Source organism: Sinorhizobium sp. P24N7, assembly GCF_042436655.1.
GTDB lineage: Bacteria > Pseudomonadota > Alphaproteobacteria > Rhizobiales > Rhizobiaceae > Sinorhizobium > Sinorhizobium meliloti_A.
In genome coordinates this window covers 1-56,519 of the sequence record NZ_JBHMIW010000001.1, presented here as the reverse complement: position 1 = coordinate 56,519, position 56,519 = coordinate 1, and the positions used below count along the sequence as shown (strand labels likewise).

General features: G+C 63.6%; 48 protein-coding genes, 1 pseudogene and 1 riboswitch (1 of these 50 running past the window's edge). Of the genes and pseudogenes, 23 read left to right on the top strand and 26 right to left on the bottom strand.

The annotated features are described in order from the left end of the window. Together ACFHWW_RS00245 and ggt are read left to right on the top strand one after the other, a co-directional pair. Nucleotides 1–643: the 3' portion of a sulfite oxidase-like oxidoreductase gene (locus tag ACFHWW_RS00245; RefSeq protein ID WP_379936969.1), read on the top strand. 20 nt of this gene lie to the left of the window's left edge; 643 of the gene's 663 nt are visible here — the last part of the coding sequence; its start codon lies off the left edge, out of view; the stop codon is at nucleotides 641–643. A gap of 209 nt (nucleotides 644–852) precedes the next feature. Then, entirely contained in the window at nucleotides 853–2,598 is a 1,746-nt protein-coding gene (gene ggt, locus ACFHWW_RS00240) for a gamma-glutamyltransferase (RefSeq protein ID WP_379936968.1), read from the top strand. Between the two features lie 507 nt (nucleotides 2,599–3,105). Here ggt and ACFHWW_RS00235 read toward each other — a convergent pair. Beyond that, nucleotides 3,106–3,861, bottom strand: coding sequence for an IclR family transcriptional regulator (locus ACFHWW_RS00235; RefSeq protein WP_379936967.1), 756 nt, complete (start codon nucleotides 3,859–3,861; stop codon nucleotides 3,106–3,108). A gap of 130 nt (nucleotides 3,862–3,991) precedes the next feature. Here ACFHWW_RS00235 and ACFHWW_RS00230 point away from each other — a divergent pair, with 130 nt between their 5' ends. From ACFHWW_RS00230 to pcaF, 3 genes are read left to right on the top strand one after another with little or no spacing between them, the layout of a single operon-like run. After that, nucleotides 3,992–4,852, top strand: a complete 861-nt coding sequence (locus ACFHWW_RS00230; RefSeq protein ID WP_379936966.1) for a CoA transferase subunit A — start codon at nucleotides 3,992–3,994, stop codon at nucleotides 4,850–4,852. Nucleotides 4,853–4,866: 14 nt separating this feature from the next. Further along, on the top strand, nucleotides 4,867–5,652 hold the full coding sequence (locus tag ACFHWW_RS00225; RefSeq protein ID WP_338282008.1) for a CoA-transferase subunit beta: 786 nt from the start codon (nucleotides 4,867–4,869) through the stop codon (nucleotides 5,650–5,652). Then, the gene (pcaF, locus tag ACFHWW_RS00220) at nucleotides 5,652–6,854 is read left to right on the top strand and encodes a 3-oxoadipyl-CoA thiolase (RefSeq protein ID WP_379936965.1); all 1,203 of its coding nucleotides are present in this window, start codon (nucleotides 5,652–5,654) and stop codon (nucleotides 6,852–6,854) included. Before ACFHWW_RS00225 ends, pcaF begins: the two co-directional genes overlap by 1 nt. On the opposite strand, the gene ACFHWW_RS00215 is transcribed toward pcaF, so the two are convergent. Further along, complete coding sequence (locus tag ACFHWW_RS00215; protein ID WP_100671198.1) at nucleotides 6,855–7,139, bottom strand: acylphosphatase; 285 nt, start codon at nucleotides 7,137–7,139, stop codon at nucleotides 6,855–6,857. A 419-nt stretch (nucleotides 7,140–7,558) separates the two neighbouring features. Between ACFHWW_RS00215 and ACFHWW_RS00210 the strand changes: the two genes are divergently transcribed. The 3 genes from ACFHWW_RS00210 to ACFHWW_RS00200 all read left to right on the top strand — a co-directional run bounded on the left by ACFHWW_RS00210 (nucleotide 7,559) and on the right by ACFHWW_RS00200 (nucleotide 9,169). Continuing rightward, the gene (locus ACFHWW_RS00210; protein WP_379936964.1) at nucleotides 7,559–8,242 is read left to right on the top strand and encodes an RNA polymerase sigma factor; all 684 of its coding nucleotides are present in this window, start codon (nucleotides 7,559–7,561) and stop codon (nucleotides 8,240–8,242) included. 77 nt (nucleotides 8,243–8,319) lie between these two features. Then, nucleotides 8,320–8,844 (top strand): DUF4142 domain-containing protein, encoded by a 525-nt coding sequence (locus ACFHWW_RS00205; RefSeq protein WP_100671196.1) that lies wholly within the window; start codon nucleotides 8,320–8,322, stop codon nucleotides 8,842–8,844. 7 nt (nucleotides 8,845–8,851) lie between these two features. Beyond that, nucleotides 8,852–9,169, top strand: a complete 318-nt coding sequence (locus tag ACFHWW_RS00200; protein WP_100671194.1) for a cupredoxin family copper-binding protein — start codon at nucleotides 8,852–8,854, stop codon at nucleotides 9,167–9,169. A gap of 51 nt (nucleotides 9,170–9,220) precedes the next feature. On the opposite strand, the gene ACFHWW_RS00195 is transcribed toward ACFHWW_RS00200, so the two are convergent. After that, nucleotides 9,221–12,061 carry a DNA translocase FtsK gene (locus ACFHWW_RS00195; RefSeq protein ID WP_379936963.1) on the bottom strand — a complete coding sequence of 947 codons (2,841 nt, stop codon included), beginning with the start codon at nucleotides 12,059–12,061 and terminating at the stop codon, nucleotides 9,221–9,223. Nucleotides 12,062–12,390: 329 nt separating this feature from the next. Here ACFHWW_RS00195 and ACFHWW_RS00190 point away from each other — a divergent pair, with 329 nt between their 5' ends. Then, complete coding sequence (locus tag ACFHWW_RS00190; protein WP_102763696.1) at nucleotides 12,391–12,795, top strand: DoxX family protein; 405 nt, start codon at nucleotides 12,391–12,393, stop codon at nucleotides 12,793–12,795. 60 nt (nucleotides 12,796–12,855) lie between these two features. Here the strand turns inward: ACFHWW_RS00190 and ACFHWW_RS00185 are convergent, their stop codons facing one another. The 5 genes from ACFHWW_RS00185 to ACFHWW_RS00165 are packed head-to-tail and all read right to left on the bottom strand — an operon-like array spanning nucleotide 12,856 to nucleotide 17,880. Further along, a complete protein-coding gene (locus ACFHWW_RS00185; protein ID WP_338282020.1) occupies nucleotides 12,856–14,121 on the bottom strand; it encodes an ABC transporter substrate-binding protein in 1,266 nt (421 codons plus the stop codon). Between the two features lie 22 nt (nucleotides 14,122–14,143). Next, on the bottom strand, nucleotides 14,144–14,980 hold the full coding sequence (locus ACFHWW_RS00180; protein ID WP_275599478.1) for a carbohydrate ABC transporter permease: 837 nt from the start codon (nucleotides 14,978–14,980) through the stop codon (nucleotides 14,144–14,146). Further along, a complete protein-coding gene (locus ACFHWW_RS00175) occupies nucleotides 14,977–15,888 on the bottom strand; it encodes a carbohydrate ABC transporter permease (RefSeq protein WP_275599479.1) in 912 nt (303 codons plus the stop codon). The genes ACFHWW_RS00180 and ACFHWW_RS00175 overlap by 4 nt, the downstream gene beginning before the upstream one ends. Then, nucleotides 15,881–17,047 (bottom strand): ABC transporter ATP-binding protein, encoded by a 1,167-nt coding sequence (locus ACFHWW_RS00170; RefSeq protein WP_379936962.1) that lies wholly within the window; start codon nucleotides 17,045–17,047, stop codon nucleotides 15,881–15,883. The genes ACFHWW_RS00175 and ACFHWW_RS00170 overlap by 8 nt, the downstream gene beginning before the upstream one ends. After that, nucleotides 17,044–17,880 carry a metallophosphoesterase gene (locus tag ACFHWW_RS00165; protein ID WP_338282025.1) on the bottom strand — a complete coding sequence of 279 codons (837 nt, stop codon included), beginning with the start codon at nucleotides 17,878–17,880 and terminating at the stop codon, nucleotides 17,044–17,046. The genes ACFHWW_RS00170 and ACFHWW_RS00165 overlap by 4 nt, the downstream gene beginning before the upstream one ends. Nucleotides 17,881–18,227: 347 nt before the next feature. On the opposite strand from ACFHWW_RS00165, the gene repA reads away from it, so the two are divergent. Together repA and repB are read left to right on the top strand one after the other, a co-directional pair. Next, nucleotides 18,228–19,475: a plasmid partitioning protein RepA gene (gene repA, locus ACFHWW_RS00160; protein ID WP_379936961.1), complete on the top strand. Its 1,248-nt coding sequence runs from the start codon at nucleotides 18,228–18,230 to the stop codon at nucleotides 19,473–19,475. A gap of 3 nt (nucleotides 19,476–19,478) precedes the next feature. Beyond that, nucleotides 19,479–20,540, top strand: a complete 1,062-nt coding sequence (gene repB / locus ACFHWW_RS00155) for a plasmid partitioning protein RepB (protein WP_379936959.1) — start codon at nucleotides 19,479–19,481, stop codon at nucleotides 20,538–20,540. On the opposite strand, the gene ACFHWW_RS00150 is transcribed toward repB, so the two are convergent. The 13 genes and pseudogenes from ACFHWW_RS00150 to ACFHWW_RS00090 all read right to left on the bottom strand — a co-directional run bounded on the left by ACFHWW_RS00150 (nucleotide 20,537) and on the right by ACFHWW_RS00090 (nucleotide 32,791). Beyond that, nucleotides 20,537–21,523 (bottom strand): substrate-binding domain-containing protein, encoded by a 987-nt coding sequence (locus ACFHWW_RS00150; protein WP_324764491.1) that lies wholly within the window; start codon nucleotides 21,521–21,523, stop codon nucleotides 20,537–20,539. The genes repB and ACFHWW_RS00150 overlap by 4 nt on opposite strands. A 61-nt stretch (nucleotides 21,524–21,584) precedes the next feature. Then, a pseudogene (locus ACFHWW_RS00145) lies at nucleotides 21,585–21,772 on the bottom strand (ABC transporter permease); the annotation flags it as partial. 148 nt (nucleotides 21,773–21,920) lie between these two features. Further along, nucleotides 21,921–22,349: a hypothetical protein gene (locus ACFHWW_RS00140; protein ID WP_379936958.1), complete on the bottom strand. Its 429-nt coding sequence runs from the start codon at nucleotides 22,347–22,349 to the stop codon at nucleotides 21,921–21,923. Nucleotides 22,350–22,714: 365 nt separating this feature from the next. Then, nucleotides 22,715–23,410 (bottom strand): urea ABC transporter ATP-binding subunit UrtE, encoded by a 696-nt coding sequence (gene urtE / locus ACFHWW_RS00135; RefSeq protein ID WP_100671186.1) that lies wholly within the window; start codon nucleotides 23,408–23,410, stop codon nucleotides 22,715–22,717. 18 nt (nucleotides 23,411–23,428) lie between these two features. Then, a complete protein-coding gene (gene urtD, locus ACFHWW_RS00130; RefSeq protein WP_379936956.1) occupies nucleotides 23,429–24,181 on the bottom strand; it encodes an urea ABC transporter ATP-binding protein UrtD in 753 nt (250 codons plus the stop codon). 5 nt (nucleotides 24,182–24,186) lie between these two features. Further along, entirely contained in the window at nucleotides 24,187–25,362 is a 1,176-nt protein-coding gene (gene urtC / locus ACFHWW_RS00125; RefSeq protein WP_379936955.1) for an urea ABC transporter permease subunit UrtC, read from the bottom strand. Next, a complete protein-coding gene (urtB, locus tag ACFHWW_RS00120) occupies nucleotides 25,359–26,972 on the bottom strand; it encodes an urea ABC transporter permease subunit UrtB (RefSeq protein ID WP_379936954.1) in 1,614 nt (537 codons plus the stop codon). Before urtB ends, urtC begins: the two co-directional genes overlap by 4 nt. A gap of 142 nt (nucleotides 26,973–27,114) precedes the next feature. Next, entirely contained in the window at nucleotides 27,115–28,407 is a 1,293-nt protein-coding gene (gene urtA, locus ACFHWW_RS00115) for an urea ABC transporter substrate-binding protein (RefSeq protein WP_018096114.1), read from the bottom strand. Between the two features lie 211 nt (nucleotides 28,408–28,618). Then, nucleotides 28,619–29,068 (bottom strand): GFA family protein, encoded by a 450-nt coding sequence (locus ACFHWW_RS00110; protein ID WP_324764486.1) that lies wholly within the window; start codon nucleotides 29,066–29,068, stop codon nucleotides 28,619–28,621. Continuing rightward, the gene (locus ACFHWW_RS00105) at nucleotides 29,065–29,529 is read right to left on the bottom strand and encodes an SRPBCC domain-containing protein (protein ID WP_379936953.1); all 465 of its coding nucleotides are present in this window, start codon (nucleotides 29,527–29,529) and stop codon (nucleotides 29,065–29,067) included. The genes ACFHWW_RS00110 and ACFHWW_RS00105 overlap by 4 nt, the downstream gene beginning before the upstream one ends. A 32-nt stretch (nucleotides 29,530–29,561) precedes the next feature. Further along, a complete protein-coding gene (locus tag ACFHWW_RS00100; RefSeq protein ID WP_379937233.1) occupies nucleotides 29,562–29,900 on the bottom strand; it encodes an ArsR/SmtB family transcription factor in 339 nt (112 codons plus the stop codon). 238 nt (nucleotides 29,901–30,138) lie between these two features. Beyond that, nucleotides 30,139–32,196 (bottom strand): hypothetical protein, encoded by a 2,058-nt coding sequence (locus tag ACFHWW_RS00095; protein ID WP_379936952.1) that lies wholly within the window; start codon nucleotides 32,194–32,196, stop codon nucleotides 30,139–30,141. Between the two features lie 31 nt (nucleotides 32,197–32,227). Beyond that, entirely contained in the window at nucleotides 32,228–32,791 is a 564-nt protein-coding gene (locus ACFHWW_RS00090) for a hypothetical protein (protein ID WP_338282046.1), read from the bottom strand. A 238-nt stretch (nucleotides 32,792–33,029) separates the two neighbouring features. Between ACFHWW_RS00090 and ACFHWW_RS00085 the strand changes: the two genes are divergently transcribed. The 3 genes from ACFHWW_RS00085 to ACFHWW_RS00075 all read left to right on the top strand — a co-directional run bounded on the left by ACFHWW_RS00085 (nucleotide 33,030) and on the right by ACFHWW_RS00075 (nucleotide 40,645). Further along, nucleotides 33,030–36,233 carry an AAA family ATPase gene (locus tag ACFHWW_RS00085; RefSeq protein ID WP_275599493.1) on the top strand — a complete coding sequence of 1,068 codons (3,204 nt, stop codon included), beginning with the start codon at nucleotides 33,030–33,032 and terminating at the stop codon, nucleotides 36,231–36,233. A 115-nt stretch (nucleotides 36,234–36,348) separates the two neighbouring features. Beyond that, entirely contained in the window at nucleotides 36,349–39,729 is a 3,381-nt protein-coding gene (locus tag ACFHWW_RS00080; RefSeq protein WP_379936951.1) for an ATP-binding protein, read from the top strand. Beyond that, nucleotides 39,716–40,645: a response regulator gene (locus ACFHWW_RS00075; protein ID WP_127708172.1), complete on the top strand. Its 930-nt coding sequence runs from the start codon at nucleotides 39,716–39,718 to the stop codon at nucleotides 40,643–40,645. The genes ACFHWW_RS00080 and ACFHWW_RS00075 overlap by 14 nt, the downstream gene beginning before the upstream one ends. 138 nt (nucleotides 40,646–40,783) lie before the next feature. Here ACFHWW_RS00075 and ACFHWW_RS00070 read toward each other — a convergent pair whose 3' ends face one another. Next, nucleotides 40,784–42,109: a dicarboxylate/amino acid:cation symporter gene (locus tag ACFHWW_RS00070; protein WP_379936950.1), complete on the bottom strand. Its 1,326-nt coding sequence runs from the start codon at nucleotides 42,107–42,109 to the stop codon at nucleotides 40,784–40,786. 230 nt (nucleotides 42,110–42,339) lie between these two features. On the opposite strand from ACFHWW_RS00070, the gene ACFHWW_RS00065 reads away from it, so the two are divergent. Together ACFHWW_RS00065 and dctD are read left to right on the top strand one after the other, a co-directional pair. Further along, the gene (locus ACFHWW_RS00065; RefSeq protein WP_379936948.1) at nucleotides 42,340–44,205 is read left to right on the top strand and encodes an ATP-binding protein; all 1,866 of its coding nucleotides are present in this window, start codon (nucleotides 42,340–42,342) and stop codon (nucleotides 44,203–44,205) included. 3 nt (nucleotides 44,206–44,208) lie between these two features. Next, the gene (gene dctD, locus ACFHWW_RS00060) at nucleotides 44,209–45,579 is read left to right on the top strand and encodes a C4-dicarboxylate transport transcriptional regulatory protein DctD (protein ID WP_379936946.1); all 1,371 of its coding nucleotides are present in this window, start codon (nucleotides 44,209–44,211) and stop codon (nucleotides 45,577–45,579) included. Nucleotides 45,580–45,692: 113 nt separating this feature from the next. Here the strand turns inward: dctD and ACFHWW_RS00055 are convergent, their stop codons facing one another. Further along, the gene (locus tag ACFHWW_RS00055; protein ID WP_379936945.1) at nucleotides 45,693–47,735 is read right to left on the bottom strand and encodes a hypothetical protein; all 2,043 of its coding nucleotides are present in this window, start codon (nucleotides 47,733–47,735) and stop codon (nucleotides 45,693–45,695) included. A 160-nt stretch (nucleotides 47,736–47,895) separates the two neighbouring features. Beyond that, nucleotides 47,896–48,007, top strand: a riboswitch (TPP riboswitch). 98 nt (nucleotides 48,008–48,105) lie between these two features. On the opposite strand from ACFHWW_RS00055, the gene thiC reads away from it, so the two are divergent. The 5 genes from thiC to ACFHWW_RS00030 are packed head-to-tail and all read left to right on the top strand — an operon-like array spanning nucleotide 48,106 to nucleotide 52,491. Then, nucleotides 48,106–49,941: a phosphomethylpyrimidine synthase ThiC gene (thiC, locus tag ACFHWW_RS00050; protein WP_275599496.1), complete on the top strand. Its 1,836-nt coding sequence runs from the start codon at nucleotides 48,106–48,108 to the stop codon at nucleotides 49,939–49,941. 1 nt (nucleotide 49,942) lies between these two features. Next, entirely contained in the window at nucleotides 49,943–50,920 is a 978-nt protein-coding gene (gene thiO / locus ACFHWW_RS00045) for a glycine oxidase ThiO (protein WP_379936944.1), read from the top strand. Then, complete coding sequence (gene thiS / locus ACFHWW_RS00040; protein WP_275599498.1) at nucleotides 50,917–51,114, top strand: sulfur carrier protein ThiS; 198 nt, start codon at nucleotides 50,917–50,919, stop codon at nucleotides 51,112–51,114. The genes thiO and thiS overlap by 4 nt, the downstream gene beginning before the upstream one ends. Nucleotide 51,115: 1 nt before the next feature. Next, the gene (locus tag ACFHWW_RS00035) at nucleotides 51,116–51,889 is read left to right on the top strand and encodes a thiazole synthase (protein ID WP_379936943.1); all 774 of its coding nucleotides are present in this window, start codon (nucleotides 51,116–51,118) and stop codon (nucleotides 51,887–51,889) included. Continuing rightward, entirely contained in the window at nucleotides 51,886–52,491 is a 606-nt protein-coding gene (locus tag ACFHWW_RS00030) for a thiamine phosphate synthase (RefSeq protein ID WP_379936942.1), read from the top strand. Before ACFHWW_RS00035 ends, ACFHWW_RS00030 begins: the two co-directional genes overlap by 4 nt. A 129-nt stretch (nucleotides 52,492–52,620) precedes the next feature. Here ACFHWW_RS00030 and ACFHWW_RS00025 read toward each other — a convergent pair whose 3' ends face one another. Beyond that, nucleotides 52,621–53,826, bottom strand: a complete 1,206-nt coding sequence (locus tag ACFHWW_RS00025) for an MFS transporter (RefSeq protein ID WP_102761567.1) — start codon at nucleotides 53,824–53,826, stop codon at nucleotides 52,621–52,623. A gap of 75 nt (nucleotides 53,827–53,901) precedes the next feature. On the opposite strand from ACFHWW_RS00025, the gene ACFHWW_RS00020 reads away from it, so the two are divergent. After that, nucleotides 53,902–54,888 carry an AraC family transcriptional regulator gene (locus ACFHWW_RS00020; protein WP_379936941.1) on the top strand — a complete coding sequence of 329 codons (987 nt, stop codon included), beginning with the start codon at nucleotides 53,902–53,904 and terminating at the stop codon, nucleotides 54,886–54,888. 178 nt (nucleotides 54,889–55,066) lie between these two features. Here the strand turns inward: ACFHWW_RS00020 and ACFHWW_RS00015 are convergent, their stop codons facing one another. Both ACFHWW_RS00015 and ACFHWW_RS00010 read right to left on the bottom strand, forming a co-directional pair. Next, the gene (locus tag ACFHWW_RS00015) at nucleotides 55,067–55,375 is read right to left on the bottom strand and encodes a type II toxin-antitoxin system RelE/ParE family toxin (RefSeq protein WP_275599518.1); all 309 of its coding nucleotides are present in this window, start codon (nucleotides 55,373–55,375) and stop codon (nucleotides 55,067–55,069) included. Next, entirely contained in the window at nucleotides 55,372–55,641 is a 270-nt protein-coding gene (locus tag ACFHWW_RS00010) for a CopG family ribbon-helix-helix protein (protein WP_100671119.1), read from the bottom strand. Before ACFHWW_RS00010 ends, ACFHWW_RS00015 begins: the two co-directional genes overlap by 4 nt. A 508-nt stretch (nucleotides 55,642–56,149) precedes the next feature. Between ACFHWW_RS00010 and ACFHWW_RS00005 the strand changes: the two genes are divergently transcribed. Further along, complete coding sequence (locus ACFHWW_RS00005) at nucleotides 56,150–56,488, top strand: DUF1062 domain-containing protein (protein ID WP_379936938.1); 339 nt, start codon at nucleotides 56,150–56,152, stop codon at nucleotides 56,486–56,488. The last annotated feature ends 31 nt before the right edge of the window (nucleotides 56,489–56,519 follow it).

The window sequence follows — 56,519 nt, the reverse complement described above, 5'->3', positions numbered from 1 at the left end:
GCCGGAAACCAAGTTGACTTCCACGAAGCGCCGCTGGGCGGCCGACGGCAAGTTTCTCACCGGCCGCATTGCCCGTCCGGAGACGGACCGCCTGCCGCCCGGTCAGCATCTCGTCAGGGACTGGCCGGTTCTCGATCTAGGGCAGCAGCCGCACCTGACCCACGAGACGTGGCGGCTCGACGTCACCGGCCTCGTCGAGAACCCGCTCTCGCTCGACTGGAACGCCTTCCAGGCGTTGCCTCAGAGCGACAGCCTCTCCGACATCCATTGCGTGACGACCTGGTCGCGCTATGACAACAATTGGCGTGGCGTATCCACGCGCGATCTTCTCGATCGCGTCATGCCGAAGCCGGAGGCCGCCTTTGTCATGCTGACGAGCTTTGACGGTTACACCACCAACCTGCCGCTCGCCGACTTTGCCGCCGAGGATGCGATCCTCGCGACCGCCTGGGAGGGCGCGCCGATTACGCGGGGCCATGGCGGGCCGGTGCGCCTGGTGGTCCCGCATCTCTATTTCTGGAAAAGCGCCAAGTGGCTGCAGCGCATCGATTTTCGCGCGGCCGATTCGGCAGGTTTCTGGGAGCGGAACGGCTACCACATGCGGGGCGATCCGTGGCTCGAGGAGCGCTATTCCGGCGATTGACGCCAGCGCGGGATGAGTGTGGTTTTCCGTCCGGGATTGCGGAAAAGCAATTAGAGAGTGTCCGCGATTCGGAGAAAAACGGAAATGCTCTGACGCTCTCGTCTTCGACTGCAACTCGTGATTTTTGATGCTACAGTCCCCGGTTGAGGGGGGCGGTAACGCATCCCCGCGCCGAACTTGAAGCCAACATTCCTGTCCGGGAGGAAAGCATGCGCAGTCCCTGCCTGAAATCCCTGTCCATTACCCTGATCGTCGCGCTGAGTACGTTCTCGCCGCGGCCGGTCCTGGCGGCCTCGCCAGAGCCGGTCAAGGCCGAGCACGGCATGGTCGTGACCGCCCAGCATCTTGCATCCGACATCGGCGTCGAGGTCCTGAAGAAGGGCGGCAATGCGATCGATGCGGCGGTTGCGGTCGGCTATGCCCTCGCCGTCGTCTACCCGACGGCCGGCAACATCGGCGGCGGCGGCTTCATGACCATCCGCTTCAAGGACGGCAAGACGACCTTCCTCGATTTTCGCGAGCGCGCGCCTCTCGCCGCCACCAAGACCATGTATCTCGACGACAAGGGCGATCTCGTCGAGGGATTGAGCACCGAAGGCTATCTCGCCGTCGGCGTGCCCGGACCGGTCATGGGCTTCGAGTTCGCCCGCAGCCGTTACGGCACAAGGCCGCTGAAGGAGCTGATCGATCCGGCGATCAAGCTCGCGCGTGATGGATTCGTGCTCGAACAGGGTGACATCGAGTCTTTCGACGGCGAGACCGAGCGGCTCGCCAGGGATCCGGCCGCCGCCGCCATCTTCCTGAAGCCGGACGGCAAGCCTTTTGCAGCCGGTGACCGGCTGGTCCAGACCGATCTCGCCGCTTCGCTTTCGAGCATCGCCGAAAAAGGCACGGACGCCTTCTATAAGGGCGCGATCGCCGACGCGATCGTCAAGGCGAGCACGGATAAGGGCGGCATTCTCGCCAAGGAGGATTTCGAGCGCTATCAGGTTCGCGAGCTCGAGCCGGTCAAGTGCAACTACCGCGGCTATGACATCGTCTCCTCGCCGCCGCCATCGTCAGGCGGATTGATCATCTGCGAGATTCTCAACATCCTCGAGGGCTACCCGCTCGCCTATCTCGGTTACGGCTCGGCCGAGACGGTGCATGCTATGATCGAGGCGATGCGCCATGCCTATGTTGATCGCAACACCGCGCTCGGCGATCCGGCCTTTGTCGAAAACCCGGTCGCAAAGCTCGTCGACAAGAGCTACGCGAAAGACATCCGCGCCAAGATCGACCCGTTCAAGGCCGGCGTTTCCCAGGGGCTGATGCCGGCGGGCTTTACCGAAAGCAAGGAGACGACCCATTATTCCATCATCGACGACGAGGGGAATGCGGTTGCGGTGACCTACACGCTGAACGGCTCCTTCGGCGCGGGCGTCGTCGCGCCCGGCACGGGTATCCTCCTCAACAACGAGATGGACGATTTCACCGCCAAGCCGGGCACCCCCAATCTCTATGGCCTCGTGCAGGGCGAGGCGAATGCGATCGAAGCCGGCAAGACACCGCTCTCATCGATGAGCCCTACGATCATCTCGAAGGACGGCAAGCCCTTCATGGTGATCGGCAGCCCCGGCGGCGCCCGCATCATCACCATCACGCTGGAAGCGATCATCAACGTGATCGACCACGGCATGAACATCCAGGAGGCCGTCGACGCGCCGCGCGTCCACCATCAGTGGCTTCCGGACAAGGTCTTCATGGAGCCCTATGCTCTCTCGCCCGATACGCGCAAACTGCTTTCCGCCATGGGCCATGACGTTCAGGTCGACGAGAACTGGATGATCTGGGGTCAGGCAGCGGGCATCCTCGTCGGCGGCGAGAACGTTGCCGAGATCGAGGCGGGCGGCGGCGCCCGCTACAACGGCGCCGTCGACAGCCGCATCGGCGCAGGTGCGGCACGAGGATATTGAGGGCGATGGCTAAAGCGGGATGAGGAAAAATGCGTGCGGTTTTCCGCCCCCATCCCGCTCGTAGCCGGTCAATGGACAAAACATGCAGCAGCTCAAAGGGCTACAGTGACCTTTGCTCGTCTCATAAGACGCGCGGCGCTGCAGGAAACTTTTCGGAGGGCTGCAATCTCTCCTCATCCTCATCTCTGTGCTTGTCACAGAGATCCAGCAGCGCCGCGTCTGCGGCGCGGAAGAGCCTTTCCAGCCCAAAGACTTGGGCTGGCTGGATTCCTGTGACAAGCACAGGAATGAGGGACCGGGGATACGTCACGCAATGAAAGGTTACGTCTACATTCTCGCATCGAAGCGAAGCGGGACGCTATATACGGGCGGGACCCGCGCCGCCTCGCTAACTTCACGGTTTATGAAGCGCGCCGAGGAACCGCACCCTCTCCACCCTCGCCCCTGTGCTCGTCACAGGAATGAGGAAATCAAACAACCCGCCGCGGGTATCCGATCTCAACACGCCTAGCGCAATACAAGCCGCAATGCGGCTTGTGTTTTCCTGAGCAGAGGCAGAAAGCGCTCCGCCATCTCGCGGGCCGGCACATGGGCGGCGGATGCGCCGATGTTCACGGCCGCGAGCACCTGCCCGCGATCATTGGCGACCGGTACCGCGATCGAGCAGAGGCCGAGCTCCAGTTCCTGGTCGATAACCGCATAGCCCTCGTCGCGAACCCGCCGCAATTCCGCCACCAGCTCTTCCGGGTCGGTTCTCGTCAGCGGTGTGTTCGCCTTCAAGTCGGAACGTCCGAGTATTTCGCGTGCCTCGGTCTCGGGTAGTGCGGCCAGCAACACCCGCCCCATCGAGGCGCAATAGGCGGGAAGACGCGAGCCGGGCGTCAGGTTGATCGACATCACCCGGCGCTGCGACGCGCGTGCCACATAGACGATCTCGGTCCCGTCGAGCACCGAGGCGGAAGCGCTCTGCCCGGCTCTTTCCGCGAGCTGGTCCAGGTAAGGCTGGACAATGGCCGGCAGCGGCGTCGCCGAAAGATAGGCATGGCCGAGCCTCAGGATCTTCGGTGTGAGCGTGAAGAACTTGCCGTCGTAATTGGCATAACCAAGCTGCGACAGCGTCAGCAGGGATCGCCTGACGGTCGCCCGGTCGAGCCCGGTGATCTTCGCGGCGTCGGCGATCGAAAGCCGCGGCTGCGACTCGCCGAAGGCTTCGATCACCCTCAGACCGCGCGCAAAGCCGCTGACGAAATCCGTTTCCCGCATCGTGTCTCCCGCCGGTTTCTGGCCTGCGATTTTGTGCGACATACGAACAAATGTCAAATTTCGCACAAAAGAAATTGACGCCTGGGAGGAGCAGGCGCTTATTCGGCTCGAACATCACTGGAGGAAAACGATGGCGCGGATAGTGTCTCTCGCCGAGGCGGTGGCGGAGAATGTCAGGGATGGCGATACGGTGGCGATGGAAGGCTTCACGCACCTGATCCCCTATGCCGCGGGACACGAGGTGATTCGCCAGGGCCGGAAGGACCTGTTCCTCGTGCGCATGACGCCCGACATCCTCTACGACCAGTTGATCGGCGTCGGTGCGGCGCGGGGCATGAAGTTTTCCTGGGGCGGCAATCCGGGCGTCGGCTCGCTGCACCGCTTCCGGGATGCGGTCGAGAACCAATGGCCGCGGCCGATCGAGATCGAGGAACATTCGCATGCGGCCATGGCCAATGCTTATGAGGCGGGTGCCGCGAACCTGCCTTTTGCGTCCTTCCGCGGCTATATCGGCGCCGACCTGCCCAAGGTGAACCTCAATATCAGAAGCGTGACCTGCCCCTTCACCGGCGAGGTGCTCGCCGCGGTGCCTGCAATCCGCCCGGACGTCACGATCATCCATGCCCAACGCGCCGACCGCAAGGGCAACGTCCTGATGGAGGGGATTGTCGGCGTGCAGAAGGAATCGGTGCTCGCCGCCAGGCGCTCGATCGTGACGGTCGAGGAGATCGTCGACGAACTCGACCCGCCCTCCCCCAATTCGGTGGTGCTGCCGGAGTGGGCGGTGACCGCCGTCGCGCATGTGCCGGGGGGCGCCTTCCCGTCCTATGCGCATGGTTACTATCCCCGCTCCAACGCCTTCTACATCCGTTGGGACGAGATTGCGCGCGAACGGGAAACCTTCAACGCATGGATCAGGGAGAACGTCCTTGCCGCCAAACCCGAGGACTTCGCCCGCCACGCCGCGAAGACCGCGGCCAAGGTTGCTTGAGGGGAAAGCGAAGAATGACTGATTTCACCCCCACCGAGATGATGACGGTCGCCGCGGCGCGCGCGCTCTCCAACGACGACGTCTGCTTCGTCGGCATCGGCGCTCCGTCAGCCGCCTGCAATGTGGCGCGGCTGACGCATGCGCCGGATATCACGCTTATCTATGAGAGCGGCACCGTCGGCACCAGGCCCGACGTACTGCCGCTCTCGATCGGCGACGGAGAGCTCTGCGATACCGCGCTTTTCACCGTCTCGGTGCCGGAAATGTTCCGCTACTGGCTCCAGGGCGGCCGGATAACCACGGGCTTTCTCGGCGGCGCGCAGATCGATCGTTTCGCCAATCTCAACACGACCGTCGTCGGCCCCTATGACCATCCCAAGGTGCGCCTGCCGGGAGGCGGCGGCGCGCCGGAAATCGCCTCCAATTGCGGCCGCATCTTCATCACCATGGCGCTGACGAAGCGCGGCTTCGTGGAAAGGCTGCCCTTCGTAACCTCCATGGGACACGGCGAAGGCGGCAATCATCGGGAGCGGCTTGGATTGACGACCAGCGGCCCGACCCGCGTCGTCACCGATCTCTGCATTCTGGAGCCGGATGCGGAGACGAAGGAATTGACCGTCGTTTCCCTGCACCCCGGCGTCACCCGGGATCAGATCGCCGGAAATTGCGGCTGGCCGATCAAATTCGCGGAGACCGTCATCGAAACACCGGCACCGACCGAGACCGAGCTTGTCGTTCTGCGCGACATCAACGCCCGCACCAAAAAAGCCCACGAGGCCGCGGGAAGGGAGGCCACCTGATGCGCGAAGCCTATATCTGCGACTATATCCGCACTCCGATCGGCCGCTTCGGCGGCTCGCTCGCTTCGGTGCGCGCCGACGACCTCGGCGCCATTGCGCTGAAGGCGCTGATGGCCCGCAACAGGTCGGTCGACTGGGAAGCGGTCGATGACGTGATCTTCGGCTGCGCCAACCAGGCGGGCGAGGACAACCGCAACGTCGCGCGCATGTCGCTGCTACTTGCGGGGCTGCCCGTCGCCCTTCCCGGCACGACGATCAACCGGCTCTGCGGATCCGGCATGGATGCCGTGATTGCGGCCGCCCGGGCGATCAAATGCGGCGAGGCCGACCTGATGATCGCCGGCGGGGTCGAATCCATGTCGCGGGCGCCTTTCGTGCTGCCGAAGGCCGAGAGCGCCTTTTCGCGCCATGCCGAAATTCACGACACGACGATCGGCTGGCGCTTCGTCAATCCGCTGATGAAGGCACAATATGGGGTCGACTCGATGCCGGAGACCGGCGAGAACGTCGCCGAAGACTATAAGGTCTCGCGCGAGGACCAGGACGCTTTCGCCCTGCGCAGCCAGGCAAAGGCCGCGGCCGCCCAGACGAACGGCCGCCTTGCGAGCGAGCTCGTCCCCGTCACCATCCCCCAAAGGAAAGGCGAACCCGTCGTCGTCGACCGCGACGAGCATCCGCGCGCCACGACGATCGAAGCGCTCGCCAAACTCAAGGCACCCTTCCGGGAGGGCGGCACCGTCACCGCCGGCAACGCTTCGGGCGTCAATGACGGCGCTGCGGCGCTCATCATCGCCTCGGAGGAGGCTGCCAGAAAATATGGGCTGCGACCCATGGCCCGCATCCTAGGCGGCGCTTCGGCAGGCGTGCCGCCGCGCATCATGGGCATGGGACCGGTGCCCGCCTCGCAGAGGCTCATGACACGGGTCGGCGTGACACAGGAGCGGTTCGACGTCATCGAACTCAACGAGGCTTTTGCCAGCCAGGCACTTGCGGTCCTGCGCGCGCTGGGGATTGCCGACGACGATCCCCGCGTCAACCGCAACGGCGGCGCCATCGCACTCGGCCATCCGCTCGGCATGTCGGGTGCGCGCATCACCGGAACGGCAGCGCTGGAGCTCGCCGAGACGGGTGGCCGCGCCGCGCTCGCCACCATGTGCATCGGCGTCGGCCAGGGCATCGCGGTGGCGCTGGAGCGGGTGTAGTTATCGTGTGATGCGAAATCCCGCCGGCGCTTCGACGGAAGAAGCCTCCTCGCTTGCGACATCGGCGACGGAAGCGCCGGGCGGCCCTTTCCAGAAATGATCCAGCATTCTGCTGACGGCGCCGTCCGGCCCGGCGATGAGGGCGGTCACCGAGCCGTCGCTCTCGTTGCGAACCCAACCGTCAAGGCCGAGCCTTTCGGCCTCCTCGCGTGTCCAGTCGCGAAAGCACACGCCCTGTACCCGTCCGGTAATTCTGACCAAAGCGGCCCTGCGGTCCTTCGTCATGGCGTTGCCCTCCTTTCCGCTTCGAATCTGGCGCAAATGGCGGCTAAGGCAAGCGTCTTCCTGACGCTTCCGGCGCGGGACCTCGGTCCCTTCTTTTATCAGCCGGAAAAAATTTCATTTTCGGCCTTGAAGATGCTGCACTGCAGCATTATTATATAACTGTCGATGGAACACTCCTCCTCCCAGTTCCATCGCGGGATCGGCAACCCTCCTCCTCCCAGTTGCCGGTCAGGATCGAAAGCCCGGCGCACCTCCTCCCGCGCCGGGCTTTCTCTTTCAGCCGAGGCGTCGAGCCGGCGCGATCCCGAATTCCGTTATCCCTGCAAGACCAGACCGCGGTAAGATCCGAAACATGGCCGGCACATAGCTGGGAACATTTCCGGAGATGGGGCATCCAATATCCGAGAAGGAGCCCGACCATGCCTATCGCTGAAACCGAGCTTTGCCTGAATGCGCCGTCACCTGCGCAGGACCTCTCCCGTTTCCGCGCGATCATGCAGGCGCATAACCGCAAGCTCTACCGGATCGCCCGGAGCATCCTGCGCAACGACAGCGATGCGGAAGACGTGCTGCAGGAGGCCTATGTCCGTGCCTTCACGCGCTTTGAGGGTTTTCGCGGCGATGCGGCGATCACGACCTGGCTCGCCCGGATCGTCATCAACGAGGCGCTCGGCCGCCTGCGGAAAAGACGGCGGCTGATGAAACTTGCCGAAGATATGCGGCAGTCGCAAGAGGCGGAGATCATCGCCTTTCCCCTCAACTCAGGCATCGGCGATCCGGAAAAGACGATGGCACAGCGACAAATCCTCGATCTCGTCGAAAGGCTGACGGACGATCTCCCGGACACCTACCGCACCGTATTCGTACTGCGCGTCATCGAAGGGCTCGACAACGACGAGGCGGCCGCCCTGCTTGGTCTCAAGCCTGAAACGGCACGCACAAGGCTGCACCGGGCGCGCCGCATCCTGAAAGAGCAGTTGGAGCGGCAGATCGGCCCGGTTCTGCTGGATGCCTTTCCTTTCGCGGGAAAGCGCTGCGAGCGTCTGACCGAGTCCGTTCTTGCCCGCATTTCGCCTCGGTCGCCGGAAACAGACGGAAAATAGCGGGAACGCTTCGAGCCGCGAAGCATCCAAAGCGTGGCGTTCAAACACGCTTTGATCTTCGAGGAAAGGAACATCCCATGACCATCAGACTGACGACCGCAACGGCCGTGATCGCCCTCCTTTTCGGCACCGGCGGGGCACTCGGCAACGACAAGCCGACCGACCCGCAGATCGCCCATATCGCCTACACTGCCGGCGTGCTCGATATCGAAGCCGCCAAACAGGCGATCGCGACGTCGAAGAACGAAACCGTCGTGGAATTCGCCGAGAGCATGCTGCGCGACCACGAGTCGGTTAACAAGCAAGCCCTCGATCTCGTCAAGAAGCTCAACGTCACGCCCGAGGACAACGATACGAGCAAGACCCTCTCGCAAGCGGCCGAGGCGAAGCGGCAGGAGCTTGCGAAGCTCAAGGGCGAGGAATTCGACAAAGCCTATATCGCGCATGAGGTCGCCTACCACAAGCAGGTCAACGGCGCGCTGGAAACGCTGCTGATACCGTCGGCTCAGAATGCAGAACTCAAATCGCTGCTCGAGACCGGGCTTAAGCTGTTCCAGGGACATCAGCAGCATGCCGAACACGTCGCGGCCGAATTGAAGTGAGACCGCGATGTTCATGACGCGAGCGGCAACTGTCTTATTTTCGATGGGAGCGGCCGTCGTGGCCACTCCTTCTCAGGCCGAAACCATCCGTGTGACGATCGATCGCCTCGTCTACCTGCCCGTGGAGATCGAGGCGAAGGTGGGCGACGAGGTCGAGTGGATCAACAAGGATGCGCTCGTCCACACGGCGACCGTCAAAGGCGGTGCGGACGTGCTTCTGCCGGCGAAGAAATCCGGCCGGCTGGTGCTTCAGGAGGCGGGCAGCTTCGATTATATCTGCCGCTACCATCCCAACATGAAGGGCCACATCACCGTGCGGCCGTGACCCGCAGCTCCCTCCCGCCCGTAGGCGGAGGGAGCTGAAGCAACCGACAACTCAGTCCAGATCGTCGCTTTCCGGCTTCGGCGCATTTTCGCGGTTGCCGTAGATGATCTCGCGCTTGCCGACATGGTTCGCCGGGCCGACGAGACCGTCCTTCTCCATCCGTTCGACCAGCGAGGCGGCGCGGTTATAGCCGATGCCGAGGCGGCGCTGGATATAGGAGGTCGAGCACTTCTTGTCCCGCAGCACCACTTTCACCGCCTGATCGTAGAGCTCGTTGCCGTCTTCGGCGGCGATCGCGCTCTTGTCGAACACGGCGCCCTGATCCTCCTCGACCTCTTCCTCCTCTTCGTCCGCCGTCACCGTCTCGAGATATTCCGGACGCCCCTGCGTCTTCAGATGCGCGACCACATGCTCGACTTCCTGATCGGAAACGAACGGACCGTGGACGCGGGCAATGCGGCCGCCGCCGGCCATGTGCAGCATGTCGCCCTGGCCGAGGAGCTGTTCGGCCCCCTGCTCGCCGAGGATGGTGCGGCTGTCGATCTTTGAGGTCACCTGGAAGGAGATGCGGGTCGGGAAGTTCGCCTTGATCGTGCCGGTGATGACGTCGACCGAGGGACGCTGGGTCGCCATGATCAGGTGGATGCCGGCGGCACGCGCCATCTGCGCAAGCCGCTGGATCGCCCCTTCGATCTCCTTGCCGGCGACCATCATCAGGTCGGCCATCTCGTCGACGATGACGACGATATAGGGCATCGGCGAAAGGTCCATTTCCTGCTGCTCGAAGAGCGGCTCGCCGGTGCCCTTCTCGAAACCGGTCTGCACCGTCGCGAGGATCGGCTCGCCTTTTTCCCGCGCGGCCGCCGCGCGCTGGTTGTAGCCGTCGATGTTGCGCACACCGAGCCGCGACATCTTGCGATAGCGGTCCTCCATCTCGCGCACCGCCCATTTCAGCGCCATTACGGCCTTCTTCGGATCCGTGACGACGGGCGTCAGCAGATGCGGGATGCCGTCATAGACGGAGAGTTCGAGCATCTTCGGATCGACCATGATGAGCCGGCATTCTTCCGGCTTTAACCGGTAGAGCAGCGACAGGATCATGGTGTTGATCGCCACCGATTTGCCCGAGCCGGTGGTGCCGGCGACGAGCAGATGCGGCATCTTTGCGAGTTCGGCGATCACCGGTTCGCCGCCGATCGTCTTGCCGAGGCAGAGCGCAAGCTTGCAGCCGGTCTTCTGGAAATCGCCGGATTCGATCAGCTCGCGGAAATAGACGGTTTCGCGCGTGGCATTCGGCAGCTCGATGCCGATGACGTTGCGGCCGGGCACCACCGCGACGCGGGCAGAGAGCGCCGACATCGAGCGGGCGATATCGTCGGCCAAACCGATGACGCGGGAGGACTTGACGCCCGGCGCGGGCTCGAATTCGTAAAGGGTGACGACAGGGCCGGGGCGGACATGGATGATCTCGCCCTTGACGCCGAAATCCTCGAGCACGCTTTCGAGCAGTCCGGCATTCTGCTCGAGCTGCTCCTGCGTCATGAAGAAACCCTGGCCTTGCGGCGGCTCCTGCAGAAGTTCCTTCGAAGGAAACTCGTAGGCGTCGCCGCCCTGCAGCGGCTCGATGGCGCCGATCGGCGGCAGAGACGGCGACGAACGCTGTATCACGGCCGGCATGGTGATCGCCGCCCTGGTCACCGGCACTTCGGGAGGCGGTTCGCTTGCGGGCACGACGGCGGGTACGATGGGTTCGGCCGGTGCCGAAGCGGGTGCTTCGGCTATAACCGGGGCGGCTGTCTCGACGACGGCCGGCTCAGCGGCAAGATCCTGCGGCGCGGCCGAAGCCGGTTCGGCAGCGGCGGGCTCGGGCCGCCGGCATTCCACCACCCGGAACAGCGAGCTTATCGCCGTGGGCGGCTGCGGCCGGATTTCGACAGGCGTCGCGGCGGCGATCTTTGGTGGCGAGACCTTCGGCGCGGCTGCGACCGGCGCGCGAAGGTGCGCGGCTTCCTTCACAGGTTCCGCGGCAGCCGGCGGAACAGCCGCCGCTTCGAGCGGCATGAACTCGAAAAACGCAAAATCGGATAGATAGGCCAGATGCGCTTCTGCCTGCTGGGGCACATCCTCCTCCACTCCGGCACTCCGGGGCGCAAGGTTCGCAACGGGCAGTGCACGCGGAACCACAGGCACCTCGTCCGCTACCGGCAGGGCCGATGACGTTTCAGGAGTGGCGGGCTCTTCCTCCGTCACGGCCGCGCTTTCGGTGATTGCCGGTTCGGCGGTGCCCGCTTCCGGCGCCGGCGAGCGTGCAGCGCTCCAGGAGGGCAGTTGCTGCGTCAGCACCCGGAGGAGCTCGGACGGACTGTAGGACGGCAGTTCCGTTTCGACCACCGACGGAGCGGGTTCGGCCGGTACTGCGTCCATCACCGTTTCGGGATCGGATGCTTCCGCCGCGGCTTCGTCGGCCTCAGCCCGGCTTTCTTCGGGCGCCGGCGGGTGACGCTTCATGAGTTCGCGCTCGGGCGTGCGCGTGAAGCGCACGTTCGGCGACAGGAAGAAATGGCTCTCCCAGCTCGGCTCGCCGGATAGGCCGGTGATCTCGGCAAGCGTGGGAAGCGGATCGCGCGTAGAGACGGTAACCTCGGCCGGAGCATAGGCGGAGCCATGACCGTAGAGGCGCGCGGCGCGTCCCGCATAGCCTGTCTCCTGGTCCCGATGGCCGGGCGCGCGCCGCGGCGCTTCCGGTGCTTCGAACAGATGGTCGTGAGCGGCCGCCTCAGGCGCCGAAGCGTCCGCGGAACCTTGCGCAACCGGATGCGGGTCCTCGAAATCAACCGCGTGATTTGCGTCATACAAAGCTGCAGGCGAGAAATTTGTCCGGGGAATGCGCATGGCCTGAAAACTCGAAATTCATCATCGAAGGGGCTGCCCTAGGGAATAGGAAATGAAGGTTAACAACTTCCTTCCGGGAGCCTCGCCGGAAGGGCGCCGGGCCGCCTTGAAAACCCCTCCCAAGTGCCGTTCCGTGCTCGCGGCGCAAGGCTTTCCCGCGCTTTGGCGATGCAATTCCGTTCCGTTCAATTTCTGTTTCAGCTGTGGAAAATTTCCGATCCGCGGGCTCTGCATTTACAATCACGGAGCAGCGAACGCCTGCCGCCGTTCCGAAGGCCCGGAGCGGGTATGCGTGCGCGACCAGGCCATAGTGAAGAAAGGCACGTCACATGAGCGACAATCCCGCACTTCAAGGCTCCTTGGCCCTCATCGGCCGCCTGCTTCTCGCCGCCATGTTTATTCTTTCCGGCTTCGGGAAACTGGGCGATCCATCCGGCACGATCGGCTACATCGCCTCGGCGGGGCTGCCCCTGCCTCCGGTCGCCTACGCGATTGCTCTTGTCGTGGAGATCGGCGCAGGCATCCTCCTCGTCCTCGGCTATCGGGCCCGGTGGGTGGCGCTGATCCTTGCAGCCTTCACCCTGGCCTCGGCGATCGGCTTTCACACCGACTTCGCCGACCAGAACCAGATGATCCACTTCATGAAGAACCTGGCGATCACCGGCGGCTTCCTTCAGATCGCCGCCTTCGGCGCGGGTGCCTTCAGCCTGGACGGACGTACCGCCCCGGCCTGAACGGGTCCGCCTGCGGAGGATAATGATCCGCAGGCGGGCTTATGAATGACGGTTCAAGGCTCAGCTGCGCGGCAGCAGGCTTTCGACTTCCGCGGCTGCGTCGTTCAGCGCCTCCTCGGGGGTTGCCGCCTGCTCGACGACGCGCGACAGGTTCTCGACGATCGTCTGCGTGACCTTGACGCCGTTCGTGCCCGGGAAGGCATACCACGGGATCATAACCGGCATCTGCTCGAGGCCGGCGCGGAAGAGCGGATTTTCCCTGTAGAAGTTTGCGAGATATTCCGGCGACTTCGCCGCGAGCTCGTTGTTCGGGACGTAGCCGGTACCCGGAACGACGACCGAAGCGCCATAGGGGCCGGCCGCGAACTTGGCGAACTTCCACGCAGCGTCCTGCTTGTCGGCGTCGCGCGTGAGGATCACGACCGCGTTGCCGCCGGTCGGCAGCTTGCCGTTCACCGGGTCGATCCGCGGAATGGCCGCGGTGCGCAGGTCGAACTTTTCGCCGACATTCTTGATCGTGTTGCGGAGCGCCCCGGTCGTCTGGAAGGCGAAACCGACCTTGCCCGCGACGAAGGCCTGCTCGCCGGCCTGCTTGGTGAGCACCGGCAGGCCGCCTTCCTTGACCATTCGGTCGAGAACTTCGATCGCCTTTTTGCCTTCCGGACCGTTGAAAGCGACCTTGCTCTCGTCCTCGGTCAGCATGCGGCCGCCCGCGCCGAAGAGGAGAGCGGAGAACATCCAGTCGTCGCCCTGCCAGCGGAAGTCGATCCCCTCGACGCCGTCGCCGAGCGCCTTGATCTTGCCGCCGAGCGCAATCACCTCGTCCCAGGTCTTAGGCGGAGTATCCGGATCCCCGCCCGCTTTGCGCACGAGATCGGCATTGTAATACATGATCGGATTGGAGGTCGCGAAGGCAAGGCCCACCTGCTTGCCGTTGACCTGGGCGAGCTTCAGGATGTTCTCCGAGAAGCCCTGTTCGGCCATGTCGCCGTCCTTGGCGATGAAGGCTCCGAGGTCGACCGGGACGTCGCGTTCGTTGAGCATGCGCAGGCGGTTGAGCCCGATGAAGGTGATGTCGGGCATTTCGGCCGTTCCGGCCTGGCGCATGATCGTCTGGATCCCCTCCTCGTAAGTTGCGGAAGGATTGGCGAAGGCGATCTTGATATCCGGATTTTCCTCCATGAACTTCTTGGAGATCGTGTCCATCACGTCCTTGAAGAAGCCGGGCATCGGATAATGCACAGTCAGCACTGTTTCGGCCCGGGCCGGTAGGGCAAGGGTCATCGACACCGCCGCGGCGGTGAGAAGTTGCGTGAAATGTTTCATGATGTTCTCCTGGTTCGACCGATCAGCCCTTGAGACCGGTCATGGTTATGCCCTCGACGAAGCGCTTCTGTGCGACGAGGAACGCGGCGACGAGGGGAAGGGTAATGATCAGCGTGGCGGCCATCAGCGCGCCGTAGTCGTCGCCGGCTTCCGCAGCGCGGAAATAGAGAAGGCCGAGCGGAGGGGTGGCGTAGTTCTGGTTGGTGACGACCACCAGCGGCCAGAACAGGTCGTTCCAGTGCGCCACCACCGAAAAGATTGCGAAGGCGGTGATCGCCGGCCAGGCATTGGGCACGACGACGCGTGCGACGATGCCGATCTCCGACATGCCGTCGAGCCGGGCGGCATGGATCAGATCATCGGGAATGGCACGGAAAAACTGCAGGAACAGGAAGATCGCGAAGACCGAGATCGAGAAGGGCGCGACGAGTGCCGTGTAGCTGTTGAGCACTGCCAGCCGGTCGAAGGCGACATAGAGCGGCAGCGCGGTCGCATGGATCGGCACGAGCAGCCCCAGCATCACCAGCACCATCATCAGGCGTGCGGCGCGGAACTTGAGTTTCGCCATGGCATAGGCGCAGGGAATGGCGACCACGACCTGAACAATAAAGATCATCGCGCAGACGATCACGCCGTTCAGAAGCAGGATCGGCATCGAGACGCGCGACAGCGCCTTGGTGAAGTTCTCGACATAGGACCATTGCTGCGGGATCAGCGACAGCGAGGAGGAAAAGATCTCGCTCTGCGCCTTGCCGGCCGTCGAGATCATGAAGATGTAAGGCGCAAGGAAGATGAGAGCGCCGAGCGACAGGAGCGTGAACCGCAGGATGCGGCCGGGAGAAAGGCTGTTTACGGTCATGCGTAATGCACCTTCCGGTCGAGAACGCGGTATTGCAGGAACATCAGGACGACGAGGATCGCGAGAAAGATCACCGTCATCGCCGAGGCATAGCCGACCCGGAGATAGACGAAGCCTTCCTGGTAGATGGTGAAAAGCAGCACTTCGGAAGCCTTGTTCGGCCCGCCTTCGGTGAGCGTCTTCACCGTCTCGAAGACCTTGACGGAATTGATGATGCTGATGGTGGTGACGAAGAGCGTCGTCGGCGCGAGCATCGGCCAGGTGACGAGCCGGAACCGGTCCAGCCGGGATTTCGCGCCGTCCACCTGCGCGGCGGCATAGAGCTCGCCCGGGATCGCGGTCAGCCCGGCGAGAAACAGCACCATGTTGAAGCCCACCGACTGCCAGATGCCGATGATCGAAAGCCCGTAAAGCACGGTGCCGGAGGCGCCGAGCCAGTTCGGTCCGGGGATGCCGAGCTGTGCCAGGAAGGTGTTGATCGGCCCGATTGAGGGATGGAACAGGAATTGCCAGACCGTCGCCATTGCGACCAGAAGCGAGGCGACGGGCAGGAAATAGACGGTCCGGAAGAACGCCTTTGCGCGGGTCTCCGCCTCGATCAGGAGCGCGACGCCCAGCGCCAGCACGATCGATACCGGCGTGACGATCGCCGTATAGACGGCCGTGTTCCAGAGCGAACGGCGGAAGGTGCGGTCGCCGATCAGTTCCGCGTAGTTTTCCAACCCGACGAAACGGAAGCCGCCATAGCCGAGCTCGAAATCGGTGAAGCCGAGGAGCACGACCGCGAATGTCGGCAGCAGAATGAAGAGGAACAAGAGCACGATCGCGGGAGCGGCGAGCAACCAGGCGACCCGCGCTTCGCGCCGGTCGGCCCTCGCCATGGGCATATCGGACGCGATGCTAACCATGAGCCTTCTCCAGCGCCGCGGCGGCGGCAACTGTCTTTGCCCGCAGCCGCTCGCCCGAGGCGGCGAAGAGCATTGCCCGATCCGGTTCGATCTCGACCGACACCGGCATGCCGGTGGTAAGGGAGGAAGCTTCGGCCGGGCTGATCTTGGCGACGATCGTTTCGCCAATGGCGCCGAGACGGGCATGCACGATCACTTCGGAGCCGAGAAATTCCGTCCGCTCTACGCGCGCCATGAGGATGCCGTCCGGATTTCCGCTAAAACGGACGAATTCGGGGCGCACGGCCAGCATTACCGACGCCTCGCCCGAAGCCGGCTTCTCGCCAGCCAGCGTGAGCGGTCCGAAACGCACGATGCCCGACGGATCCATCCGCGTTTCCACCACGTTGATACGCGGCTGGCCCAGGAAGCGGGCGACCTCGACATGGGCGGGATCGTCGTAGATTTCCCTGGGCGACGCCAGTTGCAGGAGCGTGCCCCCGATCATCACCGCCACCCTGTCGGCCATGGACAGGGCCTCGGACTGGTCGTGCGTGACATAGAGCGTCGGCACGCCGGCGCGCCGGTGCAACTCGACGATCTCGCTGCGGGCATGGACCCGTAGATTCGCGTCGAGGTTGGAGAGCGGCTCGTCCATCAGGAAGACGCTAGGGCGGCGGACCATGGCGCGGGCGAGCGCCACACGCTGGCGCTGGCCGCCCGACATCTGTCCGGGCTTGCGATCGAGCAGATGGTCGATCTTGAGGGAGGACGCCATCTCGCGAACCTGCCGCTGGATGTCGGCGCGGATCCGGCGCTGACCGGGAAGAAGATTGCCGACGAAGGGAAATCGCTCAGCCGCCGAAAGCCGCCGCATGGCGAGGGGCACTGCGATGTTCTGGCCGGCGGTCAGATGCGGATAAAGGGCGTAGGACTGGAACACCATGGCGACGTTGCGGTCGGCGGCTGCGACCGGGGAGACCTCGCGGCCGCCGATGACGATCTCGCCGCGATCCGCATGATCCAATCCCGCGACGATGCGGAGAAGCGTGCTCTTGCCGCAGCCAGAGGGTCCGACGAGCGCGACGAATTCGCCCTCCTCCGCTTCGAGGCTCACGCCCTTGAGGATCGCATTGCCGGCGAAGGACTTGGCGATGCCGCGGAGCGAAAGAATGCTCATCGCGCCGCTCCCACGAGCTTCTTCGCGGCCTGCGGATAGACCTCTTCCACCATGTGATCCAGGACGTAAGGCTTCAGCCCGGGCACCGCGACGATCTCGCTGTCGATGCGTCCTTCGCCCAGGTGGTGGACAACCGCGCCTACGAGGCGCTCGCCGGGCATTTCCCGCTCCAGCTTGTCGATGATGAAGGAGGTCGGCGGCGCCCATACGAGGTCGGTGCCGGCATGATGGCCTTGCCAGGCCCAGTGTAGATGACCGCTCGCATGGAGCTTGACATCGTTCTCCGCCATCAGCCCGTAAAGCCGCTGCCGCTGTTTCGGCCGCACGCTCCAATAGCCGGTATCGCCTTCCGCCGGATCGTCGACGAAAAGCGGCTTATGGGCGAAGATCGCGACGGGGCGGCCGTCGCGGCTCTCAAGTGCATCCGCCAGCCAGCGGAACTGCCTCTCCTCTTCCGCGTCGTCGAAGCCGAGAAGAAGGCTGTCGAGGCCGATGAGCCGCCAGCCACCGTGATCGGAGAACCAGAAATCCGGGCCGACGAGCCTGCGCCAGCGAGCGAGGCGGAAGGCGTTGACCTGCTGATCCGAGCCCGGCAGATGGCCGACATCGTGATTGCCGGGCACGATCAGCACCGGTACCGGCAGCCTGCGGAGGAGGTCCATCGCGAAGACGATGTCTTCCTCCTGGTCCGCGCCGTCGACCGTAAGGTCGCCCGTATGCACGACGAAGTCGGCGCCGATCGTCTCGATCCAGCGGACAACGGGTTCCCAATTGTCGTTGAAATGGGATTTTGTCGGGCTGAAATGGGTATCGCTGATCTGCACGATCCTCATGGGAGCATGGCCTCCGGCGCGTGTTGACAGGGGCGACATGCATGAGAGGCCGTACCCCGCTCAGCGCCGCTTTGGCGCTCTCTTTAAGGGGCTCCCATGTCAGTTTGGTAACAGGCCTTCTCAGTTGTTTTTCAGTTTCTCCATGAAAGTTTCAATCTTCAGCCTATCGCTTTGCCTAGCGCGCGCTCCGAAAAATGGTTGACGCGAATCAGAGGATGAATCATTCCTCTAACGGAATAGACCGCATATTTCGCATTTCGGCGTAGCTCAGTGATTACCTGTTAGGAAATGCGGCAGGCGCATCTGCACGGCGGCGAGGCGCCATGCGGGCACGAGGAGTTTAGACCATGGATATGATGACGGCAGGAGCGACCGGTGGGGAATTGCGCAAACCGGCAGACGAGGCGATCGCCGCCGACGCGCGGGCGCTTTCCGAACAGCTGAAGGCGATGCGAGACCGGCTTTTTGCGCCGACAGCGAGGAAGACGCTCCGGAGCTTCACCTCCGGCGAGGCAGCCAAGCTCATCGGGGTTTCCGACGGATACTTGCGCCAGCTGTCGCTGGCTGGCGAGGGACCGCAGCCCGACACCGGCGCAGGCGGACGACGCTCCTATTCGCTCTCCGACATCAACGCGCTGCGTCGGCATCTGGCCGAGCAGGCGATTGCCAAAGGCAATGGCGCCAAGGCGCGCGGTTATCTCAAATGGCGCGATGCCGCGAGAAGCGAGCATCTGCAAGTAATCTCGGTCACCAACTTCAAGGGCGGCTCCGGCAAGACGACCTCATCGGTCCATCTCGCACAATATCTCGCTCTGACCGGTCACCGGGTGCTCGCGGTCGACCTCGACCCACAGGCATCGCTTTCGGCGCTGTTCGGCTACCAGCCGGAACTGGACCTGACCGGCAACGACACGCTCTACGGCGCAATCCGTTACGACGCCGAGGCGCGGCCACTGAAGGACATCATCCGCAAGACCTATTTCGACGGGCTCGACCTGGTGCCGGGCAACCTCGAATTGCAGGAGTTCGAACACACGACGCCGCAGGCGCTCAGTGCGCGGCAGAGCGGTGCCGATGCGGGGCCGCTCTTCTTCGCACGGGTGCAGGCGGCGCTGGCAAGCGTCGCTGACGACTACGACGTCGTCGTCATCGACTGCCCGCCGCAGCTCGGCTACCTGACGCTCTCGGCGCTCTGCGCTTCGACGTCGGTCATCGTCACCGTGCATCCGCAGATGCTCGACGTCGCATCGATGAACCAGTTCCTCTACATGACTTCGGACCTGCTCAGCGTCGTGCGCGAGGCCGGCGGCGAGCTCAATTTCGATTTCCTGCGCTATCTCGTCACCCGTTTCGAGCCGAATGACGGACCGCAGGCGCAGATCGTCGGCTTCATGCGCTCGCTCTTCGGCGACCGGGTGCTGACCTCCGCCATGGTAAAATCGACCGCGATCTCGGATGCAGGTCTCACCAAGCAGACGCTCTACGAGGTCGGCCGGGAGAATTTCACCCGCGCGACCTATGACCGCGCGATCGAATCGCTGAACGCGGTCAACGGCGAGATCGAGGCTCTCATTCACGCGGCATGGGGGCGCTGAGTCATGGCTGGTAACAACCGGAAAAACGAATTGCGGGCGCTGTTTTCGGGAAGCGCGCCTGCCGGCGATCAGCAAGCCCCCGCCGAAGCGGCGCCGGCCGAGTTGACACCTGTCAACGCCAGGCCCGCCGCCCCGCTCGATGCGCCCCGTGCAGCTTCCGGCGCAGTGAAGGCCATGGGGCTTTCTCTCGGCAGCATCACCCGCGAGGCCGAGGAAGCACGGGTGCTCAGGGAGGCGTTGACCCAGGGAGAACGCGTCGTTTCGCTCGATCCGGCTTTGGTCGAAAGCTCCTTCGTCGAGGATCGGCTGACCGATGGTGAGGTAGACGATGCGGATTTCCTCGCGCTCGTCGAGAGCATTCGCGAGAACGGCCAGCAATCGCCGATCCTCGTGCGGCCGCACCCGGAAAAGCGGGGCCATTACCAGACCGCCTACGGCCACCGGCGCCTGAAGGCGGTGCGCCGGCTCGAGCTCCAGGTAAAGGCGATCGTCCGGACGCTGACCGATGACGAGCTCGTGCTTGCCCAAGGCAAGGAAAATGCCGAGCGGCGCAACCTTTCCTTCATCGAACGGGCGCTTTTCGCCGCTGCGCTCGTAGCGCGCGGCTTCGACCGCAAGGTGATCGGCGATGCGCTTGCGGTGCAGAAAAGCGAGCTTTCGCGCCTCCTGCAGGTGGCGGACGGCGTGCCGCACGAAGTCGCCCGCGCCATCGGCCCGGCGCCGAAGGCCGGACGCGAGCGCTGGATGGCGATCGGGACGCTGCTTGAAAGGCAAGAGGCGCGCGCCAGAGCCCAGGACGAGATCGCTTCGCCACGCTTCCGCGCCGTCGATTCAGACCAGCGCTTTCAGCTCGTCTTCAATAGCCTGTCGCAAAGCGACAAGCCGGAACCGGAAAAGCCGGAGGAGCTGAAAGATGCTAAGGGGCGGGTCTTCGCGCGGCTGAAGCGTGACGGCAAAGCGCCAAGGATCGAGTTCCTGCCCGGCACCCATCCGGCCGTCGTCCAGGAAGCCGTGTCGATGCTCGCCAAGTGGCATGCTGCCTTCGTCGAGAATCGGAAGACTTAGCCCGCCATCCTCACCGTCTCGCCGGGATAAAGCCGGTAGTCGAGGCAAAGGTGGCGGCATTGCACGCTGTTTTCGGCGATGTCGAGCAGCATGGCGGCCGCGGCGACACCCATGTCCGCATCCGGCATCGCCACGGTCGTGAGCGACGGCTTCATCAGCCGGCCGATCGCGATTCCGTCGAAACCGGCGACGGAAACGTCTTCGGGAACGGAGAGGCCTTCGCGCCGGAGCGCGGCGATTACCCCCAGCGCCAGGAGGTCGTTGGATGCGACAATCGCCGTTGGCGCATGCTTTTCGATGGCCTGGGAAAGCTCCAGATCTTGGTAGCCGTCGACGAAGGGGATTTGGAGCGCCGGAAGTGCCGAATACCCGCCGTCCCGCATCGCCGCTGAATGGCCGGCGTAGCGCAGGTGCGCGCGGTCGGACGAGGCGAAATAGCCTGAGACGAACTGGATGCGGCGGTGGCGATGGGCGAGAATGTGTTTGGTGATCTCGTATCCTGCCCGGTAATTGTCGACGGTCACGGCGGCTGGAAAACGCGGGACCGGCCGATTGTTGAGAAGGATCGTCGGCGGCAGCGCGGCCGAGAGCGCCTCGCTGGTCTCGGCGTTGCAGAGGGTCAGAATGAGCCCGGTCGGGCGCTGCTCCAGAAGTGCAGCGACGGCGCGGACTTCCGCCGAAGAATCGTAGTTCGATTGGGCGATCAGAACGCCATGCGACGCGGTCTGCATGCGGTGCTGTATGCCCGCCAGCGACGCCGCGAAGACCGGGTTGGTCACGCTCGGCACCAGCACGCCGACGACCGGGCGGCTGCGCCCGCTATTTGCGCCCGCGGAAGGCACCGGTCTGTAGCCGAGTTCGGCAGCTGCGCGGCGCACGCGGCGCACCATTTCGCCGCTCGCCGGCCCCTCGCCCCGCAAGACGCGTGAGACCGTCGCCAGCGAGCAGCCGGCATGAAAAGCTATCTGTTGCAGCGTCGCCATCCGCCGACGCCCTATCGCGGTTTCATGACAGCGTTTTGAAGGTGCCGGTTTATGAAAGGCTCTAGCGGCTCGGCGGCGCGCGGCCGTAAAGCAGGAGCGTGATCAGGATGACGCCTGCTGCCGTGCCGAGATAGGAGTCCCGCCCGCCAAGGATCGACGTGCCTCCGAGCACGACCGCCGCAATCGACGGCAGGTGATATGCGTCCCCATCGCCTGGGCCGCCTTGGAAGCATAGCCTGCGAGCGGCACGAACGAAGCACACCGACGCAAATGGCGCCAAAGGCACCCGGATAGCCGAGGCCGACAGCGGCGACGGCAGGCGCGACCGGCGGGGGATTGTGCAGCTCGGCCGCAACGATGACCATATCGGGCATCGCCACGGTCGTGGGCGGTGGCTTTATAAGCGTGCCGATCGAGATCCCGCCGATTCCGGCGATGGCGACGGAACGGAATGCATCGGATGGCTGAAGCGGTCGGCAAAGGCCTCGATGGAGCCGCGCCCGAAGCGTCTCAAGCGCCGCCGCACCAGAATGGACATGACCCGGGCGGCGGTCGAGAAGGTCATTGCGTCCAGCGGTCCGGCGCCGCTCCAGGGCTTCGTCAGCCGATCGGTGACGATACCGATCATATTGGCCGGCATGAGGTCCGTGCAGGGTCTCATCCATTCGAAAACGGCACTGACCGGAAGTACCTTGTCCTCGAAGGAAACGATGGGTTCGGGCATGCCCTCCTCCCAATCGTCATAGGCTTCGAGGGCGTCCTTGAAGAGCGTCTGGAGCGTAATGGGGGCGTGCCCTTCGTGAAGGGCGGGCAGGAAATTCGTCATTAGGGTCTCCTCCGATTGGATAGGCCGGAAACGCGAAATGGCCAATTCTGTCAGCGGGGTGTGATTGCGAAACTCGCCACGGCACCATGTTTCGTCCGGAGACATGGAACGCGCCGTGACACTTTGAACTGCTGCATTGGCTAATCCTTCGACCGTTCCGGTCGAAGGACCACGCAGGAGCAATCATCGAACATGCATGTGCAGTATGGGTCAAAGCGCTTGAGCGGGCAAACGCAATCCACAAAAGAAGTGGATTTTTCTGTCGCCCGCAGGCGACGCTGAGATCAGGTCTTCGGCCCAAACCATTGACTTTACCGGCTATTTTCGGGTCTGTGGAAAACCGCGCGCAGGCTCGTTATGCGGCTTCAAACGGTTAGATGCCGGCGCGCCTGCGGCGTGTCGAGCGTCTCCGGCGGCCCCTCATGCACGAAAGCCCCGCGGTCCATGATATAGACGTGGTCGGCAAGCTCGCGACAGAAATCGAGATATTGCTCCACGAGCAGGATCGCCATGCCGGTCGAATCCCGCAAATATTTGATCGCGCGGCCGATGTCCTTGATGATCGACGGCTGGATGCCCTCGGTCGGCTCGTCCAGCACCAGGATTTTCGGGCGTGTCACGAGAGCGCGGGCGATCGCGAGCTGCTGCTGCTGGCCGCCCGAAAGGTCGCCGCCCCGCCGGCCGAGCATAGTCTGAAGTACCGGAAACAGGCTGAAGATGTCGTCGGGGATCGAGCGTTGAGCCCGCCTCAGCGGGGCGAATCCGGTTTCGAGATTCTCCTTCACCGTCAGCAGGGGAAATATCTCGCGGCCCTGCGGCACGTAGCCGACGCCCTGCTTGGCGCGTCGGAAGGGCGCCATGCCGTCGAGCGGCGTGCCGTTGAAAGAGATCGTGCCGCTCGTCACCGCATGCTGGCCGGTGACGGCCCTGAGCAGGCTCGACTTGCCGACGCCGTTGCGGCCGAGCACGCAGGTGATCTTGCCCATCTCCGCCTTGAACGAGACGTCGCGAAGCGCCTGCGCGGCGCCGTAATGCAGGCTGACGTTTTCGACGTTCAGCATCGGTTCAATTCCTTCCGCTCATCGGCCGAGATAGTTTTCGATCACCTTCGGATCGTTGCTGACGAAATCGATCGAGCCTTCCGCCAGCACCGAGCCTTCCGCAAGGCAGGTGACCTTGACGCCGAGGTCGCGGATGAAGCCCATGTCGTGCTCGACGACGATCACCGAGCGCGTCCTGGCGATTTCCTTGAGGAGGATCGCGGTCTCCGCCGTCTCCGCATCGGTCATCCCGGCCACCGGCTCGTCCACGAGCAGGAGTTCCGGTTCCTGGGCGAGCAGCATGCCGATCTCCAGCCATTGCTTCTGACCATGCGAGAGATTGGCGGCGAGTTCGTCCCGGCGCGCCGTGAGCCGCACCGTCGAAAGGATCTCCTCGATGCGGCTCTCGTCCTCCCTCGTCAGCCGATAGAACAGGATCGCTAAGACGCCGCGGCTGCGGTTCAGCGCCAGCTCCAGATTGTCCCAGACGGTATGGTTCTCGAAGACGGTGGGCTTCTGGAACTTGCGGCCGATGCCGAGTTCGGCGATTGCCGCTTCGTCCCTCCTGGTGAGGTCGATGTCGCCCTTGAAGAAGACCTCGCCCTCATCCGGCCGCGTCTTGCCGGTGATGATGTCCATCATCGTCGTCTTGCCGGCGCCATTGGGGCCGATGATGGCGCGCAATTCCCCCGGCTCCACGACGAAGGAGAGCGAGTTCAGCGCCTTGAAACCATCGAAGGAGACGGAGACGCCATCGAGATAGAGCAGGTTCCTGGGCTTCTTTCCGGTCATGGCGATCACTCCGCGGCCATCGTTTCGGCGGCCGCAAGGGTCGCCGATTTTTCGCTCTCGCTTTCCTTCCGGGCCGCCGCGTGGGACGCGCGCCGGCTTGCCAGATAGTTCTGCGCCGTGCCGACCACCCCCTTCGGCAGGAAAAGCGTGACGAGGACGAAGAGCCCGCCGAGCGCAAAGAGCCAGAATTCGGGGAAGGCGGCGGTGAAGATGCTTTTTCCGCCGTTGACGAGGATCGCGCCGACGATCGGTCCGATCAGCGTGCCGCGCCCGCCGACCGCCGTCCATATGACCACCTCGATCGAATTGGCGGGGGCGAACTCGCCCGGATTGATGATGCCGACCTGCGGTACGTAGAGCGCACCGGCGGCGCCTGCCATCATGGCCGAGACCGTGAAGGCGAAGAGCTTCATGTGCTCGACGCGATAGCCGAGGAAGCGGGTGCGGCTTTCCGCGTCGCGCAGCGCCACCAGCACCTTTCCGAATTTCGAGCGGACGATGCCCGAGGTGACGACGAGCGAAACGGCGAGCGCCAGCGCGGAGGCGGCGAAAAGCGCCGCACGCGTTCCGTCTGCCTGGATGTTGAAGCCCAGGATGTCCTTGAAATCCGTGAGCCCGTTATTGCCGCCGAAACCCATGTCGTTGCGGAAGAAGGCGAGCAGCAGCGCATAGGTCATCGCCTGGGTGATGATCGAGAGATAGACCCCGTTGACGCGCGAGCGGAAGGCGAACCAGCCGAAGACGAAGGCAAGGAGGCCCGGCACCAGCACCACCATCAGCGCTGCGAACCAGAACATGTCGAAGCCGTGCCAGAACCAGGGCAGCTCCTTCCAGTTGAGAAAGACCATGAAGTCCGGCAGCAGCGGATTGCCGTAGGAGCCGCGTGAGCCGATCTGGCGCATCAGATACATGCCCATGGCATAGCCCCCGAGCGCGAAGAAGGCAGCGTGCCCGAGCGAGAGAATGCCGCAGAAACCCCAGACGAGATCGAGCGCCAGAGCCAGGAGCGCATAGGTCAGGTACTTGCCGAAGAGTGAAACCAGATAGGTCGGCACATGCAGCGGGTGGTCCGGCGCGGTCAGGAGGTTGAGCGCGGGAACGGTGACGGCCAGCGCCAGCAGGATCGCGACGGCCGTGACGATGGTCCGATCCAGCGATTTGACGAGAAACGAGGTGATCATGCTTCCACCGCCCGGCCCTTGAGTGCGAAGAGCCCCCGCGGCCGCTTCTGGATGAAGAGGATGATCAGCACGAGCACGAGGATCTTGCCGAGCACGGCGCCGGCGTAGGGCTCGAGGAACTTGTTGAGGATGCCGAGCGAGAAGGCGCCGACAAGCGTTCCCCAAAGATTGCCGACGCCGCCGAAGACCACGACCATGAAGCTGTCGATGATGTAACCCTGCCCGAGGTTCGGCGAGACGTTATCGATCTGCGAAAGCGCCACACCCGCAATGCCTGCAATGCCGGAGCCGAGCGCGAAGGTCAGCGCATCGACCCAGGGCGTGCGGATGCCCATGGAGGAGGCCATGCGCCGGTTTTGCGTTACGGCGCGCATCTGCAGGCCCATCGGCGTCTTCTTGAGCAGAAAGAGAAGTGCTGCAAACACGGCAAGCGCAAAGACGATGATCCAGAGGCGGTTCCAGGTGATCGCCAGTCCGCCGATCTCGAAGGCGCCGGACATCCAGGACGGATTGCCGACTTCGCGGTTGGTGGGGCCGAAGATCGTCCGCACCGTCTGCTGCAGGATGAGCGATATGCCCCAGGTGGCAAGCAGCGTTTCGAGCGGGCGACCGTAGAGGAAGCGGATGACGCCGCGTTCCAGTGCGAGGCCCACGGCGCCCGTGACAAGGAAGGCGAGCGGCAGCGCGATCGCTAGGGACCAATCGAAAAGATGAGGAAAGGAGGTGCGCACCACATCTTGAACGAGGAATGTCGTATAGGCCCCGAGCATCACCATCTCGCCATGCGCCATGTTGATGATGCCCATGACGCCGAAGGTGATGGCGAGGCCGATCGCCGCAAGCAGCAGCACCGAGCCCAGCGACAGGCCGTACCATATGTTCTGGCCCGCATTCCAGAAGGCTTGCGCCTGTTCGATGCTGGCGAGCGCCGCCTCGATGTCCGGCTTCAGGCTTTCGTCGGCGGAGCCGAGCGCGACAGAAAGGATCGGCAGCGCCTCGCGGCCGCCGCTTTCCTCCAGCAGCCGCACCGCCTCCTTCTTCTCCTCGACCGGCCGGTCGGAGAGAAGAAGCATCGTGGCGCGCGCCTGTTCGAGGACCGCACGAACGGCTCCGTCCTTCTCGGCATGAAGCGCATTCTCGATGGCGCCAAGCGCGTCGGGATCGGGCGATTGCAGCACCGACTGCGCAGCCCTGAGTCGCTGATTTCGATCGGGACTGAGGAGCGTCAGGCTGCCGAGGGCGGTGCGCACGGCGCGCCGCACGCTGTTGTTCACCCTGATCTTCGAAAGTGCCGCCTTCGGCGCTTCGCCGGCACTGTCGCCGGAGATCGGATCCGTGAGGGTCAGGTTCGAACCGCTCTCCTTCGTCAGGAAGACCTGGCCGTCCGCCTTGCGGGCATAGAGCCCGCCTTCACCGAGCGCCTCGAGGATGGCGACGGCTTCGGGCTTTCCGGTTCTTGCCAGTGCCGCGATGTGTTCGTCCATCTCGGACAGCTTCGCCTCGCCGAGCGCGTTCACCAGATCGCGCAGTCCCTCTTCCGCGCGAAGCCCCGGAGCCATCGCAACGAAGAGGAACAGGGCAGCCAGCACGGTTTGGATGATGCGGTACATTCGTCTCTCGCCTTGCAGTCCTCCGTCCGAAGGGACGCATTCGGACGGAGGGGATTTCGAGCTAGCGGTGCGTCATGAAAAGAGGCGTCTGGGGGAGCGACCCGACCCGGGCCGCTTCCTTAGCAAGTCTTTCGTCATGAAATCAGGAACCCTTGCCGCCGCACTTGCCGGTGGCCACATTGAAGTTGCCGCAGGACATGGGCGCGCGCCAATCGGAGATCAGGTCCTTCGAGTCCGGCAGGTAGTCCGACCATTCGTCGCCGACGACGAGGCCGGGCGTTTCCCAGACAGTTTCGAACTGGCCGTCGGACTGGATCTCGCCGATCAGCACGGGTTTGGTGATGTGGTGGTTCGGCATCATCGTCGAATAGCCGCCCGAGAGATTCGGTACCGAGACCCCGATCATGGCGTCGAGCACGGCATCGGTATCCGTGGTGCCGGCCTTCTCGACTGCCTTCAGCCACATGTTGAAGCCGATATAATGGGCTTCCATCGGGTCGTTGGTCACCCGCTTGTCGTTCTTGGTGTAGGCCTGCCAGGTCTCGATGAACTCGGCATTGGCCGGGTTGTCGACCGACTGGAAGTAGTTCCAGGCAGCGAGGTGTCCGACGAGCGGTCCGGTATCGAGGCCGGCAAGTTCCTCCTCGCCGACAGAGAAGGCGACGACCGGGATGTCCTCGGCCTTGATGCCTTGGTTGGCAAGCTCCTTATAGAACGGCACGTTGGCGTCGCCGTTGATTGTCGAGACGACCGCGGTCTTCTTGCCGGCCGAGCCGAACTTCTTGATGTCGGAAACGATCGTCTGCCAGTCGGAATGGCCGAAAGGCGTGTAGTTGATCATGATGTCCTCGGGCGCGACGCCCTTGGAGATCAGGTAGGCCTCGAGGATCTTGTTGGTCGTGCGCGGATAGACGTAATCGGTGCCGGCGAGCACCCAGCGCTCGACTTCCTCGTTCTCCATCAGATAGTCGACTGCGGGAATAGCCTGCTGATTGGGAGCGGCGCCCGTATAGAAGACGTTGCGCTGGCTTTCCTCGCCCTCGTACTGGACCGGATAGAAGAGGATGGAATTCAGCTCTTCGAAGACCGGCAGCACGGATTTGCGCGACACCGACGTCCAGCAGCCGAAGACGGCGGACACCTTGTCGACGGAGACGAGCTCGCGCGCCTTTTCGGCAAAGAGCGGCCAGTCCGAGGCCGGGTCGACGACGACCGCTTCCAGCTTCTTGCCGAGCAGGCCGCCCTTCTTGTTCTGCTCCTCGATCAGCATCAGCATGGCGTCCTTGAGCGTCGTTTCGGAGATCGCCATGGTGCCGGAAAGCGAATGCAGGATGCCGACCTTGATCGTGTCGTCGGCCGCAAAGGCGCCGTTGAACGCCGTCGTCGAAAGGACGGCAGCGAGAAATGCGCCGGTGACGCGTGCCCTGATAGTCATCTGATTGAACCCCCTTGTTCTGATCGCCGCAAGGCAAGTGGCCGTTCTCCATGGCCGTTGCTCGGGGATCATCGGGCAGCCGCGCTGCGCTGCACATACGTCATTCTACGTAGGTGGCGGGGGGGAAGAAGGAAGCTTGGGCTTACTGCCCGGGGTTTCTGCCGCGGTTCCAGGTCGCTACCGCGGCAGACGCGAAGGAGCGGCACGCTCCTCACAAATAGGCCGTCACCGCGGGTGGCCGGTCCCATGCATCATGGCGCCCGTCCTCATAAACGATCGGTGCATTCGCCAGCTCCTCGTCGGTCGCGTCGTCGAGACAGGCGATATTCACCGCATGGAAGGGCCCGCCCATGATCTCGAAGTCGGCGCTGCCTAAGGGGTGGACGCCGCAGTGCCGGCAGAACACGTGGCGGATCATGCGCTCGCCGAAGCGGTACTCCGCCAGGGCCTCTTCGCCGGAAAGCAAGGAGAAATCCTCGGGCGTGACGAACACCTTCCAGAATCGCGTCTTGAGGCAGGAGGAACAGTTGCAGCGGAAGGTCGTCGTCCACCACACGCCAGGCCGCGGCGCTGGGGAGCGTTTTCCCTCCGGCGCAAGGTCGAGTTTTGCGGAAAAGCGCACCGCGCCGCAGTGGCAGCTCCCGTGATAGGTCTTCTTCATTGCATTTCCTCCTTCCGGGCAGCGACATAGGAAACGAGCCGGTCCATGCACTCGCCCCATCCTTCCGCATGGGAATCGCGGCTCTCGGCGCTCGTGAACGGCGCCTGGCGGAAGGTGAGACGCGTGCCGCCCGCCACGTCCTCAAGTGTGACCGTGATCAGCGTGTCGATGGCGCCCTCCTCTTCCCAGGCGAAGCTGAGGACGATACGGCTCGGCTCCACGATCTCGCGATAGATGCCGTGCGCCCAGTAGTCCTGGCCCTCAGGCGAGCGGATACAGCCGCGCCAGGCGCCGCCTTCACGGAAATCCGCAGTGATCGCGGGCACCGTGAAGTCCTTCGGGCCCCACCAGCGCACCAGGTGTTCGGGTGTGGTCCAGACCTTGAAGACGACGTTGGCGGGCGCGTCGAAGACGCGCGTGATGGTAAGCGCGATCTCTTCCTTCGGAGACGGGGCATTCATGATCTTCTCCCTTGCGGTCGGGCGAACCCGGTTCAGTCGTGATCCGATTTTTCGTTGCGCTGCAACTCGTGAAGATAGCTGTCGAGCCGGTCGAAACTGCCCTCCCAGAAGTGTCGGTAGCGCTCGACCCAATCGGCGATTTCCTTCAACGGCGCCGCCTCCAGCCGGCAGGGCCGCCATTGGGCGTTGCGGCCCCGGGATATCAACCCCGCACGTTCCAAGACCTTCAGATGTTTGGAAATCGCCGGCAGGCTCATATCGAACGGAGCAGCAAGTTCATTCACCGTCGCCTCGCCGGCAGCGAGGCGCGCAACGATGGCCCGGCGGGTCGGGTCGGCCAATGCCGAGAGGGTGCTGCTGAGTTGGTCCAACATTGATAAACCATCAGGTTAATTAACTTGATGGTTTATTGCAGTAGCGTGGCGTTCTGTCAAGAGCTGCGATCTGCAATGGGCGGGTGTTCTCGCTAGAGCACCTCCAGGAGGAGTGCCTACGGTGCGGAAGTAGGCAGATTCAAAGGCTTGGAGAGCTTCGGTGTTTAATGAACACTGGGCGCTCTGGCGCGGGAGTTTAGCGACGTTGCGGTTGCGGGGGGTGCGGTGCAACCGATCAACGCATGCCGGCCGAACGCGGAGCGCAAACCACGTCGGCATGGATGAGGTGTTCCTCGGTGCCGTAGGCGATGCCGTTGTAGTCGAAGCAGAAGCGCTTCGGCAGGATGCGGAACAGGTACCGCTCGCCGCAGCTCGCCGGGATTTCGATGCTGTAATCCCGCGGCATGCTGGCGGGCAGCGGATCCGTCCACTTGCGATGGCCGATGAAGGACGCGTCCTTCAGGAGGATCGCAGAGCCGGACGTGCCGACCTCCCCCGTGACGGCTTGGAATTGATCACCCCTGGCCTCCGCCATGGTCGGGTAGTCTTCGGCGTGCGCAGGAGCCGTCCCGGACAAAGACTTCTTTTTGACGGCGATGTGAAAACGCACGTCGTCGCGTTCGGGCACCTTTCCATAGCCGTTCAGATATTTCCACTTCAGCCGTATCGCCCGGTCGAAACCGTCTCGCGGGGAGACCGGTGAAACGATCTCGGTGGAAAATTCCTGGGGACTGTAGCCGTCGCCGTTGCGCCCCGGGCTGGGGCATGCCGTGTAGAGCGGTCTGTATCCGCACTCCTCTCCGCCGGCGCTCCACAGGCATTGACTGAGCGCCCGCCATTCGGCGTCGGTAATCGGGGGCGATTGTTCGGACAGGTCGCCGCCATAATGGGGCAGCATCCATGGGTGGATCTTGCCTGCACCGCTTCTCGTCGCCCATGCCGTGCGGTGCTCGCCCACCACCGCCAGAAATTTTCGCTGGCCGAGAAGCGGCAGTGCCCGCTCGGGAGAGAGTATCGCCGTCGGCTTCTTTCCAGCGGCGTCAGCGGCAAAGCGCTGGCCCGTCTCCTGCGTCGTCAAGACATGGCACGAGGTGCACGGATGTCCCGGCATGGAGACGATCTTTGCTTCCGTCATTCGCCCCCGTCGAGCCGCCGTGTAGCTGGATCCTACGACGCGGAACGGAGCTTCTGCCCGCCCTTTCCTTCTCGGCAGAAACGCTCCGAGGCCAAAAGCGATGGAGCTCTCGTCGTCCCAGCCGTGACGATAACCGACCCTCGCCTGCTTGACGTGCGGGTCGATGACATGGGGTTCCTTGTTGTCGTGGCATGCGAAGCAATCGACCCTGAACGACCTGTCGTACAGATCTTCTGTGCGGGCTCTGCCTTCAACGTCGGAGTAGGATGCGCCACCGGGCGGCGGAAACGTTTCTCTCCAATCGAAGACTTCGCGGTCTTTCCTCCCGTCGATGAAGGAGACCTCCCCCGTCATCTCGTTGAAACCGATCGCGCCATAAAGGGCGAACCGCGGATCCCCCTCCCGCCAGTAGGGATCGGTGCTAAGCTCGAGGTTCCTGGATGACTTCCTGCAAAGGAACACCCACTCCACAGCGCCGCGCACGACGCGCCTCAGACGGGAGTTCATCCCGCAATAAGTCACCCCTGCAAGCGAAGGCTTGTCGCATCTGTCGATCCGGTCGGTCCATTTGACATGTCTGCCGAACGTATCGAGGTGCTCGAACTCCAGCGCGTTCGACTTCGACGGATTGGGCCTCAGCTCCACAAGATTGCCGCCCACTTCCAGACCGAGACGCCTCGAATCTTCAGCGAGGCAATTGCCTTCCGGCAGAGGTCCGAATACGGCGCGCAGCTCGTCGCCGAACTTGGTGACTGGCCTTTCCGTTGCGGAGGCCGGCGCCCAAGAGACTTCACGGTTCCAGGCCTCCAATGTCGTCGCGAAACCGTTCGCGCGGTCGGAAGGCCATAGCCGTGAAACCAGGTCACGAACGATGGCTTCGGCCGACCGTAATCGCAACACCATCTCGCGACAGGCGTGGAATGTTTCGTGGTTCGTCCGGCGAGGAGTCGAGCGTTCGGCTGTGGCCGCGGCCTGCCCGGGCTCGACCAGCTCCGGGGGAGGAACGAGACATCCGGTAGACGCCTCGCAGTTCACGCTTGTGGCGCACTCAGGCCGGCGCCGCATAGCCTCCGCAACGAGGCTGAAGTCTACCGCTTCAGCAGCAAACGCGGCCGTCTGCGCGTTCAACGACACGAACAAGAGCAGGTATTTCAGCATCGTGGCCTTCTCTCGGCTACGCCTCGGCCGCTTATCTCGCTCTTATGCTGATCCGACCATCGGCCGGTGTAACCACAAGCCTCTTTATCAGAAAAGTTCCTCTTTCCACCGTGACGAATAGGTCGGCCAAGTAGTCTAACTGAGGCAAATTCGAGTCGAAATTCTTGATGAATACAATAACGCTCATGGTCACGTTTAGATCAGTTCCGCGATTGTCGATAATAAATCCACTTAGAATTCGTTTCGTATAAAGACCATTGTCCGATAACGGTCCAAATACGTCTTCGAAATGTCTCCCTATGCCGTCTTTCGAACTGTAACTCTCGTCGGCCGTCGACTTTCCCATTTGACAGAACACATAGGATCCGCTGTCGGCAAAAAGATTCTTCAGAGCGCCTATTTCCCTGTTGTTCATGGCCCAGGTGTACCGCGCCATCAAATCGCTGAGGGCATTTCGGTGCTCGTTGGTGACATTGCTGAACGCGGGCGCGTCCTTCCATTCTTCCGCGGTGGGGCAATCTTGCGCGGCCCCGACGACAGGCATGCCAAACGTCAGGACTGCCGCTGGCACCAAACATTTGATAGTGTTGTGCATGGGAACACCTAATTGCGTTATGGGCATTCCAGCCCAGGAAAAGCGAGAAGACTGCAAAGTATTTGGACGCCATCTGTCAAAGCGCGTGAGAACGCGAAATCCTCCGCTAATGTGGCTGCATCGGCGACTTGGAAACTTCGGCTTTCAAAACAGGGTATTTCCCGTTACTAATGTAGCTTTATTGCAATAAAAGCGCAAGTTGAGGTGCCGAACCTTCGCGTCACGTGACGGGGGTACGATGAGCGATGTCGGAAAATGGCTGCAGAACATCGGGCTCGGCGATCTCGAGCAAACATTCGCGCGCGCCCGTGTCGATTTCGAGAGCCTGCACCTGCTTACGGAAGCCGACCTCCGGGAAATGCGCATCCCGATCGGCCAGCGTCGCAAGCTCATCGCCGCAATCGCGGCCATGGAGAAGACTCCTTCGCCCGACCTTGCCGATAAGAGGCTTCCCGAACGCCGGCAACTGACCATCCTTTTCTGCGACATGGTCGGCTCCACGGATTATGCGGCGAGGCTCGACCCCGAGGACTTCAGCGTCCTCACGCGCACCTACCTCAACACCTGCAACGGGCTCGCGAAATCACATGGCGGCTTTGTCGCGAACTATGTCGGCGACGCGTTGCAGGTCCTGTTTGGCTATCCGATCGCCGAGGAGGATGACGCGGAAAGGGCACTCGAGCTGGCCTTCGACATTCTGCGCGTGGCGCCTCAGGTCGAGACGCCAGACCATTCGCCTCTCAATGTGAGGATCGGCATCGCAAGCGGCCTTGTCGTGGTGGGTGACATCGAGGGGGCGCCGGCCGGCGTTTCCACCGTCGCCTTTGGCCCTGTCCCAAATCTCGCCCAGCGGCTTGAAGCGATGGCAGCGCCGCAGACGATCCTGACCGATCAGACCACCTGCCAGATGGCGCACGGCTCCTTCCTGTTCAGCGATCTTGGCGAAACGATCCTGAAAGGCTTCAGCACCCCCGTTCGCCTGTGGCGCGCCGATCAGCCGATTTCCGTCGGCAGCAGGTTCGCCCGCAAAGGTCATCTGACCGCGCTTGTTGGCCGCCAAAGCGAGATCGCACAGATCGCGGAAATCTGGCGGAGGGTCTCTCGGGAACGGCGCGGAAGAGCGGTCCTCATCAGCGGCGAGCCGGGCATAGGCAAGTCGCGGCTGCTCTTCGAGGTGAAAGAAGAGCTTTCCGGCGTGAAGACGCTTACCGCCCAGTGCTCGTCGGCCTACGCCAACAGCGCGCTCTTCCCTTTCCTTCAACTGTTTCGCCAGGAAGAGGGGATATCCGGCGCCGATCCGCCGGCCATTGCCGCCAGCAAACTGGAGGCCGCCCTCTCGGCGAGCAAGGTGCCGATCGCGGACTCCTTTCCGATCTTCGCCCGATTGCTGAACGTCGAGCAGTCTGACTACCCGCCATCCGCGCTTCCGCCGTCCCAGCAGCAGTTGACGGTCCGGCGAACATATATCGACTGGTTGCTGCGCCAGGCCGGAGCAGGCCCGATGCTGCTTGCCGTCGAGGACGAACAATGGATCGATCCGTCATCGGCAAATCTGCTCCACCGACTGATCGAAGAAGTATCGGATCTCCCCCTGCTCGTCGTTGTGACCTCCCGCGACGGCGCGCTGAAATCTGAACGCCGAAAGAGTTCCATCGAAGAGATCAGGCTCGCGCGCCTGTCGCGCGACGAAGCGAACGAACTCGTCCGGAAGGCTGCAACCGGGGTGCTGCTGGGGACGGACCTTACGCATGCCGTTCTGCGAAAGGCCGAAGGGGTGCCGCTCTTTCTCGAGGAGCTGGCACGGTCAACCTCTGAGCTCGCCGCCTCATCGGGCCCTCATCGATCGGGCGCTCACGACGCCGGTCTTTCGGTGCCGAACTCGCTCCAGTCCTCGCTCCTGTCACGGCTCGACAAGCTTGGCCCGGGCAAGACCATAGCGCAGGTCGCCGCGATCATCGGCCGCGAATTCGACGTCCGGATGCTCGCCAGCGTTGCCGACATGCCGATCGAAACATTGAAGCCGGAACTGGAGCGCCTCACCGCAGTCGGCCTGGTCGCTCCGCAACCCTTCTCGGACTGGCCGAGATACAGCTTCACCCACGCGCTTCTTCAGGAGGCGGCGAGCGGCGCTCTGCTGCGGGACAGGCGTAGACAGCTCCATGCACTGGTCGTGGATGCGATGGAGCGAACGGAGCCGTCGGCCGCAGCCGATCATCCGGAGGTCCTGGCCCAGCATCTGGACGAGGCCGGATTGTACGAGCGTGCCGCTGAACACTGGCTCACGGCCGGTTTGAAACTCGCAGCGACGTGGGCGAAGCAGGAGGCGGCCAATATGTTCGCCAGAGGCCTCGAATGCGCCCGCAAGCTGGCCCCCTCCCGCGATCGCGATGGTATGGAACTCCGCCTCGAGCTGGAGCGCGGTGATGTCCTCTACGCAACGTTCGGTTACATGACGCGCGAGGGAAGCGCTGCGTACCGCAACGTGATGCGCCTCAGCGAAGCGACGGGCGATCCGGAGGCGGCTATCAGGGCCCTGGACGGGCTTTTCGGCACGGCCTTCAACTCCGCCTCCCTCAAGGACGCCGAATGGGCGAGCGATCAGCTCCTGGAGATCGGGCAAAAACGGGACCACCTCAAGGCGCTCGTGCTTGGAAAGCAGTTCCGGGGCATGTGCGCCTTTTCTCGCGGCCAGTTCCGCAAGGCGAAGGCCCTGCTCGAAGATGCCCTTCGGCATCGCGAGAAGGCAGATCGGATCGGCAGCGATTTTCCGAGCATGGCGATGATCTATCTCTCCTGGACGCTTGAGCTTCTGGGGGAAGAGCAGGGCGCGCTTTCGCTCTTCCGGCAGGCGGAAGCCGATGCGAGAAAGCAGACCGACTACCGCCTCGCCGCATGCCTCGGCAACGGCTGCATCCTGATGGCCCTTCGCAACGACCCCGAAACGATGGAGCGCTTGACGGACGAACTCGTGCCGCTGGCGAGAAGGAACGGTTTTCAGCTTTGGCTGAACATGGGCTCCTTCTTCTCCGGATGGCTGCTCGCCATGACCCGCAAGGACGTATCGGGCCTCCAGCAGATGCGCCATGTTTGCGATAACATGGGCGAGCAGGAAATCGACAAGACCTGCTATTTGGGAATGCTCGCCAGCGGTTATCTGCAGCTTGGATTCGATACGGAAGCGTCACAAGCTATCGGTCAAGCCCTGGAACTCGCAAGGAAAACGGGCGAGAACTATTTCACGGCCGAGCTGTTGCGACTACAGGCCGAACTGCTCGTGAGAGGCGACAGCAAGCTTGAGCGAGGGTACAGGCCGCTCAAGCGTGCAATGGCACTGGCGCGCAGGCAGGGTGCCAGGACCTGGGAGGCCAAGGCAAGGCAGACCCTCGCTGGGTTCGAGGACAGGAAGGGGGCGACACGAAGCGAGGCGCGTGGGCCCATCTAGACTGGCTCATCGGTCTGCCGACGTTTTCCGCAATGCAACAATTTCCCGGGGCGTTCGTCCGTGTTACGACATGGGCGGCTGGCGCATTCGGCCGGCGTTGAGATGACGAGGGACCATGGCGGCACGCCAGCGCATCATTCCCGTTCGGCGAGAATATAACCGCTGGGTCGCCAACCAGACGCTCGAAGACTATGCGCTGCGCTTCACCGCCAAGAGCGCGCGGCGCTTCTCCTCGGCGCGCATTTCGCAGACGGCGATCGGCGCCATCTCCTTCCTGGCGCTGGAAGCCATCGGCGGTGCCATTACCATGTCCTACGGCACGACCAACGCCATCGTCGCGATCCTCGTCGCGAGCCTGATGATCCTTCTCGTCGGCCTGCCGATCAGCCGCTATGCCATCCGTCACGGCGTCGACATCGACCTTCTCACGCGCGGCGCGAGCTTCGGCTATATCGGCTCGACGATCACCTCGCTGATCTATGCGAGCTTCACCTTCATCCTCTTCGCGATCGAAGCCTCGATCATGTCCGGGGCGCTGGAGCTTGCGCTCGGCATACCGCTCTGGATCGGCTACATCGTTAGCGCCGTCATGGTGATCCCGCTGGTTACCCATGGCGTGAAGCTGATCAGCCGGTTCCAGCTCGTCACGCAGCCCTTCTGGATCGTCCTGAACATTCTTCCCTTCGTCTTCATCGCGTTTGCGGACTGGGAGAAGGTCGGCCTGTGGCTCGCCTATGCGGGCATCCATCACACATCGGGTCCCCCCGGCACGCTCGCGCCGTTCCATCTCGTCGAATTCGGCGCTGCCTCGGCGGTCATCTTCGCTCTGATGGCGCAGATCGGCGAGCAGGTGGACTTCCTGCGCTTCCTGCCGCCTGAGGGCGAGCGCAAGCTCCGCCACCGCATCGCCGTCTTTCTTGCCGGCTCCGGCTGGGTGATCGTCGGCGCGCCGAAGCTGCTGGCCGGTTCCTTTCTCGTCGTCCTGGCGCTCAGCACCGGCGTCCCTTCGACCAGGGCCGCCGACCCGGCGCAGATGTATTACACGGCCTTCGGCTACATCTTCCCGTCGGACACGGCCGCGCTCCTGCTGATGGCAGCCTTCGTCGTCGTCTCGCAGCTCAAGATCAACGTGATGAACGCCTATGCGGGCTCGCTCGCCTGGTCGAACTTCTTCTCGCGGCTCACCCACAGCCATCCGGGCCGCGTCATCTGGCTGGTCTTCAACGTGGCGATCGCGCTCCTTCTGATGGAGCTCGGCATCTATCGTCTGCTGGAGGAAACGCTCGGTATCTTTTCGATCGTCGCCATGGCCTGGCTCTCGACGATCTCGGCCGATCTCTTCGTCAACAAGCCGCTCGGTCTCGCCCCGCCCGGAATCGAGTTCAAACGCGCCCATCTCCACGACATCAATCCCGTCGGACTCGGCACCATGGGCGTGTCGACGCTCTTTGCCCTCGTCGCGCATTTCGGCGCGGCGGGCGAAATCGCCGCCTCGCTCGCACCCTATATCGCGCTCGTCACGGGTTTCGTCGTCTCGCCGCTGATCGCCTGGTGGACGGAGGGGAAATTCTATCTCGCCCGCAAGCCGCGCAAGAGCTGGCTCCGCGAAAACGAGATCACTTGCTCGATCTGCGAGCACCCGTTCGAACCGGAGGACATGGCCTGGTGCCCGGCCTATGCGGCGCCGATCTGCTCGCTCTGCTGTTCGCTCGACAGCCGCTGCCACGACATGTGCAAGCCGAAGGCGCGTCTGAACGCGCAGGTCGCCACCGTGGCCAAGGCGGTGCTGTCCGAAACGGTCGTCGCAAAGCTCGCGACAAGGCTCGGCCGTTACGCGATTTCGGCGGTGATCTCCATTACCGGCATCGGCGTGATCCTGGCGATGATCGCTCACCAGACCACGGCCGCCTCTCCCGAGACCGCCGACGTCGTCCAGCGGACCATCGCCATCGTCTTCTTCGTCTTCGCCATCCTTGCCGGCGTCGTGTCCTGGTTCTACGTGCTTGCCCATGACAGCCGGGTCGTTGCGGAAGAGGAATCCTCCCGGCAGAACACGGCTCTTCTGAAGGAGATCGCCGCCCACAAGAAGACGGACGCGGCGCTGCAGGACGCGAAGGAAAGGGCGGAGTCGGCCAATCGCGCGAAGAGCCGCTATGTCGTGGGCCTGAGCCACGAACTGCGCACGCCGCTCAATGCGGTGCTCGGCTACGCCCAGATCCTCGAGCGCGACGAGACGATACCGCCGCCGCGGCAGGGCGCGATCAAGGCGATCAGGCGCAGCGCCGACCATCTCTCCGGACTGATCGACGGCCTCCTCGACATTTCCAAGATCGAAGCCGGCAAGCTGCAGGTCTATTCCAACGAGATCAACATTCAGGACTTTTTGGATCAGATCGTCGACATGTTCCGCCCGCAGGCGCAGGCCAAGGGCATCGCCTTCGAGCACAACCGCGCAGCCTCGCTGCCGCAATATGTGCGGACCGACGACAAGCGCCTGCGGCAAATCCTCGTCAACCTGCTCTCCAATGCCCTGAAGTTCACGGAACGGGGGCATATCCGCTTCGACGTCGCCTATCGCAGCCAGGTTGCAAGTTTCACCATCGAGGATAGCGGCCGCGGCATCGGCGAGAAGGACCTGCCCAGGATCTTCGAGCCCTTTCAGCGCGGAGAGGCGGAATATCGCATGCCGGGCCTCGGCCTCGGCCTGACCATCACCCGCCTGCTCACCCAGACGCTCGGCGGCGAAATCTCCGTCACCAGCGAGAAGGACAAGGGCACGGCCTTCAAGGTCCGGCTGATGCTCTCTGCCGTCGACCGGCCCGCCGCGCTCAAGGACCCGGTCCGCAGGATCAAGTCCTATCGAGGACCACGTCGGACGATCGTCGTCGTCGACGACAATGCGGACCACCGCGACCTGATGGGCGAGCTGCTCGCGCCGCTCGATTTCACCGTTCTTGCGGCGGCGAGCGGGGCGGCCTGCCTGGCGCTCGTCGAACATACGAAACCGGACCTGTTCCTGATCGACATCTCCATGCCCGGCATGAGCGGCTGGGATCTGGTGATGCGGCTGAGGGAAGGCGGCCAGAGCGCGCCGGCGATCATGCTTTCGGCCAATATCGGCGACGGCTCGGCCGCCGGCGCCATCGGCCACAACGATGCGCTTGCCAAGCCCTTCGGCCTGCGCCAGCTCACCGACAAGCTCGCGATCCACCTGAAACTCGAATGGATCTACGACGACGGCCCGCAGGAAACGTCCGGCACCGGGATGACCCCTGCGGTGGCGAGCCCCGGCCATCATCATTTGAAGGAATTGATCGAGCTCGGCGAAATCGGCTACGTGAGGGGCATCGAAGCAAAATTGACGGAGATTGCCCTGAACCCGGACAACCGAGCCTTCGCCGAGGCGGCGCGCGCCTATGTCGGGGCATTCGACCTCGCGGGCTATGACGCCTTCCTCAAACGCCTGCTCGCCGGGGAGGCGAATGCCCGTGCCTGAGGCAGCGAACGTGCGAGATATCGTACTCCTCGTCGACGATTCACCGGAGGCGCTCGGCTTTTTGACCGAAGCGCTGGAACAGTCCGGCTTTTCCGTATTGATCGCGACCTCCGGCAACGCGGCGCTCAACATCGCCGATCGCATCACGCCGGACATCATCCTGCTCGATGCGGTCATGCCCGGCATGGATGGTTTCGACACCTGCACCCGGCTGAAGGCGAATGCTTCCGTCGCCCAGGTGCCCGTGGTCTTCATGACCGGCCTTACCGAGACGGAGCATGTGGTGCGGGCGCTCGAAGCCGGCGGCGTCGATTACCTGACCAAGCCTATTAATATCGACGAGCTGCGCGCCCGCATCCGCGTCCATCTCTCCAATGCGCGCTCCGCCCAGAGCGCCCGCGTCGCCCTGGACGCGGCGGGGCGGCATCTGCTGGCGGTGCGAGGCGATGGAACGGTCCGCTGGTCGACGCCGCAGGCGACCCGTCTCGTCAACGCGGCCACCGGCAGCGACGACGGTCTCGCCTTCGTCGCCGGGCGCATTGCCGAGTGGATGCGGGAGCGGGAAACCAGTCCCGGCGAAAGGCAAGGGACCTTCACCCTGCAGCGCGCCAGCCAGACGGGCCTGCAGATCTCCTATCTCGGCGCGGTCGGCGCCAATGAATACCTCTTCCGGCTGACGGCCGAGAACGGCTTGAGCGACGACGAAACGCTGCGCCAGCACTTCCGGCTGACCCAGCGGGAGTCCGAGGTGCTGCTGTGGATCGCCAAAGGAAAATCCAACCGCGACATCGGTGAGATCCTGGGCTTGAGCGCGCGCACCGTCACCAAGCATCTCGAACAGATCTATGTGAAGCTCGGCGTCGAAAACCGGGCCTCGGCGGCAGTGAAGGCGACGCAGGTGCTGCACGGGATCTGATCGGCCCGTGCGGCGGGTGACCTTCCCGAAAAGCCGCGAGAGGATTGCGGATGCCGCACGCCATCGCGAAAAAGCGCGGCCCGGAGAACCGGACCGCGCCAACCGCACCGGCGTGCGGTCTCGCCTTGGGAGGCAAGCTTATTCGGCGGGCTGGACGAGCGCCGGGATGGCTTCGGCAGACGCCCCGCCGCCGAGAGCTGCGGAAAGCTGCGCCTGGTCGAGCTCGCCTTCCCACTTCGCCACCACGATCGTCGCAACCGCGTTGCCGACGAAATTGGTCAGGGCGCGGCATTCCGACATGAAGCGGTCGATGCCGAGGATCAGCGCCATGCCGGCGACCGGCACGGAGGGAACGACCGAGAGCGTTGCGGCAAGCGTGATGAAGCCGGCGCCCGTAATGCCGGCCGCACCCTTCGAGCTCAGCATCGCGACGAGGAGCAGCAGGATCTGGTCGCCGTATGAGAGCGGCGTATCGGTCGCCTGGGCGATGAACAGGGCCGCAAGCGTCATGTAGATGTTGGTGCCGTCCAGGTTGAAGGAATAGCCGGTCGGAATGACGAGACCGACGACCGAGCGCTTGCAGCCGGCCTTCTCCATCTTGTTCATGAGGCCCGGAAGCGCCGCCTCCGAGGAAGACGTCCCGAGCACCAGAAGCAGCTCCTCCTTGATGTAGCGGATGAGCGAGAGGATCGAGAAGCCGTTATAGCGTGCGACCGCGCCGAGCACGATGAAGACGAAGAGAAACGACGTCAGATAGAAGGTACCGATCAGCATGGCGAGATTGGCGATCGAGGCGATGCCGTACTTGCCGATGGTGAAGGCCATGGCGCCGAAGGCGCCGATTGGGGCGGCCTTCATGAGGATCGCAACGAGCCGGAAGATCGGAAGCGTCAGTGCCTGCAGGAAATCGACTACGGGCTCGGCTTTCTTGCCGACGATTGCCAGCGAAATACCGAAGAGCACCGAGATGAACAGGACCTGCAGGATCTCGCCCTCGGCGAAGGCGCCGACAAGCGTTGTCGGGATGATGTTCATCAGGAAGCCGGTGATCGACTGCTCGTGCGCCTTCTCGGCATAGGTCGCGACCGCCTTGGCGTCCAGCGAGGCCGGATCGATATGCATTCCCGCGCCCGGCTGGACCACGTTCGCGACGACGAGGCCGACGAGAAGGGCAAGGGTGGAGAAGGCGAGAAAGTAGATCATCGCCTTGCCGGCCACGCGGCCGACCTTGGCGAGATCGGTCATGCCGGCAATGCCTGTCGCGACCGTCAGGAAGATCACCGGCGCGATGATCATCTTCACGAGCCTGATGAAGGCGTCGCCGAGCGGTTTGAGCTCCGTGCCGATGTCCGGATAGAAATGCCCGAGCAGGATGCCCGCGGCGATCGCGGCCAGCACCTGGACATAGAGATGGCGGTAAAGGGGTGTCTTGCCGCGGACCTCCGCGGAATGTTCGATGATCATGATATCCTCCACGTGGCAGGCCCAGTCCGGCAACATGCCGGGCCTCCCGGGCCGCTTTCCGAAGATCGACAGCAATGGCTGCCTTGTGGAGCTGGTGAGCAACATGCGTGCCAGTTTGCCGTGGAGGCCGATGGGTTTGAATTCATGAGATTTTTGGGAGCGGCGCACGCTTTCTGTTCGTGGATATGTGCGGATTTCCGCACAGACACGCTGGCGCGCTGGGCGAAATCATGCACAATGCTCGCATGGTCAGACTTCCTGCAGATGCGAGCGATCCGCATGCGCTTCGCAGCCGAGCCCGACGGTCATGGCTGGTTTTCGCGGCAGTCGCGCTGGTCCTTCTGGCGGCCGGCCTTCTTCTTGCGCGAGACTACGGCCGGTCGCAGGCGCTCGCCGGCCTTGCCGGCCAGAGCCGAATCGACGCCAGCCTGAAAGCCGCGCTTCTTCGGGCAGTCGTGGAACGGCAGCGCGCCCTGCCGCTTGTCCTCGCCGACGACGCAGCCATTCGTGCCGCATTGCTTTCGCCGGACAGGCAGTCGCTCGACCGTATCAACCGCAAGCTCGAGGCCCTGGCGACAAGCGCCGAAGCCGCGGTCATCTATCTGATCGACCGGAGCGGCGTGGCCGTCGCGGCCAGCAATTGGCAGGAGCCGACGAGTTTCGTCGGCAACGACTATGCCTTCCGCGATTATTTTCGGCTCGCCGTGCGCGACGGCATGGCCGAACACTTCGCCATGGGCACGGTCAGCAAGCGGCCCGGGCTTTATATTTCCCGGCGCGTCGACGGGCCCGGCGGTCCGCTGGGGGTGATCGTCGCCAAGCTCGAATTCGACGGGGTCGAGGCGGATTGGCAGGTCTCCGGCAAGCCGGCCTATGTCACCGACCGGCGCGGCATCGTCCTCATCACCAGCCTGCCCTCCTGGCGCTTCATGACGACGAAGCCGATCCCCGAAGACCGGCTCGCACCCATACGCGAAAGCCTGCAGTTCGGCGATGCACCGCTGCTGCCGCTGCCTTTCCGGAAGATCGAGGCGCGGCCCGATGGCTCCTCCACGCTGGACGCCCTGCTGCCGGGCGACTCCAACGCAGCCTTCCTGCGCGTGGAAACCATGGTGCCGTCGACGAACTGGCGGCTCGAGCAGTTGTCGCCGCTCAAGGCGCCGCTTGCCGCGGGTGCGCGGGAAGCGCAGCTCCTCACCCTTGCCGCGCTCGTTCCGCTTATCGCGCTTGCCGCATTGCTCCTGCGCCGTCGCCAGGTCGTCGCCATGCGCAGCGCCGAGGAGCGGCTGGCCCGCAATGCGCTTGAGGCGAGCGTCGAGGAGCGGACGCGCGACCTGCGCATGGCGCGCGACCGTCTCGAAACCGAGATCGCCGACCACCGGCAGACCACCGAGAAGCTCCAGGCCGTGCAGCAGGACCTCGTCCAGGCGAACCGACTGGCGATCCTCGGCCAGGTCGCCGCCGGGGTTGCCCATGAGATCAACCAGCCGGTCGCCACCATCCGCGCCTATGCGGATAATGCCCGCACCTTTCTCGACCGTGGCCAGAGCACCACCGCCGCCGAGAACATGGAAAGCATCGCCGAACTCACCGACCGGGTCGGCGCCATCACCGACGAACTGCGCCGCTTCGCCCGCAAGGGCCATTTCGCGGCCGGGCCGACCGCGATGAAGGAGGTCGTCGAGGGTGCGCTCATGCTGCTCCGAAGCCGTTTTGCCGGACGGATGGACGCAATACGCATCGATCTGCCGCCCGATGACCTCCAGGCACTCGGCAACCGCATCCGGCTGGAGCAGGTCTTGATCAACCTTCTGCAGAATGCGCTGGAAGCGATCGGCGACAGCGAGAACGGCGCGATCCGGGTGCGCTGCGAGGACGTGGCCGGCGGTATCGCGCTGACCGTCGCCGACAATGGCCCGGGGATTGCGGCCGATGTCCGCGAAGAGCTGTTCACGCCGTTCAACACTTCGAAGGAAGACGGGCTGGGCCTCGGTCTCGCGATCTCCAAGGAGATCGTCTCCGACTATGGCGGCACGATCGAGGTCGAGAGCAGTCCCTCCGGAACGACATTTACCGTCAATCTCAAGAAGGCCTGAGCGATGAGCGCCGCCCCATCCGTGTTCCTGATCGATGACGACCGCGATCTGCGCAAGGCGATGCAGCAGACGCTCGAGCTTGCGGGCTTCACCGTCTCGTCCTTTGCCAGCGCGACGGAGGCGCTCTCCGAACTTTCCGCCGACTTCGCGGGCGTCGTCATCAGCGATATCCGCATGCCGGGCATGGACGGGCTCGCCCTTTTCCGCAAGGTTCTGTCGCTCGATCCGGACCTGCCGATGATCCTTGTCACGGGACACGGCGACATACCGATGGCGGTGCAGGCGATCCAGGACGGCGTCTATGACTTCATCGCCAAGCCGTTTGCCGCCGACCGTCTTGTCCAGAGCGCCCGGCGCGCAGAGGAGAAACGGCGGCTCGTCATGGAGAACCGGGCGCTGCGCCGCGCGGCCGAAGCCGCCTCCGAAGGCCTGCCGCTGATCGGCCAGACGCCGGCCATGGAGCGGCTTCGCCAGACCTTGAAACACATCGCCGACACCGATGTCGATGTGCTGGTCGCCGGCGAGACGGGCAGCGGCAAGGAGGTCGTCGCCACGCTGCTGCACCAATGGAGCCGGCGCAGAACCGGCAATTTCGTCGCACTGAATTGCGGCGCTCTGCCGGAAACGGTCATCGAAAGCGAGCTCTTCGGCCACGAGCCCGGCGCCTTTACCGGCGCCGTCAAGAAGCGGGTCGGCAGGATCGAGCATGCGAACGGCGGCACCCTCTTCCTCGACGAGATCGAGGCGATGCCGCCGGCAACCCAGGTGAAGATGCTGCGCGTGCTGGAAGCACGCGAGATCACCCCACTCGGCACCAACCTGACCCGTCCCGTCGACATCCGTGTCGTCGCCGCAGCCAAGGTCGACCTCGGCGATCCGGCCGCGCGCGGCGATTTCCGCGAGGATCTCTATTACCGGCTGAATGTCGTGACGCTCTCGATCCCGCCCTTGCGCGAACGGCGCGACGACATCCCCCTCCTCTTCTCCCATTTCCTGGCCCGCGCCTCGGAACGCTTCGGCCGCGACGTGCCCGCGATCTCGGCTGCCATGCACGCCTACCTGGCCACGCATTCCTGGCCGGGCAATGTGCGCGAGCTTTCGCACTTCGCCGAACGGGTCGCGCTGGGGGTGGAGGGAAACCTGGGACCTCCGGCCGCAACGCCCGCCTCAAGCGGAGCAACCCTGCCGGAAAGATTGGAACGCTACGAGGCCGATATCCTCAAGCAGGCCCTCACGGAGCACCGCGGCGACGTCAAGGAGACCCTGCAAGCCCTCGGCATCCCCCGCAAGACTTTTTACGACAAGCTGCAACGCCATGGGATCAACCGGGCGGATTTTATCGACCGGGCAGGCGCGAAGAGTGGCGACGCGTAGGTGGACAGTTTGCCCCACGTTCTAACCCCTCCCCGTTCAACCAGCGTTGAACCAGGGAGTAGACTTTAGGCGGCCTGCGAGCCCTCTTCGCCCCGCTTGCGGCGAGAAGGCCGCTATTCCGCCGTCGCCTCGAAGTCGACCCTGTCGAGAAGCAGAAGCGGATTTTGCGAAGCAACCGCGAATTCGAGCGCACCGATGCCGCTGGCGGATTTGGACTTGGCCGTCAGCGTGAATGTCCCCGGTTTCGCGATGAACCGCGAAACTGCATCCACCACATTCCGCAGCCGAGGCTCCTGCGCGGCAAATTGCTGCAGCATCACCGACGCCGTCATTTCCAGCATGCCGCGTGCCTGATCCTCCGTCATGCCGTTTTGTTCGGCATAGACCTGTATCCCTTTGGCGGTGAAGCCCTTGTCCTCGATCTTCAGGCTTGCTTCCCGCGCGGTGAGGCCGAACAACGCCGCCTGCGCCTTAGCCGCGTCGCCCGAAAAGAAGTCGCCGCTCACGCCTCCCAGAAGGCCGGAGAGGGAAAAGCGGCCAATATCCTTTCCGCTCGTGGAGATATCCTTGATGACCAGAGTCTCGGTCGCTTCGTCCCAGGCGGCTTCGAGGTTGGAGGAGAGGACCAATTCGTTGAAGCCCAGCTTGCGAAGCTTGGCGAGAGTCTCGTCCTGCGTATGCTCCGGGATTTGAAGGGCGAAATCCTGGTATCCGGCGCGGACGTCAGTCGGAATGCCGTTTCGCGGTTTCGCGAGCGCCAGCTCGTATCCCTTCATCGTGAAGCGGATGCGTTGCGGCCGATCGCCCTCTCCAGCATCCGGAGTGTCGTTGTATTCGTCCCAGTCTTCCACGCCGGTGCTCGAGTCAGGCAGATCGCCATCGATTCCCGCCACGCGGAACGTTCCGAACTCCGGCAGCAGCGTCGTGAAAGGGAAGTTCTCATGCTGCCCATCCTGCAGAGCGACGAACTTCTTCAGCGCTTCCACGCTGGGATCCCAGGAAAAGCCCGAAATGCTTGCTTCGGAGACTTTGACGTAGTCCGCGCCCTCCGCCAACGAGAAGCCATTCACCGACGCGTCGAGCTTCCGGCCATCGAGCCGGAGCGCGAGGCGATCCATCGCCAGCTTGATCCTCTCGCCCTCTTCACCATCCTTGTCCGGCGCGTCGATCTTCAGACCCAGCATTTCCATGTCGGCCTTCCTCGTCAAATCGGCGACCGACAGAATCCGGGCGAAATAGTCTTGACGCTCCGCCACGGGCAGATCCTCGGGCGACGAGACCGAGTTGAGCTTCTCCAGAGTTTCGCGAAGTGGCTCGTCCAGCATCCGCATGCTTACGCCGCTGCTGCGAACCTCGTCATAGCCGAAGCTCGCCTCGCCATCCGAGAAGGCTATATCCTTGATCGAGAATGGCCCATAGACAGGCCTTGCCTGCCCGTCGCCCGGCCCGGCCTTTTCAGTATAGATGCGGGCCAGATAGGCGGCATCGACGTCCTGCCCCGTCATGGCTCCAAGGGAGCCCGTCAGCCGCTTCCTCTCGCCGCCCTCTCCATCGGAGGCGCCTATGGCGGCTTCGAAGCTCGCACCACTCGCCGAATAGCGCGCAATGCGGCCATCGACGATACCTTCCGAGACCACGTTCTTGTAGACCAGCTTCTGCTCGCTACCGGCAACCGTCTGCGTGATGATCACCTCAGGGGCGGTGACGCTCTTTGCCGTAAAAAGCGCCAACTGTTTCGGCAGCGAAAGGTTGCTTCCCGCGCCGAACATTTGCGCCAGCGTGTCGCGACCGAACTCCGCCTGCTCGACGATCACCTTCGGCACGGCGATCTTGCCCGGGCGCATATCGAGGTCCACGCCGCTGACCTCGAGCATGCCGTCCAGAAATAGGATCCTGGGCCGCCCGTCGATCGCGGCGACGCGAAGTTCGGATCCTTCCTTCAGCGGCAGCGTCAGGTCGCGCAGGTGAACGCGCCCGAAGAAGTCCGCTTCGACCGTGCCCACTCTGCCGCCCCGTTCGGCGATCAGCCTGCTCACGCTCTTTTCGACAGCAATCTTGTAACCGGTCGCGCCTGCGGCTGCGATTGCGATGACCGCAACGGCCGCCCAAAGCGCCTTGCGTCCCCTTTTCCTGGTCCCCGTCTCCGCCTGCCCCAAGACCTTCACCCCTTTTCGCTATGCGCATCATGGCGCTTCAGACTCGGACGGTAAGTAGATTTAGAACTTTGCATTTGCAAGCATGGCGCGAGCCCTGCGCACGGGATTTAGCCGGTGCAAAAACCATCTTGACGCCGCGGCGATAACCGTCCCTAATTGCGCCATTCACCAGGGGGGTCCCGGCAAGGGGCTGAGATACTGCTAGCGCGCGCAGTGACCCGTTGAACCTGATCCAGTTCATACTGGCGTAGGGACGGTGCAGACGTGCAGCAGCCAGGATTCCGTTTATCGGCAATTCATCGGTGATACGTCTTTTCATCCTTCCGGCTTCAGAACTGGGTCTCCAACGCGAAAACATTGGAGCCTCAAGATGAATCTAATCAAGCCTCTCGCCGCTGCGCCCTCGGTCACGCAAGGACCGCTCCCGGCATCCCGCAAGGTTTACAAGCCGGGCGAGATCCACCCGGAGATCCGCGTGCCGATGCGCGAGATCGCGCTGCATCCGACCTCCGGCGAGCCGCCGGTGACTGTTTACGATTCCTCCGGCCCCTACACGGTCGAAAACGCCGATATCCGCATCGACGCGGGCCTGCCGCGCCTTCGCAGCGACTGGGTTCTCAAGCGCGGCGATGTCGAAAGCTACGACGGCCGTGCGGTGAAGGCCGAAGACAACGGCTTTGCCACCGGCGAAAGGCTGACGCCGGAATTCCCGATTCGTCACCAGCCGCTCAAGGCGAAGCCGGGAAAAGCGGTAACCCAGCTCGCCTATGCCCGCGCCGGCATCGTCACGCCGGAGATGGAGTTCATCGCCATCCGCGAAAATCTCGGCCGGAAGGCCGCGAAGGAGGCGCTTGCCCGAGACGGCGAAAGCTTCGGTGCCTCTGTCCCCGATTTCGTAACGCCGGAATTCGTGCGCCAGGAAGTGGCGAGCGGCCGCGCCATCATTCCGGCCAATATCAACCACCCGGAAGCCGAGCCGATGATCATCGGCCGCAACTTCCTGGTGAAGATCAACGCGAATATCGGCAATTCCGCCGTCACCTCATCGATGGCCGAGGAGGTCGAGAAGATGGTCTGGGCGACGCGCTGGGGCGCCGACACGGTCATGGACCTTTCCACCGGCCGCAACATTCACAACATCCGCGAATGGATCATCCGCAATTCGCCGGTACCGATCGGCACCGTGCCGCTCTACCAGGCGCTGGAAAAGGTAAACGGCATCGCCGAGGATCTTTCCTGGGAGGTCTTCCGCGACACGCTGATCGAGCAGGCGGAACAGGGCGTCGACTATTTCACCATCCATGCCGGGGTCAGGCTTCATTATATCCCGCTCACCGTGGATCGCGTCACGGGCATCGTTTCGCGCGGCGGCTCGATCATGGCGAAGTGGTGCCTGCATCACCACCGCGAGAGCTTCCTCTACGAGCATTTCGAGGAGATCTGCGACATCTGCCGCGCCTATGACGTTTCCTTCTCGCTCGGCGACGGCCTGCGTCCCGGCTCTATCGCCGACGCAAACGACCGGGCCCAGTTCGCGGAGCTCGAAACGCTCGGCGAACTGACGAAGATCGCCTGGGCCAAGGATTGCCAGGTGATGATCGAAGGGCCGGGCCATGTGCCCATGCACAAGATCAAGGAGAACATGGACAAGCAGCTCGCCGTCTGCGGAGAAGCGCCCTTCTATACGCTCGGGCCGCTCACCACCGATATCGCGCCCGGCTACGACCACATCACGTCAGGCATCGGCGCGGCGATGATCGGCTGGTTCGGCACCGCCATGCTTTGCTACGTGACGCCGAAGGAACATCTGGGCCTGCCCGACCGCAACGACGTCAAGACCGGCGTGATCACCTACAAGATCGCCGCCCATGCCGCCGATCTCGCCAAAGGGCACCCGGCCGCCCGAACCCGCGACGACGCGCTGTCGCGCGCCCGCTTCGAGTTCCGCTGGGAGGATCAGTTCAACCTCTCGCTCGACCCCGAGACCGCGCGCAATTTCCACGACGAGACCCTGCCCAAGGAGGCGCACAAGGTCGCGCATTTCTGCTCCATGTGCGGACCGAAATTCTGTTCGATGCGGATTTCCCACGATATCCGCGCCGAGGCGCAGAAGGAGGGCCTCGAGGCGATGGCCGCCAGATATCGCGACGGCGGCGACCTCTATATGCCGGTCGATGAAAGCAATGCCGCGCCCGCTGGAGAATGAAATGCGCGTGCTGATCAGAGGGGCCGGCGTCGCCGGCCTCACCGCCGCCCATGAACTTCTCGGGCGCGGCGCCGCAGTGACGATCATGGAAAATGCCGCCGGCTCTACCGGGGCCGCTTCCTGGTATGCGGGCGGCATGCTCGCTCCCTGGTGCGAGCGCGAAAGTGCCGAGGAAACCGTCCTGAGGCTGGGGATCGGCGCCGCCGACTGGTGGGAAGCCGCGCTCCCTGCCGGCTCCGTGCATCGCAACGGCACGCTCGTCGTCGCGCAACCCCGTGACGGAGCCGAACTCAAGCGTTTCGCCTCCCGCACCTCCGGCTTCCGCTCGCTCGATGCAGAGGAGATCGCTGCGCTGGAGCCGGCTCTCGCCGGCCGTTTCCGGCAGGCGCTGTTCTTTCCGCAGGAGGCGCATCTCGACCCGCGCCGGGCACTCTCGGCGCTCCGGCAAGGGCTGACGGCACGCGGCGCGGTATTCGCCGGCGAGGACATGGACGATCGCGATTTCGCGCTCACCGTCGATTGCACCGGCGCGTCGAGCATCGGCGAGATCGACGGGCTACGCGGGGTGCGCGGCGAGATGGCCTATCTGCAGACGGACGAGGTGACGCTCTCGCGCCCCGTGCGCGTGCTGCATCCCCGCATCCCGCTCTATATCGTGCCGCGCGGCGGAGGGCTCTTCATGTGCGGCGCGACGATGATCGAGAGCGACGACGCCCGCCCGATCACCACCCGCTCGCTGATGGAACTGCTGAACGCCGCCTATGCGCTCCATCCGGCTTTCGCCGAAGCGCGCCTGATCGAGACCGGCACGGGCGTACGCCCCGCCTTTGCCGACAACCTGCCGCGGGCCTCGCGGCGCGAAAACAGGATTACAGTCAACGGCCTCTATCGTCATGGCTTCCTGCTCTCCCCGGCCACGGCCCGGGAAGTGGCGGCGCTGGCCCTGGGCGACGAGACACGCAAAGGAGATTTCCGATGAAGCTGACCGTCAATGGCGAGGAACACGACCTTCTGGCCGTTACACTCGCCGAGGTCTTGCAGCGCCTCGATTTCGAAGGCGACTGGCTGGCGACCGCCGTCAACGGCGAACTGGTCCAGAAGGCAGACCGATCCAGCTACCGGCTGCAGGACAGCGACCGGATCGAGATTCTGTCGCCGATGCAGGGAGGCTGACATGCCGCTATTCTATGGAACAGAAATCCGGTCGAGACTGCTGCTCGGAACCGCCCGCTATCCCTCGCCGGCCGTGCTCGCCGAGGCGGTGCGGCGGTCGGGCACCGATATCGTCACGGTCTCGCTCCGCCGCGAGACGGCCGGCGGGCGCCAGGGCGGCGCCTTCTTCGAGCTGATCCGCGAACTCGGCGTGCGCGTGCTGCCGAACACGGCCGGCTGCCATTCGGTCTCGGAGGCGGTGCTGACCGCGAAGATGGCACGCGAGGTTTTCGGCACGAGCTGGATCAAGCTGGAAGTGATCGGCCACCAGGACACATTGCAGCCGGACGTCTTCGGCCTCGTCGAGGGGGCCCGCATCCTCACCGGGGAAGGTTTCCAGGTCTTCCCCTATACGACGGACGACCTCGTCGTCGCCGAAAGGCTGCTGGAGGCGGGCTGCCAGGTGCTGATGCCCTGGTGCGCGCCGATCGGCAGCGCCATGGGACCGCAGAACGTGCAGGGCTTGCGCGCCATGCGCGCGGAATTTTCCGACGTGCCGCTGATCGTCGACGCCGGCATCGGCCGCCCGTCCCATGCGACGACGGTCATGGAGCTCGGCTACGACGCGGTCCTGCTCAACACCGCCGTTGCCGGCGCTGCCGATCCCGCCGCCATGGCCGAAGCCTTCGCCAAGGCAATCGATGCCGGGCACGCGGCTCACGGCGCCGGCATGCTCGAGCCGCGCGACATGGCCGTCCCGTCCACCCCCGTCATCGGAAAGGCAGTCTTCTCGTGAAGCTCGATCCCTTTTATCTCATCGTCGACAGCGCCCAATGGATCGAACGGCTGGTGCCGCTCGGCGTCAGGCTCGTCCAGCTCCGCATCAAGGACCGGAACGCGGAAGACATCCGCCGCCAGCTACGGGTCGCCAGGGCAGTCTGCGCCGCCCATGAATGCCAGCTGATCGTCAACGACTACTGGCAGCTGGCGATAGCGGAAGGTTGCGATTTCATCCATCTGGGTCAGGAGGATCTGGCGGAGGCCGATCTTGCCGCCATCCGTGCCGCAGGGCTCAAGCTCGGCGTCAGCACCCATGACGAGGCGGAACTGGCAAACGCGCTCGCAGCCGAACCGGACTACGTCGCGCTCGGACCCATCTATCCGACGATCCTCAAGAAGATGAAGTGGGCGCCCCAGGGGCTGGAGCGGCTTTCATGGTGGCGCGAGCGCGTTCACCCGCTCCCGCTCGTCGCCATCGGCGGCCTCAATACGGAGCGGATCGAGGGCGTCTTCGCGCACGGCGCCGACAGCGCCGCCGTGGTGACGGACATCACGCTGAATGCCGATCCGGAGGGAAGGACAAGGGAGTGGATACGGAAGACGGAGGCGTGGAGATAAAGCCGTGGCTGCCCTCTCCTCGGGTTAAACCCCGAGGAGAGGGCAGGTCGCCGCTTGTTTCTTCGCTCCGCTTGCAGGGAGATGCCCGCAGGCGAATGTCGGTTTTCCTTCCGACACGCCGAGGCCCCGTTAGAAGGCTATGCTGCGCCGCGAGGCCATGACGTAGAGTCCGCTCGCGAGCGTCGCGACGGCGCAATAGGTGATGGCACCGAGCGGGCCGAAGCTGTCCACGAAGAGCCCCCCGAGAACAGCTCCGCTGGCGATGCCGACCTGGAAGGTCGCAACGATGAGACCGCCGGTGCTTTCCGCATGGTCGGGTGCGGCTCGCACCATCCAGGTCTGGACGGCGACGGGCAGCGCCCCGAATGCGAAGCCCCATAGGGTCACCGCCACGGCCGACACGACATCGAGCGAACCGAAGGTCACGAGGGCGAACGCCATCGCCGCGATGAGCAGCGTTCCGAGGCTCACGGCCGCCGTGATGCTGCGTTCGATGATGAGCCCGCCGGCGAGATTGCCGAAGAAGCCGCCGATGCCGTAAGCCAGCAGGATCAGGGAGATCGCCTCGATGCCGAACTCCGGGACGTTTTCGAGGAACGGGCGCACATAGGTGAAGCCGGCGAAGTGGCCGGAGACGAAAAGCAGGACGGTGATGATCCCGATTCGGATGCTCGGCATGCGCATGAGGTCGAACAGAAGCTTCATGCTCGGCGCCGATTGCGGCGGCAGCCGCGGTATGGTCGCCATCTGTACGATCAGCGTTACGGCACCGACCGCCGCAGCCATCAGGAATGCAGCTCGCCAGCCCCAGAGATCGCCGATATAGGCGCCTAAAGGCGCCGCACAGACCGTCGCCACCGAGACGCCGGTGAAGACGATCGACATGGCACGAGGCACGAGCGACATCGGCACGAGTCGCAAGGCGATCGCCGCCATCATCGACCAGAAGCCGCCGAGCCCGATGCCGAGGACGACGCGTGCAGCAAGGAGCATGGCGAGATTGGTGGCGAAAGCCGCAAGCAGGCTGGAGGCGATCAGCGCCAGGGTGAAGCCCCAAAGCACGAGCCGGCGGTCGAACCGGCGCGTGGCGATGGCGATCGTCAGCCCGGCGACCGCGCCGACGACGGCGGTCGCCGTCACCGCCTGGCCGGCCGTGCCCGTGCTGATACCGAGATCGGCGGCCATCGGCGTGAGAATGCTGACGGGGAGGAATTCTGCGGTGACGAGGCCGAACACGCCGAGCGCGAGGGAGCCGACCCCGGCCCATGCCGGATCGATTCGCTCCTCGCTTTCCGGTATGAACGTGGCGTCCAAAGTGGTCGCTGTATCTGTCATAAGAGCGGTCTCCTTGAGAGGGTCCGGCTTAGATAAGGCGTGACGCCCTGGACATTCCATGCTAGAAATTCCGCAATGCTTGATCATTCGTCCAAAACATTCTCTTCCGCTTCGGAGGATTTTCTCAGCGAACTTCTGCGCGGACTGCGCCTCGACGGCGTCGATTACGTCCGTTGCGAATTGACCGCGCCCTGGGGAATTTCATTTCCGGCGCAGGAGGCGGCACGCTTCCACTTCATCTGCGGAGACTGCTGGCTGCGGGTGGCCGACGGAGACTGGATCGAACTGAAGCGCGGCGATGCCGTGCTTCTGCCGCGTGGCGGCGCGCATGCGCTGGCGAGTGCGCCCGGCGAGAAGCTGTCGCCGCTCGAAGCCTATTCGGTCCAGGAGGTATGCCATTGCGTCTACGACGTCTGCGGGGGCGGGCGCGGCAAGACCACCATCCTTTTCTGCGGCAGTCTGCGGTTCAACATGGATGCCATGCATCCGTTGTTGCGCATGATGCCCGACGTGATGCGCATCGACGCCCTGACGGCAAGCGAGCCGGCGATCCCGCACATGCTCGATGCCATGGCGCGGGAAGTCGGCGCCAGCCGCGTCGGCTCCGGCGGTGTGCTTGCGCGGCTGGCCGACGTACTCGCGGCGCTCATCATCCGCTCCTGGGTGGAGCACGGATGCGGCAATACCAATGGCTGGGTGGCGGCGGTCCGCCATCCCGGGCTCGGCCGCGTAATCGCGGCCATGCACCTCGATCCGGAAAAGAGCTGGACCGTGGATTCCCTCGCCAGGCTCATGGGCGCCTCGCGCTCCGGCTTCGCGCAGCAGTTCGCCGCCGTGGTCGGCGAGACGCCGGCCCGCTACCTCACGCAGGTGCGCATGCATCAGGCACGGCAATGGCTGACCCGCGACCGCATGCGCATCTCCGTCGTCGCGCGCCGCCTGGGCTATGACTCGGAAGCCTCGTTCAGCCGCGCCTTCAAGCGTGTGATCGGCCTGCCGCCGAGCCACTATCGCGGATCCGAACCGCCAGAAGCACCGACATTTACCATCGGCGAGGGCTGAACGAGAGGCAAAGTAGGCCTACGGCACGTTTCCTTAATCGTAATCGATTGAAGGGCAAAGACATGCAGCAGATCAAAGTGCTGCAGGACTTTTGCGTGTCTGACACGCGGCGCTGTAGAGCATTTGACCCAACGCACTTCCGGCCGGAGAACCGTTACACACTTTTCCTGGACGTGCTTTAAGGCGGCCACTCCTCGGCTGTCCATTCCCGCGCGGTGTGGATGACGCGCAGGATCATGACGCTTTCGCGGTCGCCGTGGCTCATCAGTGCATATGCGATTACATAGGGCAAGCGGTTGATGGACTTCTCGTACGTGCCGATCACCCGCCCCGGCCTCCCGGTCGCCATCTCGCCGAGTGCTGCGGCCGTATCGCGAACCCGGCCCGCCACTCTTGCCGCTGCATCCGGGTCTTCCCGTGCAATGAAGAAAACCTGATCCTTGAGGTCATCCAGAGCTGCCCGCGACCACTGAACAGGCCGCCTCAAACTTTATCGCCCTTGCCGGTCTCGGCCTTCCGGATCAAGCCGAAAATTTCAACCATGGCCTCTTCATGCGGAACGAGGCGGCCAGCTTCGGCATCAGCCATGCCGCGCTTGATCCCGTCGATGATTTCAAGCTCCCGGTCCACATAGGCAGCCAGGGCTTCGCCCGCGAGGAAGGAGCGGCTGCGCGAAGTGGCGCTAGCGATCCGATCGAGCTTTTTCTTTAACTCGGGGCTGACCCGAATGGTCATGGTGGTGCTGACGGGCATGACATTATCCTGTATTCGGTTGTATACAGGCTAACACAAGGTAGCGAAACCGTCCAATCTACCTTCCTAGGACGTGTGAACACGGCCGCCGTGGACGCAGTCATCAGACGCGGAAAACGAGTGGTCTACACGACCCGACCACATCGCAGAGTTGCAAAAATGCAGCACGCGACATGTTTGTCGGTTCTGCCGTAATGAGAACTCCATCTCAAGCGGATCATTTGTTATCGCTTTGGTGAAGAGCATTGGCAATGCAGAGGTCCACTTTGCCTAAGTAAAAACCGGTCTCAATCCATTTCTCACCCGTACTGCCGCCGGCCGACGAGAGTTGGTGGGGTATGAATGTGTTCATCGGGTGGTGGCATGAGACCGGTCTGGTATCGTTTAAATGTGCCAAGTGCAGCTCCGCTGTCTCAGCTCTCCACCCCCCGAACGCCGCCATGCCGTGCCCTAATGGCTTTCTCACGCTCCCATCTTGGTGGACTTCCGAAAGGAAGGCCAAGACGGTATGTGCAATACACTTCAGGTCCGTTGGACCATCATTCCCCTAATCCCCCCTCAGCCTTGGGTAGCATGCAGCGGATGCGGCGGCGTTAGAGCCTTCGAAAGCAGCAACAAGATCAGGCTTAATGCCAATGGTCGGAAGCTTGATGCATGGCTTATCTACAAATGCTCGACGTGCGACAGGACCTGGAACCGCCCAATATTCGAACGCCGAAATGTTCGCGACATCCGTCCCGCTGTCCTCGACGATCGTGTCTCAGGAAGTGGTGTAGCTTCCGGCAAGCGGCCGTGCTTTCCGGCGCAGGCCGGAGGGGATATCAGCGTGCGACTGCAGGCAGGCTGATTTGCGGATCATCGCTCATTGATGCCATTGT

Excerpts from the sequence above, each read along its gene's own strand:
- ggt (WP_379936968.1), top strand. The coding sequence starts at position 853 with ATGCGCAGTCCCTGCCTGAAATCCCTGTCCATTACCCTGATCGTCGCG.
- ACFHWW_RS00235 (WP_379936967.1), bottom strand. The coding sequence starts at position 3,861 with ATGCGGGAAACGGATTTCGTCAGCGGCTTTGCGCGCGGTCTGAGGGTG.
- ACFHWW_RS00230 (WP_379936966.1), top strand. The coding sequence starts at position 3,992 with ATGGCGCGGATAGTGTCTCTCGCCGAGGCGGTGGCGGAGAATGTCAGG.
- ACFHWW_RS00225 (WP_338282008.1), top strand. The coding sequence starts at position 4,867 with ATGACTGATTTCACCCCCACCGAGATGATGACGGTCGCCGCGGCGCGC.
- pcaF (WP_379936965.1), top strand. The coding sequence starts at position 5,652 with ATGCGCGAAGCCTATATCTGCGACTATATCCGCACTCCGATCGGCCGC.
- ACFHWW_RS00215 (WP_100671198.1), bottom strand. The coding sequence starts at position 7,139 with ATGACGAAGGACCGCAGGGCCGCTTTGGTCAGAATTACCGGACGGGTA.
- ACFHWW_RS00210 (WP_379936964.1), top strand. The coding sequence starts at position 7,559 with ATGCCTATCGCTGAAACCGAGCTTTGCCTGAATGCGCCGTCACCTGCG.
- ACFHWW_RS00205 (WP_100671196.1), top strand. The coding sequence starts at position 8,320 with ATGACCATCAGACTGACGACCGCAACGGCCGTGATCGCCCTCCTTTTC.
- ACFHWW_RS00200 (WP_100671194.1), top strand. The coding sequence starts at position 8,852 with ATGTTCATGACGCGAGCGGCAACTGTCTTATTTTCGATGGGAGCGGCC.
- ACFHWW_RS00195 (WP_379936963.1), bottom strand. The coding sequence starts at position 12,061 with ATGCGCATTCCCCGGACAAATTTCTCGCCTGCAGCTTTGTATGACGCA.
- ACFHWW_RS00190 (WP_102763696.1), top strand. The coding sequence starts at position 12,391 with ATGAGCGACAATCCCGCACTTCAAGGCTCCTTGGCCCTCATCGGCCGC.
- ACFHWW_RS00185 (WP_338282020.1), bottom strand. The coding sequence starts at position 14,121 with ATGAAACATTTCACGCAACTTCTCACCGCCGCGGCGGTGTCGATGACC.
- ACFHWW_RS00180 (WP_275599478.1), bottom strand. The coding sequence starts at position 14,980 with ATGACCGTAAACAGCCTTTCTCCCGGCCGCATCCTGCGGTTCACGCTC.
- ACFHWW_RS00175 (WP_275599479.1), bottom strand. The coding sequence starts at position 15,888 with ATGGTTAGCATCGCGTCCGATATGCCCATGGCGAGGGCCGACCGGCGC.
- ACFHWW_RS00170 (WP_379936962.1), bottom strand. The coding sequence starts at position 17,047 with ATGAGCATTCTTTCGCTCCGCGGCATCGCCAAGTCCTTCGCCGGCAAT.
- ACFHWW_RS00165 (WP_338282025.1), bottom strand. The coding sequence starts at position 17,880 with ATGAGGATCGTGCAGATCAGCGATACCCATTTCAGCCCGACAAAATCC.
- repA (WP_379936961.1), top strand. The coding sequence starts at position 18,228 with ATGGATATGATGACGGCAGGAGCGACCGGTGGGGAATTGCGCAAACCG.
- repB (WP_379936959.1), top strand. The coding sequence starts at position 19,479 with ATGGCTGGTAACAACCGGAAAAACGAATTGCGGGCGCTGTTTTCGGGA.
- ACFHWW_RS00150 (WP_324764491.1), bottom strand. The coding sequence starts at position 21,523 with ATGGCGACGCTGCAACAGATAGCTTTTCATGCCGGCTGCTCGCTGGCG.
- ACFHWW_RS00140 (WP_379936958.1), bottom strand. The coding sequence starts at position 22,349 with ATGACGAATTTCCTGCCCGCCCTTCACGAAGGGCACGCCCCCATTACG.
- urtE (WP_100671186.1), bottom strand. The coding sequence starts at position 23,410 with ATGCTGAACGTCGAAAACGTCAGCCTGCATTACGGCGCCGCGCAGGCG.
- urtD (WP_379936956.1), bottom strand. The coding sequence starts at position 24,181 with ATGACCGGAAAGAAGCCCAGGAACCTGCTCTATCTCGATGGCGTCTCC.
- urtC (WP_379936955.1), bottom strand. The coding sequence starts at position 25,362 with ATGATCACCTCGTTTCTCGTCAAATCGCTGGATCGGACCATCGTCACG.
- urtB (WP_379936954.1), bottom strand. The coding sequence starts at position 26,972 with ATGTACCGCATCATCCAAACCGTGCTGGCTGCCCTGTTCCTCTTCGTT.
- urtA (WP_018096114.1), bottom strand. The coding sequence starts at position 28,407 with ATGACTATCAGGGCACGCGTCACCGGCGCATTTCTCGCTGCCGTCCTT.
- ACFHWW_RS00110 (WP_324764486.1), bottom strand. The coding sequence starts at position 29,068 with ATGAAGAAGACCTATCACGGGAGCTGCCACTGCGGCGCGGTGCGCTTT.
- ACFHWW_RS00105 (WP_379936953.1), bottom strand. The coding sequence starts at position 29,529 with ATGAATGCCCCGTCTCCGAAGGAAGAGATCGCGCTTACCATCACGCGC.
- ACFHWW_RS00095 (WP_379936952.1), bottom strand. The coding sequence starts at position 32,196 with ATGCTGAAATACCTGCTCTTGTTCGTGTCGTTGAACGCGCAGACGGCC.
- ACFHWW_RS00090 (WP_338282046.1), bottom strand. The coding sequence starts at position 32,791 with ATGCACAACACTATCAAATGTTTGGTGCCAGCGGCAGTCCTGACGTTT.
- ACFHWW_RS00085 (WP_275599493.1), top strand. The coding sequence starts at position 33,030 with ATGAGCGATGTCGGAAAATGGCTGCAGAACATCGGGCTCGGCGATCTC.
- ACFHWW_RS00080 (WP_379936951.1), top strand. The coding sequence starts at position 36,349 with ATGGCGGCACGCCAGCGCATCATTCCCGTTCGGCGAGAATATAACCGC.
- ACFHWW_RS00075 (WP_127708172.1), top strand. The coding sequence starts at position 39,716 with ATGCCCGTGCCTGAGGCAGCGAACGTGCGAGATATCGTACTCCTCGTC.
- ACFHWW_RS00070 (WP_379936950.1), bottom strand. The coding sequence starts at position 42,109 with ATGATCATCGAACATTCCGCGGAGGTCCGCGGCAAGACACCCCTTTAC.
- ACFHWW_RS00065 (WP_379936948.1), top strand. The coding sequence starts at position 42,340 with ATGCACAATGCTCGCATGGTCAGACTTCCTGCAGATGCGAGCGATCCG.
- dctD (WP_379936946.1), top strand. The coding sequence starts at position 44,209 with ATGAGCGCCGCCCCATCCGTGTTCCTGATCGATGACGACCGCGATCTG.
- thiC (WP_275599496.1), top strand. The coding sequence starts at position 48,106 with ATGAATCTAATCAAGCCTCTCGCCGCTGCGCCCTCGGTCACGCAAGGA.
- thiO (WP_379936944.1), top strand. The coding sequence starts at position 49,943 with ATGCGCGTGCTGATCAGAGGGGCCGGCGTCGCCGGCCTCACCGCCGCC.
- thiS (WP_275599498.1), top strand. The coding sequence starts at position 50,917 with ATGAAGCTGACCGTCAATGGCGAGGAACACGACCTTCTGGCCGTTACA.
- ACFHWW_RS00035 (WP_379936943.1), top strand. The coding sequence starts at position 51,116 with ATGCCGCTATTCTATGGAACAGAAATCCGGTCGAGACTGCTGCTCGGA.
- ACFHWW_RS00025 (WP_102761567.1), bottom strand. The coding sequence starts at position 53,826 with ATGACAGATACAGCGACCACTTTGGACGCCACGTTCATACCGGAAAGC.
- ACFHWW_RS00020 (WP_379936941.1), top strand. The coding sequence starts at position 53,902 with ATGCTTGATCATTCGTCCAAAACATTCTCTTCCGCTTCGGAGGATTTT.
- ACFHWW_RS00010 (WP_100671119.1), bottom strand. The coding sequence starts at position 55,641 with ATGCCCGTCAGCACCACCATGACCATTCGGGTCAGCCCCGAGTTAAAG.
- ACFHWW_RS00005 (WP_379936938.1), top strand. The coding sequence starts at position 56,150 with ATGTGCAATACACTTCAGGTCCGTTGGACCATCATTCCCCTAATCCCC.